The sequence below is a fragment of the Paraburkholderia sp. RL17-347-BIC-D genome (assembly GCF_046027915.1).
Taxonomy (GTDB): domain Bacteria; phylum Pseudomonadota; class Gammaproteobacteria; order Burkholderiales; family Burkholderiaceae; genus Paraburkholderia.
Genome location: NZ_JARESS010000047.1, coordinates 1 through 57,671, shown reverse-complemented (window position 1 = coordinate 57,671; position 57,671 = coordinate 1). Strand labels below are relative to the sequence as shown.

Annotated in this window: 44 protein-coding genes and 2 pseudogenes (1 of these 46 running past the window's edge); 12 read left to right on the top strand and 34 right to left on the bottom strand. The window is 61.5% G+C overall.

Annotation, left to right across the window (positions count from 1 at the left end):
* Positions 1–863, top strand: a pseudogene (locus P0D96_RS37965) (LysR family transcriptional regulator) (it extends 68 nt beyond the left edge of the window).
* A gap of 793 nt (positions 864–1,656) precedes the next feature.
* On the opposite strand, the gene P0D96_RS37960 reads toward P0D96_RS37965, so the two are convergent.
* The 7 genes and pseudogenes from P0D96_RS37960 to P0D96_RS37930 form a co-directional block, all read right to left on the bottom strand.
* Positions 1,657–2,634: a helix-turn-helix domain-containing protein gene (locus P0D96_RS37960; RefSeq protein ID WP_408318888.1), complete on the bottom strand. Its 978-nt coding sequence runs from the start codon at positions 2,632–2,634 to the stop codon at positions 1,657–1,659.
* A gap of 835 nt (positions 2,635–3,469) precedes the next feature.
* Positions 3,470–3,820, bottom strand: a pseudogene (locus P0D96_RS37955) (IS66 family transposase); the annotation flags it as partial.
* Between the two features lie 394 nt (positions 3,821–4,214).
* Positions 4,215–4,673, bottom strand: coding sequence for an IclR family transcriptional regulator domain-containing protein (locus tag P0D96_RS37950; RefSeq protein ID WP_459252704.1), 459 nt, complete (start codon positions 4,671–4,673; stop codon positions 4,215–4,217).
* A 104-nt stretch (positions 4,674–4,777) separates the two neighbouring features.
* Positions 4,778–5,179 (bottom strand): MFS transporter, encoded by a 402-nt coding sequence (locus P0D96_RS37945; protein ID WP_408318886.1) that lies wholly within the window; start codon positions 5,177–5,179, stop codon positions 4,778–4,780.
* Between the two features lie 922 nt (positions 5,180–6,101).
* On the bottom strand, positions 6,102–7,082 hold the full coding sequence (locus P0D96_RS37940; RefSeq protein ID WP_408318884.1) for an AAA family ATPase: 981 nt from the start codon (positions 7,080–7,082) through the stop codon (positions 6,102–6,104).
* 28 nt (positions 7,083–7,110) lie between these two features.
* Positions 7,111–9,114: a TnsB C-terminal domain-containing protein gene (locus tag P0D96_RS37935; RefSeq protein WP_408318882.1), complete on the bottom strand. Its 2,004-nt coding sequence runs from the start codon at positions 9,112–9,114 to the stop codon at positions 7,111–7,113.
* Positions 9,111–9,755: a hypothetical protein gene (locus tag P0D96_RS37930; RefSeq protein ID WP_408318880.1), complete on the bottom strand. Its 645-nt coding sequence runs from the start codon at positions 9,753–9,755 to the stop codon at positions 9,111–9,113. The genes P0D96_RS37935 and P0D96_RS37930 overlap by 4 nt, the downstream gene beginning before the upstream one ends.
* A gap of 143 nt (positions 9,756–9,898) precedes the next feature.
* Between P0D96_RS37930 and P0D96_RS37925 the strand changes: the two genes are divergently transcribed.
* The 5 genes from P0D96_RS37925 to P0D96_RS37905 all read left to right on the top strand — a co-directional run bounded on the left by P0D96_RS37925 (position 9,899) and on the right by P0D96_RS37905 (position 13,453).
* Positions 9,899–10,912, top strand: a complete 1,014-nt coding sequence (locus P0D96_RS37925; protein ID WP_408318878.1) for an IS110 family RNA-guided transposase — start codon at positions 9,899–9,901, stop codon at positions 10,910–10,912.
* Between the two features lie 1,286 nt (positions 10,913–12,198).
* A complete protein-coding gene (locus tag P0D96_RS37920; protein ID WP_408318876.1) occupies positions 12,199–12,444 on the top strand; it encodes a hypothetical protein in 246 nt (81 codons plus the stop codon).
* 12 nt (positions 12,445–12,456) lie between these two features.
* The gene (locus P0D96_RS37915) at positions 12,457–12,711 is read left to right on the top strand and encodes a BrxR family helix-turn-helix transcriptional regulator (RefSeq protein ID WP_408318874.1); all 255 of its coding nucleotides are present in this window, start codon (positions 12,457–12,459) and stop codon (positions 12,709–12,711) included.
* A gap of 20 nt (positions 12,712–12,731) precedes the next feature.
* Positions 12,732–13,034 (top strand): hypothetical protein, encoded by a 303-nt coding sequence (locus P0D96_RS37910; RefSeq protein WP_408318872.1) that lies wholly within the window; start codon positions 12,732–12,734, stop codon positions 13,032–13,034.
* A 50-nt stretch (positions 13,035–13,084) separates the two neighbouring features.
* The gene (locus tag P0D96_RS37905; RefSeq protein ID WP_408318870.1) at positions 13,085–13,453 is read left to right on the top strand and encodes a phage portal protein; all 369 of its coding nucleotides are present in this window, start codon (positions 13,085–13,087) and stop codon (positions 13,451–13,453) included.
* Between the two features lie 156 nt (positions 13,454–13,609).
* On the opposite strand, the gene P0D96_RS37900 is transcribed toward P0D96_RS37905, so the two are convergent.
* From P0D96_RS37900 to P0D96_RS37800, 21 genes are all read right to left on the bottom strand, one after another.
* On the bottom strand, positions 13,610–15,436 hold the full coding sequence (locus P0D96_RS37900) for a TadE/TadG family type IV pilus assembly protein (protein ID WP_408318868.1): 1,827 nt from the start codon (positions 15,434–15,436) through the stop codon (positions 13,610–13,612).
* Positions 15,433–16,128 (bottom strand): TadE/TadG family type IV pilus assembly protein, encoded by a 696-nt coding sequence (locus tag P0D96_RS37895; protein ID WP_408318866.1) that lies wholly within the window; start codon positions 16,126–16,128, stop codon positions 15,433–15,435. The genes P0D96_RS37900 and P0D96_RS37895 overlap by 4 nt, the downstream gene beginning before the upstream one ends.
* On the bottom strand, positions 16,125–16,619 hold the full coding sequence (locus P0D96_RS37890) for a TadE/TadG family type IV pilus assembly protein (protein ID WP_408318864.1): 495 nt from the start codon (positions 16,617–16,619) through the stop codon (positions 16,125–16,127). The genes P0D96_RS37895 and P0D96_RS37890 overlap by 4 nt, the downstream gene beginning before the upstream one ends.
* Positions 16,616–17,335 carry a tetratricopeptide repeat protein gene (locus P0D96_RS37885; protein ID WP_408318862.1) on the bottom strand — a complete coding sequence of 240 codons (720 nt, stop codon included), beginning with the start codon at positions 17,333–17,335 and terminating at the stop codon, positions 16,616–16,618. The genes P0D96_RS37890 and P0D96_RS37885 overlap by 4 nt, the downstream gene beginning before the upstream one ends.
* Before the next feature lie 188 nt (positions 17,336–17,523).
* On the bottom strand, positions 17,524–18,486 hold the full coding sequence (locus P0D96_RS37880; RefSeq protein ID WP_408318860.1) for a type II secretion system F family protein: 963 nt from the start codon (positions 18,484–18,486) through the stop codon (positions 17,524–17,526).
* Positions 18,483–19,457 (bottom strand): type II secretion system F family protein, encoded by a 975-nt coding sequence (locus tag P0D96_RS37875; protein WP_408318858.1) that lies wholly within the window; start codon positions 19,455–19,457, stop codon positions 18,483–18,485. Before P0D96_RS37875 ends, P0D96_RS37880 begins: the two co-directional genes overlap by 4 nt.
* Positions 19,454–20,845: a TadA family conjugal transfer-associated ATPase gene (locus tag P0D96_RS37870; protein ID WP_408318856.1), complete on the bottom strand. Its 1,392-nt coding sequence runs from the start codon at positions 20,843–20,845 to the stop codon at positions 19,454–19,456. The genes P0D96_RS37875 and P0D96_RS37870 overlap by 4 nt, the downstream gene beginning before the upstream one ends.
* Positions 20,845–22,065 (bottom strand): CpaE/TadZ family protein, encoded by a 1,221-nt coding sequence (locus P0D96_RS37865; RefSeq protein ID WP_408318854.1) that lies wholly within the window; start codon positions 22,063–22,065, stop codon positions 20,845–20,847. The genes P0D96_RS37870 and P0D96_RS37865 overlap by 1 nt, the downstream gene beginning before the upstream one ends.
* Before the next feature lie 27 nt (positions 22,066–22,092).
* Positions 22,093–22,467, bottom strand: a complete 375-nt coding sequence (locus P0D96_RS37860) for a CpaD family pilus assembly lipoprotein (protein ID WP_408318852.1) — start codon at positions 22,465–22,467, stop codon at positions 22,093–22,095.
* A gap of 22 nt (positions 22,468–22,489) precedes the next feature.
* A complete protein-coding gene (locus P0D96_RS37855) occupies positions 22,490–23,971 on the bottom strand; it encodes a type II and III secretion system protein family protein (RefSeq protein WP_408318850.1) in 1,482 nt (493 codons plus the stop codon).
* A 52-nt stretch (positions 23,972–24,023) separates the two neighbouring features.
* The gene (cpaB, locus tag P0D96_RS37850; RefSeq protein WP_408318849.1) at positions 24,024–24,974 is read right to left on the bottom strand and encodes a Flp pilus assembly protein CpaB; all 951 of its coding nucleotides are present in this window, start codon (positions 24,972–24,974) and stop codon (positions 24,024–24,026) included.
* A 12-nt stretch (positions 24,975–24,986) separates the two neighbouring features.
* Complete coding sequence (locus P0D96_RS37845; RefSeq protein ID WP_408318847.1) at positions 24,987–25,547, bottom strand: A24 family peptidase; 561 nt, start codon at positions 25,545–25,547, stop codon at positions 24,987–24,989.
* A 21-nt stretch (positions 25,548–25,568) separates the two neighbouring features.
* Positions 25,569–25,745 (bottom strand): Flp family type IVb pilin, encoded by a 177-nt coding sequence (locus P0D96_RS37840; protein WP_408318845.1) that lies wholly within the window; start codon positions 25,743–25,745, stop codon positions 25,569–25,571.
* 1,300 nt (positions 25,746–27,045) lie between these two features.
* Positions 27,046–28,047, bottom strand: a complete 1,002-nt coding sequence (locus P0D96_RS37835) for a response regulator (RefSeq protein WP_408318843.1) — start codon at positions 28,045–28,047, stop codon at positions 27,046–27,048.
* Entirely contained in the window at positions 28,047–29,168 is a 1,122-nt protein-coding gene (locus P0D96_RS37830; RefSeq protein ID WP_408318841.1) for an ATP-binding protein, read from the bottom strand. Before P0D96_RS37830 ends, P0D96_RS37835 begins: the two co-directional genes overlap by 1 nt.
* A 7-nt stretch (positions 29,169–29,175) precedes the next feature.
* Positions 29,176–30,504: a sensor histidine kinase gene (locus P0D96_RS37825; protein WP_408318839.1), complete on the bottom strand. Its 1,329-nt coding sequence runs from the start codon at positions 30,502–30,504 to the stop codon at positions 29,176–29,178.
* A gap of 22 nt (positions 30,505–30,526) precedes the next feature.
* Complete coding sequence (locus P0D96_RS37820; RefSeq protein ID WP_408318901.1) at positions 30,527–31,915, bottom strand: class I SAM-dependent methyltransferase; 1,389 nt, start codon at positions 31,913–31,915, stop codon at positions 30,527–30,529.
* Positions 31,916–34,050: 2,135 nt separating this feature from the next.
* Positions 34,051–34,542, bottom strand: coding sequence for a DUF262 domain-containing protein (locus P0D96_RS37815; RefSeq protein ID WP_408318899.1), 492 nt, complete (start codon positions 34,540–34,542; stop codon positions 34,051–34,053).
* A gap of 48 nt (positions 34,543–34,590) precedes the next feature.
* Positions 34,591–37,842: a C-terminal helicase domain-containing protein gene (locus P0D96_RS37810; RefSeq protein ID WP_408318837.1), complete on the bottom strand. Its 3,252-nt coding sequence runs from the start codon at positions 37,840–37,842 to the stop codon at positions 34,591–34,593.
* Positions 37,839–39,695, bottom strand: coding sequence for a phospholipase D family protein (locus P0D96_RS37805; protein WP_408318835.1), 1,857 nt, complete (start codon positions 39,693–39,695; stop codon positions 37,839–37,841). The genes P0D96_RS37810 and P0D96_RS37805 overlap by 4 nt, the downstream gene beginning before the upstream one ends.
* Positions 39,692–40,921 carry a DUF6361 family protein gene (locus P0D96_RS37800; RefSeq protein ID WP_408318833.1) on the bottom strand — a complete coding sequence of 410 codons (1,230 nt, stop codon included), beginning with the start codon at positions 40,919–40,921 and terminating at the stop codon, positions 39,692–39,694. Before P0D96_RS37800 ends, P0D96_RS37805 begins: the two co-directional genes overlap by 4 nt.
* A 313-nt stretch (positions 40,922–41,234) precedes the next feature.
* Between P0D96_RS37800 and P0D96_RS37795 the strand changes: the two genes are divergently transcribed.
* Genes P0D96_RS37795 through P0D96_RS37780 form a run of 4 tightly spaced genes read left to right on the top strand, consistent with a single transcriptional unit; the run spans position 41,235 to position 44,996 of the window.
* A complete protein-coding gene (locus P0D96_RS37795; RefSeq protein WP_408318831.1) occupies positions 41,235–42,263 on the top strand; it encodes a radical SAM family protein in 1,029 nt (342 codons plus the stop codon).
* Positions 42,263–43,123 carry a histidinol-phosphatase gene (locus tag P0D96_RS37790; RefSeq protein ID WP_408318829.1) on the top strand — a complete coding sequence of 287 codons (861 nt, stop codon included), beginning with the start codon at positions 42,263–42,265 and terminating at the stop codon, positions 43,121–43,123. The genes P0D96_RS37795 and P0D96_RS37790 overlap by 1 nt, the downstream gene beginning before the upstream one ends.
* Positions 43,120–44,184, top strand: coding sequence for a hypothetical protein (locus P0D96_RS37785; RefSeq protein WP_408318827.1), 1,065 nt, complete (start codon positions 43,120–43,122; stop codon positions 44,182–44,184). Before P0D96_RS37790 ends, P0D96_RS37785 begins: the two co-directional genes overlap by 4 nt.
* On the top strand, positions 44,181–44,996 hold the full coding sequence (locus P0D96_RS37780; RefSeq protein ID WP_408318826.1) for a glycosyltransferase: 816 nt from the start codon (positions 44,181–44,183) through the stop codon (positions 44,994–44,996). Before P0D96_RS37785 ends, P0D96_RS37780 begins: the two co-directional genes overlap by 4 nt.
* On the opposite strand, the gene P0D96_RS37775 is transcribed toward P0D96_RS37780, so the two are convergent.
* Genes P0D96_RS37775 through P0D96_RS37750 form a run of 6 tightly spaced genes read right to left on the bottom strand, consistent with a single transcriptional unit; the run spans position 44,981 to position 56,321 of the window.
* Positions 44,981–46,492, bottom strand: coding sequence for a glycosyltransferase family 9 protein (locus tag P0D96_RS37775; RefSeq protein ID WP_408318824.1), 1,512 nt, complete (start codon positions 46,490–46,492; stop codon positions 44,981–44,983). The genes P0D96_RS37780 and P0D96_RS37775 overlap by 16 nt on opposite strands.
* 10 nt (positions 46,493–46,502) lie before the next feature.
* Complete coding sequence (locus P0D96_RS37770) at positions 46,503–47,093, bottom strand: 4Fe-4S single cluster domain-containing protein (protein WP_408318822.1); 591 nt, start codon at positions 47,091–47,093, stop codon at positions 46,503–46,505.
* A 3-nt stretch (positions 47,094–47,096) separates the two neighbouring features.
* Positions 47,097–48,953: an AAA family ATPase gene (locus tag P0D96_RS37765; protein WP_408318820.1), complete on the bottom strand. Its 1,857-nt coding sequence runs from the start codon at positions 48,951–48,953 to the stop codon at positions 47,097–47,099.
* The gene (locus P0D96_RS37760; RefSeq protein WP_408318819.1) at positions 48,950–50,089 is read right to left on the bottom strand and encodes a hypothetical protein; all 1,140 of its coding nucleotides are present in this window, start codon (positions 50,087–50,089) and stop codon (positions 48,950–48,952) included. Before P0D96_RS37760 ends, P0D96_RS37765 begins: the two co-directional genes overlap by 4 nt.
* Positions 50,086–52,437 (bottom strand): PIN domain-containing protein, encoded by a 2,352-nt coding sequence (locus P0D96_RS37755; protein ID WP_408318817.1) that lies wholly within the window; start codon positions 52,435–52,437, stop codon positions 50,086–50,088. Before P0D96_RS37755 ends, P0D96_RS37760 begins: the two co-directional genes overlap by 4 nt.
* The gene (locus P0D96_RS37750) at positions 52,437–56,321 is read right to left on the bottom strand and encodes a DEAD/DEAH box helicase (RefSeq protein WP_408318815.1); all 3,885 of its coding nucleotides are present in this window, start codon (positions 56,319–56,321) and stop codon (positions 52,437–52,439) included. Before P0D96_RS37750 ends, P0D96_RS37755 begins: the two co-directional genes overlap by 1 nt.
* A gap of 252 nt (positions 56,322–56,573) precedes the next feature.
* Between P0D96_RS37750 and P0D96_RS37745 the strand changes: the two genes are divergently transcribed.
* Positions 56,574–56,978: a hypothetical protein gene (locus P0D96_RS37745; RefSeq protein ID WP_408318814.1), complete on the top strand. Its 405-nt coding sequence runs from the start codon at positions 56,574–56,576 to the stop codon at positions 56,976–56,978.
* A 25-nt stretch (positions 56,979–57,003) separates the two neighbouring features.
* A complete protein-coding gene (locus P0D96_RS37740) occupies positions 57,004–57,273 on the top strand; it encodes a hypothetical protein (protein WP_408318813.1) in 270 nt (89 codons plus the stop codon).
* Positions 57,274–57,671 lie beyond the last annotated feature (398 nt).

Below are 57,671 nucleotides of genomic sequence, written 5' to 3'. Positions count from 1 at the left end.
GCTGCATTTGAATGCGAACACAACGCACGTCTCGCGCGCGGTCTCGGATCTTGAGACGCATCTGCGTACGCCATTGCTCGATCGCACCACGCGGCGTCTCGCGCTCACGGAAGCCGGCGAGCGCTATCTGCAGCGTTGCGAGCAGATTCTTGCGTACGTTGACCAAGCTGAAGCCTGCGACGCTCATGCAAGGCCGTCCGGCAAGCTCAAGGTCCACACCATGACGAGTTTCGGTCAGCACTACGTCGTACCGGCCGTCGGCCGTTATCAGCAGCGCTACGCGGAAGTACATAGTGAACTGCCGGCGGCGCAGCGCGTGCCGGACTTGCTCGACGAGGGCTACGATGTCGCGCTCGTGCTGGGGGAGACTCTCCCGGATTCCGCGCTTGTATCGCAGCGTCAGGGCGGCGCCTTCAGCATTGTTTGCGCGTCGCCCGCTTACCTGGCGCGTAACGGCGTGCCGCAGATGCTCGCGGATCTAACTCGACATACCTGCCTGCAGGTGGTCACCGGTTTTCCCGGCCGACGAATGGATTTTCGATGGCCCGAACGGTCAGGAACGCCTTACATTCGAGATCGCGACCCTCCGAGTGAACGTGGCCGAAGCACAGGCGGTGGCTACGCGCGGGGGCATGGGCGTCGGTCTTCTTCCGATCCATTCGGCAATCAGCGGCCTGCGCAGCAGACGGTTAGTATCGGGGATGTCAGAATACACCTAGCAGAACATGAATCTGTACGCGTTGTACCTGTCGCGCCAGTACATCGACGCGAAGATCCGCGCTCGGGTCGAGTTTCTGCGCGCAGAGTTGCCAATCGCGTTAGCTGCAGATCAAGCCGAGTGGCGCGAGTTCGGCCGTCCCTGAAGTCGACGTGCATAACACGCCGAAAGCAACATTGACCGAGTTCGCCGAATGCCAGGGCCGACTATCACGAATTTGTGGCATCGCGCCATGCCCAGGCCGCACAGTTGGAACTGATCCTAATGGATAGCGATATATCGAATCGGAGATGAACTGTCACGGCCGGACGCTTAGCCACGCGCTACCGCAAGCGCATTCGAAACGGTCTGCCAGCATCAGGACTCCGATCGCCAGATCGGATACGGGCCGCCCGCTCGCCAAGGCGCCTACGATTGCGCGAGCGCGAACGCCTTGGGCGTGACCGACCGCGTCAGACTCCCTCGCCTGCACAGGCCTTCTCACGTGGGTCAATTCGTCACGCGGCGCGCCATTGTGTGCACGCGGCATACGTCGCTTTGCACATAAATCCGGCTCAGTGCGTATTATCAAAATCGTTCATTTACTCATGCATGCAACAATACCCCAGATGAGCAACGCCGCCGAGCGAATCGTCGCGTTTGTCTCAACCGCCACCGGCAGAATCCCTGGAGCTTCTACGCATAAAGAGCGCGCCACCTATTTCGACAACGCACGATACGTCTCAATCTAACTTTCATCCCACTCGCTGTCACCTAGTCATCCCGATTCACTTTTTCTCCCGTCCTACGAGCGCATTGTTGGGGACTCGCGCAAACGATCGCTTTCTTTCTCGTGTGAGATTTAAGTTTTGGATTCGGATTCATCGATCTTATAACGCAGCTTATCTCAGACGTGGGCAAGGCGAACCTCGACCGCACAGGCCTCTTGAATTCATATCTCACAGCGACTTGAGAGTGAGGTTTCTCGTCCGGTAGGACATCGGCGTTTCACCCGTGTGCTTGGTAAAGAATCGGGTGAAATGGCCGGGCACGCTAAAGTCCAGCATATCGCTGATCGTCGCGATAGAATCGTCGCTCTCCAGCAAAAGATGAAGCGCAGTTTTCATCCGGACAGCGTTAATCAGCAACTGCGGTGAAAAACCAAAGTGAGCACAGAACCGGCTATAAAAGTGGCTTCTGGAGAGTCCGTATTCTTTCGCCAGATGATCGACGTCTGTTCGTCCGTTGCACTGCTGAATCCGGTTGGCCGCGTCCAAAATTCGCTTGTCCCAATAGCCTTTCAGGCCGGCTGAATTGAGAAACGGGGCGGATGAGCCCATTGAGCCCACGCCATCGATAAGCGCGTCGACGAGTGCCGCTACATGCTCTGGCGCGTCCAAACTTGGATTCGTCAACGACAATCGCAAATGCGCCAAGATCTCCTCGAGGGAGCGAGGCACAGCAAAGACCTCCACGCCCCCGCTGATGTTGTAGCCAGCCTTATCATGCGCATGCAGCCATGCAGGCGAAATCGCCATCACAATTAGATATGTTGGTACGGTGGGATCCACGTCACGCGAATGTTTCACCCAAGAGGGAATGGTCGCACCTTGACCGGGCTTCACCTCTACGAGCGCGTCATCGATCCTATAGTGCAGCGGTCCGTCACCAAGATTGAACGTAATCTGGATCTCGTCATGGGCATGCAGCCCGATGTTGCGGTGCGCCCAGCAGCCCATGACCCGTCCAAAACGACCTGTTGCGAGCAACGCTCCCTGCGCTCCTGGAGCCGCCGACACTCGCATTGGACATTGGTGCGCGGAGACGACCCTGGGCGCAACGCTGCTGAGATCGCCTTCGACACGCGCTTCGCGTATAAACGATGGGCCACCTCTGCTGTCTGAAAACTTCATGTCGGTAGAAAGTTGTTGTTTCATGTTCCTGTCTCCGCCCAAAAGTGGCTGTCCAGCAGGAGACGCTGGAAGACCTTTAGTTCTTAAAGGCTAGCACGCTCAAGGAGAGCTGGGTATTCGTCGTGCACCTAGCGTCCTCACTCGCGCTCTGAACAGGCTGAGGCTTGGATACAAGGGAACGCAGGCGAAACTGCAGGATCATGTACAAAGCCTCCGGGAAAGACCTAATCTCGGAGGCGCGACTGACCGCTCCGACATGGCTGGTCTCACCGCCCCATATTCATATGATGAATATACCGCAAAACGATGAAAAAGGCGCGGGCACCCGAATCGGGAAGGAAAGAGAAAAAGCCCCAACAAGTGAAGGACGAGCGAAGCCACCTGGCAACCGAAGGCGGCGGATACCTTGATATGTCACAGGGGTACTGTCGTTGCGTGAACGCCATGGCGAATCCATTTCTAGTGTCACGAGTTATAGATTTGCTAACTACCCAGCAGACCGCAGTCCCGCGGCAAGTCACGAACGCTCATCACAGGATGTTCGACCTTAGGCGGAAACACACTCCGCACACTGTCATCGTGGAGCGAGAAATGGATTGCCGGCGTGCCTGCTGGCCACGACGCCCCAGCATCTACATAGCGTCGTTGATTGGAGCTGACGCGAGCGAATCGAGTCACCCGTACCTGGGCGACAAGTCAGAGTCGGCCCCCAGCCTTTTTTAGACCCGCAAACGCAAAGACCCGTTGATCGTAAGCGCCCAATTTAGCACACGGGACCGGTAAGGTTGCGTGGCTATGGATCGACGCTTACCGCGTCGCAGTAATTGGCGCGAGTCGCGTTAATACGGCGGTTGGTGGATCAAGCGATGTCACACACTGAAGCCATAGGCTTCAAGAAGTTGAACGGCAGCAAGTCTGTGATATCGGCTCTAGTGCGCGTTGCGGCCATTCGCTGAGCACCTGTACGAGATATGCATAAGATTCGACGTTGCACGCCCGTCGTTCACATAGCGGCTGAGGTACGTCCACTGTTGCGTGTATATGAGATCACTTTGCCCAACACGCTCTCAGGAAGGACCTGCGGCGCCTGTTCATCGGGCCATTTTCGCAAGGAATCGAGCAGCGGCACGCTATGTTTCTAACGCAACCGGAAGGTCTAATCGACCCGCGTCTCGCCTTCGGGCAGATGGCCTTTTGCGAGTGTTTCTACCTGGTAGAGCGCCTTGAGGTATTCCAGCCCGTGTGCGGGATGAGAGTGTGACTCTGTTGAGCAGAAACGTTGACTCGTTCAGCACCATGTTCGACCGACAATATCGCGCTTTTCCGGAGCTGTCGAGCCCTGCCAAGACCGTAGTCAACGCACCTTCAAATGCCCGGCGATATCTGGAGTTGCATCATGGCCGAACTCGTACCGGAGGCTCAAACGAAGAAGTTGATCTGGGGGAAGCAACGCTATCACGACCGAGATGGATTTCCTAGATGATTTAGCGGGCTAGCCGGATGAAAAAGCAGGAAGCCACTGATATTGTGCGTTCAAACATGCGGGGCACCGAACGCACTGGCCGCGATGCGTCTACAACCACCTTGTCTCCGACAGGCCGGACTTAAATTCCGAAAGTCTCTGTCACTTTTGCACTCGCGTGCGTGAGGCGCGGCAGTGCTGACTGCATCAAGGTTTCAACACTGCCTGGCAACGAACTAAGGTCGATGCCCGTGGCCGCGACAACGATCCCTGCCCGATTACGAATGGGAACTGCAAGCGTCTTCAGTCCCAGCTGCAGTTCCTGGTCTACCAACGCAAAGCCATTGTGAGCAACATCTGCCAGCGCTGCCCTGAACTTGGCAACGTCGGTTTGCGTTGCAGGCGCAAGCTGTTGAAGATGCGCGGAAGAAAAGTATTCCTCTTGCCGGGAAGCATCGGAGTGCGCGAGAAGCACACGACCGATTGCTGACGCATAGGCGGGCAAGCGCGTTCCTATAGTTCGCCCTGAGATAGCGAATCTATCAGGAAGGCCATAGGCCACGTACACAACCGTATCCCCCTCGAGCACACCGACTGCCACAGAGATTCCTTAGGCTCGTCACTCGTCATAAATGTGTCGATAGCCGCTAGGACGGCATGTCGGATTTTCTGGGAAGGCACCAAGCACTGCAGGACGAGTTGACATTAATCAGATCTGTCCACAATGGCCTGCGAGCCGATTCGGGGCGATTGCTTCACTGGCCCAACACCGTTTGCCTGAACAGCGCTAAAGCCGAAATAGATGCAAAGGCCGGCCACAACCTCTATGACCGCCACAATGTACAGTCCTGCCGACATGTCGCCCGTAAGCGTCTTCGCGACGCCAAGTGTCCATGAAGCAAACAGACCAGCACTTTGCCCAAGGCTGCTAATGATTGCGATCCCCACTGGCGCCAGCGCCCGCCCCAGGTATGTCGGAAGGATCGCCCAGAATACGGCGAACGCGCCGTAGTAGCCGATGCTGAACAGCGACAGCAGCAGCACGGCGGCAAGCCAACTGGTATGAACGCCGGCCAGTACGATCGCGCTCGCGGCGGCGAGGCCCATGCATGCTGCAAAATGCACACGGCGCTCACGGCTCCGGTCGGAGTGATATCCGACGCAGACCATAGAGATCGCGCCAAGCACATTGGGTACGCGTAGACCGACGCAAAAGTGTCAACGTTCCGGCAGTAAATGTGTCAATCTGCCTAAACTTCTTACTCACAGGGGTTTGGCCATTGTTCTGGTGCGTGCCAACAGGCGAACTGGCATGTCGCCGACTCGCTCCGGGCGCATTGACAGCCGAAATTTTCCCGGACGTCGCTGGTGCCATCGAACGAAGCGAGGCGTCAAAGCTCGCTTGGGCCACTACAGTAACCCCCGCTCGATATAGACGCGCGTGATCGCCCGTCGATGCTCCCCCGGCATCGGTTGTACCCTGTCCGGGGACCATTTCTTACTGCCGTACCTTGCGCCGCAGTCTGCACAGCGATATGGTGTCTCGAGAAGTCGCACGTTTAGCAGATATGGCGCTTTATACCCGCACCTCCGGCATGCCACCTCGAGAGGCAACGAATGCGCAGGGCAAACACTAACCCTTTCAATCTGGTAGAGCGCGCTGTGGTACCCGCAAGCGATGCATCGGCGGCAGTAGCGGAATGACTCGCTGCAAGGCCGATGCTGAAGTGCCGGCAGGAGCGCAGCACGCAGTGCTTTCACCGGCAGATCAAGGGTGCTGCGTAAGCGTTCAAGCTCGATTGCTTCCAGTTGCGGCACCACCCCTTCGTACGGATCCACACGCGGCCCCATCAGTTGGGCGAGAGCGTACCCGGGAAGGGCGTTGGCCGTCTTGAACTTCCACAGGATCGAAACGATTGACTCATACGGCTCGAGCCATTTCCTGTTGAAAACGTACCCGAGCGCGGGCGTTAGCGAGCGCTCCTCAAGCGTGAGAATTGGAAAACTCAGCCGCGTTAGCTTCGCAACGCTACGCGGCGGCGATGAGGACGCGACCGGTTGCATGGCGTGATTGAACATAGCCGCAGTGATGTACCGCGTAGGCCCACAAAGCGGGTTCCGGACAATAGCCGAGCCCGTCCTTGAGTTCGCTTTCTTTCAGGACGATCTCAACGACGCGTGCGAACGACTCCATCGGGATCTCCAGGCGCCCAGGTAGACTTGCCTTGTGGTGCGCCGCTTCGAACGCCCGCCAAAGCGTGTCGGCATCACTGACAAGACGATACCCGGCGTCGAACGCCTGTGGAATATAGAACCGTGTGAAGCTCCACTCGCTTGCTTCAGGGTACGCGGTCTGGTCGTATCCGTTCAGGCACGTCGCGACATCCCCGGCGTTGCGGATACCGTGGAATGACAGCTCCTCGACCATCAGGCGCGCAACGATCTGGGTTTTGGCTGCGATCTGCAGCCCGGTCTTCTGCGCGAGCAGTTCCTGCTGGCCGACGAGGAACGTGAACAGTTTGATCTGCTGCCGGTCGAGCGCGTCGTGAACATCTCGCAACCACTCGTACTCGTTTTCGTTGTAGCGCTGGGCCTCGTCGCAAAACAGGAGCACCGTTCCGCTGCCAGCGCGCGCCGCTGCCTCCCGTATCCTCAGCGACAAGCGCATGCGTTTTGATGGATTTGTACCTGCGTTGGGATCTGGGTCGCCGACGGCCTCAAGCAGGTTTGCAAAGAACGGCCCTTCTGCGTGCCGCGGTTTATGCTCGCACTGCGCGTGGTAGCTCGTCATCGTTGGATGGTTCTGCGCTAACAGCAGGCGAACGTATTCAATCGCGCGCGTTTTGCCGATCCGGGACGGGCCGTAGATCAGAGCGCCCATGATCCGGTAGCGCAGACAGCGGATGACCAGCTCATAGAAGGCCTCAATGGCGGGCGTGGCGATACGGTAATTGCCAGTCACGAGCGGGTGGAGCGACGGGTCGATCGGGCGCGGTATCTGAAGCGACATGACTCACCTCCAAAAGCAAAGTCCAGAACTAAAATACCTGACCGGTGCCGATTGACAGTTTGCGGGGTCGGGCCGCGGTGCCTTGTGCACGATCAACGACACCGTCGGTCGGGGCGGCGAAAGTGGCCGTGGCTTCCAGCGCAGGGGCGACGACTGTTTCAGGCTGGCGCGCCGGGCCCGGTGGAGCTTTCGCAGTCGACGCCGACCCAATCAATCGGTTGACGTTGGCAAGTTCTGTCGCCGCCTTCCGCGCTGTCTTTGCACCTGCCAGCTTTTCCTTAACATACGCTTCGATCGGGTCTGGCGCGCCCGCTCCACGTTGACGGCGTTCGCCTGCCTGCTTCAGGATTTGCTGGCGTAGCTTGAGGTTGTGCGGAATCAGACGCCATGACCCTTGCACGTCAAGCACGCCCAGTTCAGCGCCATCGGACAGAAATGCCCGGACGCAGCGCAGATCGTCCGTGTTCATGTAGACGAGCAACTGCTGGCCGATGAGGTGCGTGCTAGTCGCGAGCACGCGGTTGGTGTAGCGGGCACCATGCAGATTGATGCGAGGACGCACGCCCTGGTCGAGATACGCCCGAACGCGACACCGCCGCGCCGACTGCATCAGGCAAAGAGTGCGACGGTGATGCTCGGCTAGCCACGTTACCAGCGTCTGCCTGCCGCGCACGAAATACCCGATCGCTTCAAGAGGCGTGACGTTGTTCAGGCCGCCGTGTGGCGTACCGTTATAACTCGCGATGGCATATTCGACCAACTCTTCAAGCTCGTCGAACGAGACATACAACCGCAGATTACCCTTGGGGTCGCTCAGCGCTCTGCGCAGATCGCGTGGGTGGGACCCTGTGTAGCCTGGCAGGCGGGAAGACAGCCGACTTGCGATCGTGCCGAAGAACCGTTCGATGTAAGGCCGTTCGTCCGGGCTGTATTTTGGTCCCGCGTCAACAAGACACCCGATAAACTCACCGAACGCGGTCAACGTCTCGTTCGCGAGGTTAGCCCTCCCGTTGTCGAGCTTCATCCATTCCCAGGTGGCATACGCCAACTCCGGTAGCCGTTGCGACGGAAAGCCGTCCTGCGGTCCGTATATCAGGCCCGCGATGGTGAAACTTCGCTCACGATGTGGCTCCAGAGCCTTCTCGATCGTCTTGATGACGTCGTAACGGCTGTATTCTTTCCCAAGTGCAACGTGATATCCGAGCACGGCACGGGTGCAGACATCGATGATGACAAGGAGCCACGCCCGGTCGATCTCGAACTCTTGCTCAAAGCCAAGCGGGTCACGCGTGACCACCTTAAGTCGGATATCAAGCCGGTGGCCGTCGAATTCGACCACCTGATACGGCCGGCTCGCTGCGGGGACACCCGCGTCGGTCGGGCGTGGCAAGCCCTTGAGATGCGAAGCGCCTGCCGATCGCGCTGCTGTGTCGAAGCGACGCAACAACTCTGCCTTCACGCGTCGCGACAGGGAACGGATCGCGTGGTCTGAGGTGTTGAATGGGTAATCGCCGACAGTCAGTCCGACCGTGCGACATTGGCGGAGAAATTCATCGTGCAACGCTTGCAAACCGCTTAGACGGGTTCGCAGCCCCGAGTCCGTATGTATCTTTACGAGCAGTACCTTGCGTTGCTTGAGTTTCAGCAGCAGCCAGCCTGTCAGGGCCGGGTATTGCTCGAACAGGAGCGATAGCGCTCCTGCTGCCCCATAGCCACCGCAATCGCGACCGGTCTCCACGGCTCTTACCCGCGTATATTCCGCGATGCGCGTGTAACGCACGAGAGCGCGGAAACCATACGGTCTTCCATCCGGGTGCGGCAACGTAGCGCGTTCAAGCAAGCGGTACAGCTGACGACGGTTCACCCCTGTTGATAGCTCGATCGATTTGACCGATTCTCCGGCGGCATAGCGCACCACGGCCTGCCTGCGTTTTTCGAAAACTCGCCGCGCGACCTCGTCGAGTTCTGTATGCGCAACGGTCGGCCAGACGCTCACGTCGATCGCCTGCAACTCGGTCTTCCAGTGGTTCAAGATCCTGCCTCCGTCTCTACAAATGACGACAACAGAGACAATGGCCGGGTGTGAAGCTCCGGTGCCTTGACTCGCCCGCTGTACAACAAGCCAAACAACGCCGCACGGCACAGAACCGGATCGCCGGTCGAAAACTCACGCTCGATGGCAAGGAGTCTCTGAGGCACAGCAACGAACCGCACGATCGCCTCCGACAGCGCCGGTGAGATAAGGCCATGGTTGGCGACAACATAGGGCAACATGCGCTGCCAGTTCTCAATCCAGACCCGTTCGGCGGCAAGCTCAGCCGGGTCGACTCGACGGATGGCTAACGCGTTGCCATCGATTGAACGTTGGGAACTCATCGCCTCGCCCACGCTACTGTCAGTATCACAGCCTGTTAGGACTGCAAATTTATCATGGTCAACGTAACGAACCAGAAAATCCGCGAGCCGTAGGCGCCCTTCTATCTGTATATAACCGGGACGCTCGCAGAAAGCGACCACCGCCGGATCCGTCTCTAACAGCACCCACAACTCAAGCAGGGAATGTCGACAGAACGTAACACGGCGCTGCAGCTTAGCGCTGAATGCTTCGAACCGATGCGCGCCTCGTGGTCGCACGAGCGCGATCGGCTTGACCAGCGGCCAGGACAATTCCATGAGATCCACGCCTTCAAGACGGGATTCGAAGTGTAGGAGGCGAATTGATAATCATTGAAAGGCCTCCTGGCCGCCCAGGAAAGGGGCGGCCAGGGTCTACAGTTGAGAGGCAAACGATCAACTGACCCGTTCAGGAGGCTGAAATGAAGTATAGCGGCATTGATCTGCACTCGAATAACGCCGTGGTCGCCATAATCGACGACCAGGACCGGGTGCTGTATTGCAAACGGCTGACCAATGATCTCCGACTGATTCTGGCGGCGCTCGCGCCTTATCAGGCTGAGCTGGAGGGAGTGGTGGTGGAGGCGACGTTCAACTGGTACTGGCTCGTTGACGGACTGGTGGCTGCCGGCTTCGCCGTGCATCTCGCAAATACGGCCGCGATAAAGCAGTACGAAGGCCTGAAGTATGCCGGCGACGAACGTGACGCGGTGTTCCTGGCTCACATCTTCCGTCTTGGACTGCTGCCTGAAGGCTATATCTACCCACCACAGGAGCGCGCGTTACGCGATCTCGCCCGCAAGCGGCTGCAACTTGTGCAGCAACGAACGCTACACATCCTGAGTATTGAGAGCCTGCTGGCCAAACAGATCAACCTGCGGATGAACGGCGAACACATCCAGCGAATGGACGATGCAGCGGTACACGCACTTGCGCTACCGCCGCATGTCGAGCGCGCGATGATGGCCAACATGGCGGTGCTGCGCACGTTGCGCAGCGAAATTACTGCGCTTGAGACGATCCTGCATCAGGAGGCACAGCTACGTCCCGAGTTCGAGACCTTGAAGACCACGCCTGGAATCGGCAACGTACTCGCTGCCACGATCATGCTCGAGACCGGTACCATCACGCGGTTTGCCGACGTCGGCCACTTCAGTTCCTATTGTCGCTGTGTTGACAGCAAGCGGATCTCGAACGGCAAGAAAAAAGGTGAAGGCAACGTCAAGAACGGCAACAAGTATCTCGCCTGGGCGTTCATCGAAGCCGCCGCAGTAGCGCTGCGTTGCTGTCCGCAGGCAAGACGCTTTTATGAACGCAAGAAGGCAAAGCGCTTGCCGGTTGTCGCGATGAAGGCGCTCGCGCACAAGCTGGCGCTTGCGGCTTACTACATGATGCGCGACGGCAAATCTTTTGAGGTACAGCGATGTTTTAGCTAAGTTTGGCGGGGGGCCGAGAGCCCGGTAAAGTTGTTGGTCCGAATCCATCGAGTTGATTGTGCCCGGTCCCCGGCCATCCTCCTGCTGCGACGCCCTGATACGCCCAGGCCGTGAGCCGATAGCTGTCTGGTACCCGCAGAGGGTAACCATGGAATTGACATGTATCTCTGGACACTGGCCTGGTACCGACGATTCTCTGGGGCTCAACCGAGCCAGGGGTGAATACCGCAACGCTGGTATTCATCTTGATCCCGGTGGGTGACCGGTGCGGATCAGTTCCGCAACCAGACGACGAGAAACCGGGTGCGCTACCACGCTTCGTAATGCTTCAGGATGGCCAACTCGGCTTCCAGGTGCAGGGCGTTGTCCCTGAGGGGAACAACTTATCTCTTTACTCCGGCGTTCCGATGGGTGACGACTTGACTTCGCCCGTTAGCGAAGCAATGTTGTCAATTCAATGGCTAAACCGTTGCCCCCGCGAGCACAGTCCAGTGACAACATTCCTTCGTTTTACGCCATCCAGACGGCAGTCGGTTCGCCGCGCTGGATAAAGGCAACGACGCGCTGTCCGAAGCCGAGGCTAAAGCCTGGGCCACGTTCGGATTCCGGCCCCAACGATAAGCCGCAAGGCGGCTAGTTGGCCGCCTGCGGTTCTACTCCCCAAAAGATATTTCGCCAAGAAAAGGGAAAGACCATAACGTACGTTGTCGTCCGAATTTTGCGCCCACCCCTACTGCAACAGATCCCTCAAAAATCCACCCGGTATTCAAGGCCGCTGGATATATGCCGTTAACGATGATAATCAAGAGTCAGCGCATCATCACCGCTGTGCTTCAGGCAGGACATTGCGAGAATGCCGGCTGCCGGGCGTTCAACGCCGCTTATTTCTTAAGAATCCCAACGACCAGAACCATGTACGGGTATATCAAAAAAAGGCGCGATTTTCGGGGCGCTTGCTGCAACGACGATCGTTGCCGGTTGCGCCGATATGCATCAAGGCATGAACCGGTTCACGGATTCGTTGCAAAAAGTAGCGTCTGGTGCACCGCTCATTCCAACCGACCCTACGCCGTTGGGCCAGCCCGGTCTTCCTGGCGTTTTGATGGACACGCAAGGTTCGCCGCAGGGGTATTCCCGCGTCACGCTGACGAGCGACGACATGCCACAGAATGCGGACCGGGCGTGGTTCAGGGATTGGGGAATGGGCGGTGTAACGGGCGCACCGGCAGCGAGCCGCGCCACGCCACGCCACGCCTCCGGCAAACTATTGCATCACGGTTTCAGCGATGATCTGGAAAAACCCGAAAACCTCCGACACCTCTAGCTCGCAACTGCTCCTGTGGTGGCAGATGCCAAAAACCGGCGTCCGCAATACCGGAAGTAGTCGAGCGTCAGGTCCAAATCGGCCGCTCAAGTCATTTCCCAGCCACTCGATCGTCATGACGGCCACCAATTCGTGTGGCGCGCTGCTGCCCGCATGGATTGCGGGCGTTGAGGACCGCACGCCGCTCCTGATTAACGGTGCCGATTAAAAGCGAGGCATAATGGACAAAGACAAACTCACCTTTGCGCTCGCGTATCGCTTGCGCTTTATTGACTTCCTGTTAGCCGAGTACGGCACGATCAACCGCAGCGCGATCTGCTCTTTCTTTGCGCTGTCGATGCCGCAAGCGTCGCACGACTTCGCGACGTATCAACAGATTGCGACGCATAACATGGAGTCCGACAAGACGTCGAAAACGTACCGGCGCACGCGTGAATTTGAGAGGGCTTTCCCAAAATGCGCTGGTTCAGTGTGACGGAAAAAACGCCGCGAGCCATGGCAGGGCATAGCTTTTCGAGCTATGTCGTCGTGTGGATCGTGTGCGATAACGGCGTCGAATTCTGGCAGGCCGATCAATACGACACGGCGAGCGGGACATGGGTCAAGAACCACGGCGAGGGTCGACGCGTCACGCATTGGACCGAAGGCCCGAAACGTCCGCGCGAATACGGGAAAACTTATGTCATGATGGATGGTGGCCTTGCGATACGCTGCGCCATCTGCCACAAGACCTCGTATAACCGGAATGATGTACTTAATCGCTATTGCGGAAACTGCAAAACGTTCCATGAGCGGTAAGCGCATGCTGCTGCGTGTGAGCGCGCCGCACTTCGTGGCGGCTGCGCTGTATGGGAAGCGCGACGGCGAATGGAAGTACATCGCCGCCTCGCCGATCATTGCCTATGAACCTGATACATGGCGCGCGCGAGTCGATCGCAACGGGCCTGAGCGCACAGAAATACGGGATGCGCCATTTCCAGAATGACGCGACGCCGGGTGGTCGGGCCGAGTATCCAGGGCAATTCAAAGACGACAACCAGAAGCGCGTTTTCCGCGAGGAGTGGCTGCGCCAGCAGCCCGAGCGCCACCGTCACAAGATGGCAATTCTCGAATTCGGCATGAGGCATCATCCGATCGAAGTCACGAATCAGGATGCGCGGCATCTGGAAATGCGCAAGTTTGTGCAGCGTGCGCGCGACAATGGCTCGCGCTGCTGATTGGTCGGCGCTGTATCGCGATATCAAAACACGCGGACCGTAAGCCATTTTTCTAACGCTCAAGGAGTCGCAGATGACGTCTTCGTTGCACGTGTCGACGTCCTGCGCCTTTCTCACGCAAAACCTCGGTGCCGATTGACGCACTGCCTTCCTCCCTCACTGGGTCAATCGAAGCACGCCGAGATTGCCGGCAATTTGCTGAAAGATCGCGTCGAGCGTCGCGTTGGTCGGTGCATGGTAGTAGTTCCCCGGCGACGCGCAGCTCTGCATCGCCTGCTGTGCCGCCGGGCTCGCTGCATCGCTGCCGAATGTGATCGCGTAGATGATGATTCCGCTGTTCTTCATTGCTGTACAGACACCGAGCTGGAACGCATTGATATCGGTGACCGATGTCGTCGAACCATGGATAAGTGAGGAGCCGTCCGACCGCGTCACGGTCGGTGCCTGCAACGCGCTGCTTCCGACGCCCGACAAGCCATTGAACGACGGCGTAGGCATGATGCCGTCCGCGCTGCCTATACTGTTTTCGCCATCGGTCAGGACAATCGCGACCCGCTGCAAACCCTGGGTGGTTTCCGGACGGGGCAAGGTGCCGTCGGACGATACCCAGCCATTGCCATTCGACACATCGTTCGACCAGTCCGACGACAGCATACGCCAGCCCCACAGCAAACCGGTCGGAATGATCGTCGAGCCCGCCGCCTGCATATTGCCGATAGCTTTGGTCAGCGTGTTCGCATCCTTGGTGAGGAATTTCACCGGTGCGATCGAGCAGGGGCTGCCCGTCCCATTAACATTGCCGTTCTGATCATACCTATGCGTGCTGGGGTTAGTCTTGGTCGCCTGGCCCCAGGCCGCTGCGATCCCGACTCCGTTTCCAACTCTGCAGGTCGTAGTCGAACCGTTGCTTTGCAAGGTCAGCGGAACGCCGCTTACTTTAGTAGTACTTGACACAACGCAATTGTCGCTGCCGCCACTCGTGTTCTTGTAAGTCGTAACCTGAAAGCCGGTATTCGGAACGTTGTAGAAGAACGGCGTGAATCCGGGTACGTCCTTCGGCGCATAGGCTTTGGGATACAGGTTGGATCCTGCATCGCGCGGTTCGACTGCGCAACCGCCCCACCCCGACCCGGTCACGCCCGGTATGGCGGTCATCGAGACATTGGTGGAGTTGTAATTGAAGTTCGGCGTCATCCAGCTGCCGGTGGGAAGCAGCGATCCGCCGACGTTCACCATGGTGGTAAAGGGCACAAGCCCGATGTAGGAATTGTTGTTCTGCACACCCAGGATATCATTCACCAAGCCGGTGGCCGCAGTCCGCAGGCCCTGGATCTTCGTACCCTGCGTCTTGTCGCTGCTCGCGTACTGCCCCATCGAGCCCGTGTTGTCGAGCACCAGCACCAGTTCGAGCTGACTCTGCGGCAGGCGCAGTCCCGTGTTGCTGGCGGTGATGGTCACGGTATCGGGCGATGCTCCGGGCGTACCGGAACCGGAGCCGGAACCACCGCTCGACGTGCCCGTACCGAAGATAACTGGCGCCAGCAGCGGAGCCGAGCCTTTCGCCGAGAGCTGAATGGTCTGGCCGGTAGAAGGCACGCCGCTGATGGTCGCCGAGAACTGGGCGTCAGGCATGGTGAAGTCCATGTAGCCCGACGGCATGTTTGCGTCGTAATAAGCGCGTGCGTCCGCCTGCCACTGTGTGAGATTGTTTCCGGTGGTCGGATTGTAATGCGCGAGATTGACACCTGAGGACAGCGTGGCAACGTCGAGCGCCATCTGAACGCGAGTCTGCGTCATCTGGTAATGAATTGTGTCGATGGCAGTGCACATCGCGCCGATCATCAGGGTCGCGCACATCGCAAACATGACCGTGATGGCGCCCTCATCGCCCTTGAGCAGCGTCGAAAGGGATCGAGGCTGTGACGGCACCGCGCGAAGGGTGGACCTGCCCTCGGTTCGTGCCGCGACGGGATCGGGGATCATGACGCCACCAGCGGGAGTGCCTTGCCCATACGCGGACGCACATAGACACGCTCATAGATGGTTTGTGTGCCCGGCGCGTTGGTCCAGAAAGGCATGGTAATCGAGAAGGGTGTGTAGGAATAGAACACCTCGACCACGATCGCCGAATCGCCGTTGCGGAACGGCCACGTCGCCGGCAAGAGGTTGCCGTTGGTTTCCTTCGACTTCATGCCCGACAAGGTCCAGGGCGCGCTCTGCTGCCAGAGCTTCAACGGCGTGCCCGCAGCCATCGACGGCGAGGACTGGAAGGGCGGGTTGGCCGCGTTGGCCGGGGTGCAGCCTGGTATCGTCTGGTCGCAGATAGACGTGATGTACACGCCCCCCTTCGCCTGCAACGTGTTGGGTGCGGCAATCTGGGTCGCGGCGCTCCAGATCGAACCGAGACTGTTCGAAGAACTCGTCGTGGGGTCATTGATGACCGCAGACATCTGTCCCAGCGAATCAGCAAGTGTGAAGGCAGTATGCTCGACGAGACTCACTGCCCGCATGTACATGTATATCTCACTGAATCCGAGCATCACCAGCAGCATCAGCGGAACGATGATCACGAACTCGATTGTCACGCTGCCGCGATCAGATCGCAGAAGGGTGTGCAGCCCCCTTCGCCAGGCGGAGCGCGTAGCCGATGGCACTGTTTGTAGCGTGCGTTTCATTTTTCGTTCTGCACGAGGTAATTGCGTTGGAACGTCAGCGGCAATGGCACGCCGAAATACCTGGGTAAGCCCGTGAAGCCGGTCGGCAAGGTGACGGTAATCTGGTACGAGACGACATCGCCAAAGCCGCCCATGTCCGCCTGATAGCTCGACGTACCGACATTGTTGTAGGTACCATAGTTCAGCGTGTTGATCGTCACTGTTCCGCCGATGTTCTGCCAGCGCCCGAGTACGCTCATCACAATGCTTCGTGCCTGGTCCGAACGCGTGCCAGTGGCCGGATCAGTCGTGGTCAGCCCAACGCGCGAAGCAGACTCCGCCGCGATTTGCACCGATGCGTCCACGACCATGTCGAGCGCGAGTTCAAGCGTGCCCATAATGAGAATGAACACTACCGGCGACAGGAGCGCGAACTCGATCGCCGACACCCCGCTGTCGTCAGCAAGCGGGCCAACCCACCCGCGACGCCGCCACCAGGCCACCGCCTTCATCGGAGGCTCGCTGCCTGCACAGAAACGCCCGGCACGGCCAGGACCTTCGGCGTTCCCGGCCGCGGCTCAAGACGCTCGCGCTGGATCTCGTAGAAGCGCAAGTTGTCCTGCACCGACGCTTTAGGCAGATCGCGTCCCAGGATTTCAGCGGCCGCTTCCGTATTGCCGAGCAGCCCGTATGCCAGCGCAAGATCCTGACGGGCCTGCGGAGGCGCGGCCGGATAACGCGTGACGTCGAGCAGCACGTTCGCACCTTCGCGCGGATTACCGCTGAGGATCAGCGACAATCCGAGGTTCACGCTCAACATCGGATCGCCCGGGTTCCTGTGCAATGCGTCCCGCAGCACGGCTTGCGCACCCAGGTGATCGCCCTTGAGGTCGAACGCCGCACCGAGACCAGCCAACGCCATCGGATCGTTGGGCGTCGCTGCAAGCACGCGGTTATAGGTAGCAATTGCGGCGTCAAAGCGGCGCTGGTGAATGGCGACACGTGCAATGCCGATCAGCGGCGCTGTCGCAGCCGGATCGATCTGGCTTGCGTGGTCATAGTAGACCCCCGCACGCGTGAAGTCACCAACCGCGTAAAGCGTATTGCCGAGCCCGGTCAAGCCCTCGACCGAACGCGGATCGGCCTTCACGATCTTGTCGTACAGCGTCGTCGCCAGTTCGAGGTTGCCTGAGTCGAGTGCAGTATCCGCGATGCGAAGCTCGCTCATGCTGTTCGGCGCCGAGTTTCGCGTGACGGGCCGCGTCTCGGAGACGCGCTGGGTCGTCGTGGTACAGGCAGCGATTGCCGCCAGCAGCGATATGCCGCAGACCACCAGCCCGGCGTGCCGGGCGACGCGCAGGAGCCTGGCTCCCCGCGCGGAGAGGGTACGTCGAGCGAGGGTGTGGTGAGCGTTTTTCATTGTTTGGAAATAGCGTCCATCAGTTGAATAACAGCCGGGCCAGCCGCGATCGCGACTACTGCAGGAAGAATGAACAGCATCATCGGCACGACCATTTTCGGAGCGAGCTTGGCGGCCTTCTCTTCCAGCGACACGATGTGTGCGAGACGCTCCGTGCGCGACAGCGTACGCAGTGCCTGCGTGATCGGTGTCCCGTAACGCATGGATTGGGTCAGCGTGGCAATCAGCGCACGGATCGACGGCAGGTTGATGCGTTCGGCTAACCCGTGCAACGCGCGCGTGCTATCGCCGGAGAGCTTCAGTTCGTCGGCCGTCAGCGCAAATTCGCCTGCAAGCGGCGGGCAGATCGTCGCGAGTTCGTCGGCCACACGCCGGATGCTCACGCCGAGACTGTTGCCGGCGTTGGTGCAGATCACGAGCAGGTCGAGCGCGTCGGGCAGGCAAGCCGCCATCGCCTTGCGGCGCCGCGATGCACGAAATGCCATGATGTATTCAGGAATGATCATCCCGATGATGAACACGAAGAGCATCATCGCGCCGCGAACGGCCGGATATGCGCCAATGACCGGAATGTGCGAGCCAAGCATGACCGTCAGCGCAGCACAGATCAGTCCGATCGCGAATTTGACCGCGAGCAGGATCGATACGGCGGCCCGACCGCGATAGCCGCTCTGCAGCATTTCCTTCTGCAACTTCAGGCGGTATTTCGTATCGAAAAACGGGAGGCGGTCGCCGATGATTGTCAGGCGACGTGCAAGGCGCTGACGAAAGCCGCTCCCCTCCTCGATTTCCTCGACCGCCATGCTGTCCGCGCGCTGGGTGAGCGCCGCCTGCCGGGCGCGCTCGGCGATGCGCCCGCGCCGGCCGCCGTGCTTTGTCGCCCACCAGATCGCGAGCGCGGCGAACAGTGCCAGCAGCATCAGCAGGTTGATCAATGTTTCGACGTTGGTCTGGCTCATCGTGACGTATCCAGTTTGGACATCTTGCCGATCACCAGCAGCCCGAGCACCATGGAGATCGCGCCGAACGTCAGGAGTTTCTGTCCTGGCTGCGTCCCGAACAGAATGAAGAGGTAATTTCGGTTCAGGGCATACATGGCAAGCATGATGACCGCCGGAATGGAAGCCATGATCTTCGTCGTGATGCGGGCTTCGCCGGTTAGAGCCTTCGTTTTCTGGCGGATCTCGCGCCGGGTTCGGACGATCGTGGCCAGACCCTCGAGCGTTTCACCGAGCTGGCCGCCCGTTTCACGCTGCAGCAGCAAACAGACGCAGAAGAACGAGAAGTCTGCGATTGCGATGCGCCTGACCGCGACTGCCAGCACTTCTTCCAGATCGAGACCCATCTGGAGCGAATCGCTCATCAATTTGAACTCGTGACGTATCGGCTCGGTGCACTCGCTCGACACGGTACCGATGACCTGCGTCACTGGGACGCCCGCGCGCACCGCGCGCACGATCAGGTCGATCACGTCGGGAAAGCCGTCGAGAAAGCGCCGGCGAAAGCGCTGGACCAGAAAACCATACGACCGGACTACCGCGAAGGCAGGTAACCCGAGAACAAGCAGCGGCGTGGCGAAGACGGGTAGCGGCATAAGGCGCGTCATCAGCAGGGCGACCACTTCGCCAGCCACACCTGCCGCGAACACGATGCGAATGCCATTCTTCCCGGCGACGGCCCGAAGGCGTGCCGCCTTCGGGCCGTACCAATGGCTGAACATGTTTTCTCTTTTACTGACCGTGAACAGGTCCGTGTCGTAATCCTTGACATCCTTGGTACGGACGGCACGCGTGGAGAACGTCGCATCCATGCGCGCCTTGATCCTCGCGTGCGGCTGCTTTTTGCGGATGTCCTGCACAGTCAGCCACATCACGCCGAGCATGAGCACAAGGACAAAAGCGCAAACTGTCAGGAGATCGACCCGACTCATGGCTTCATCGCCTCCAGCAACGCGTCCTCGAGCCCGTAATATGCCGCGCGCGCAGAAAACGCCGGCCGCACCAACGCCGATTCGTACACGCCCTTGACCTCTTCGCTATAGGCAGTCGCGTCGTAGCGAAACGTGAATAGATCCTGGGTAATGATGACGTCGCCTTCCATGCCGACGAGTTCGGTGATCCGCGTCACTCGGCGCATGCCGTCACGCATCCGCTCGATCTGCACGATCAGGTGCACCGCGCTCGCGATCTGCCGGCGTATGGACAGAAGCGGCAGATTCCCGTTTGCCATCATCACCATGCTCTCGAGCCGCGTAATGCCGTCACGAGGGGTGTTCGCGTGGATCGTGGTCATCGAGCCATCGTGGCCAGTGTTCATCGCCTGCAAGACGTCAAAGGCTTCCGGGCCGCGCGTTTCGCCGAGGATGATCCGGTCGGGGCGCATCCGCAGCGCATTACGCACGAGATCACGCTGCGCAACACCGCCGAGCCCTTCGGCATTCTCGGGCCGCGTCTCGAGGCTCACGACGTGCGGTTGCACGAGCTGCAGTTCAGCGGCATCCTCGATAGTGATGGTCCGCTCGCCGAGCCCGATGAAGTGCGACAACGCGTTGAGCAGCGTAGTCTTGCCGGAGCCCGTACCGCCCGAAACGATGATGTTGAGCCGGCAGGTGCTCGCGAGCTTGAGCAGGTTCGCCATTTGCTGCGACATGTTGCCCTGCTGCGCCATCCGGTGAAGCGTGATGTTGCGCTTGGAAAACTTACGGATCGAGATGGTCGCGCCATGGATCGCGAGCGGCGGCAGCACGACGTTGACCCGGCTGCCGTCAGCCAGTCGCGCGTCAACCATCGGGCTGCTTTCGTCGACGCGCCGGCCGACACCCGCCGCGATCCGCTGCGCCACGTTGATCACGTGCGCGTTGTCGCGGAATTTGAAGGGCGTGAGTTCGAGCCGGCCGTGCCGCTCGACGTAGACCTGGTCAGGTCCGTTGACGAGCACGTCGGTAATGGTTTCATCGGCGAGCAATGGCTCGATCGGCCCCAGGCCGAACATGTCGTTCAGCAGTTCGCCGACGATCTGCCCCTGCTCGGAAATCGTGATGTTCAGATGCTCGCGCTCGGCAATTTCCAACACAAGCTGTTCGACACCGGGCTTCATCTGCTCGCGCGTCCTGCCCACTGCAGCAGACGCGTTCATCAAGGTGAAGACGCCAATCCGGATGGTCTTGAACAATTCTGAGCGGACCAGCGTCTCGTTGCCTTCCGAAGTATTAACGCGAGCTGCGGCCGATGCCGCAGCCGCTTCCAGTACCGCGACCGCTTCCGCGGCCGCGGAATTGTCTGTCGCGTCAGACGTGCGTGCCTGTTTTTGCCCGAACATCAGCTCCTCCTGAGTCCGAGCTTCTGGAAGAAGGTACGTTCAGCCGTCGAAGGCTGCCCGGTCAGGTCGTGTCCGATTCGCGTGATGTTCTGATTGAAACCGTTCGGCGCCTTTTCATTCGGTGCCTCGCCGAGGTTCTCGGCAATCGAGATCGCCCTGGCTTCGAAAGGAATCTCATATAACGCGGCGCGTCCAACGGCCGACGTAAAGTCCGCTGCCTGCACCTTGCCGGCGCTTGCAGCGTTCGCGTTGTTCAGCAGCAGCGAGGTGGGCGGGTTGTTGTCGCGATCCTCGATAAAGCGCAGCAGGCGTATCGCCTCGCGGGTGGAGTGAACTGAGCGGTCGGCGACCAGATAGACGCGCGACGCGAAATCGAACGCGCCGCTTGCAAGGGGATCGGTCAGATTGCCGACGTCGAGAATTACGTAATGGAAACTGTCACACAGCAGTTCGAGCACGCGCCCGAGCGCGCCGCCCTCAAAAGGCGGGGCGCTTCCGTAGTCGAGTTCAGCGGACAGCATGAACAACCGGGCGCCTTTTGCAACGAGCGTGCGCTCCACGTACTGCGGATCCAGCCGATGCACGTTCTGCAACACATCGGTCAGGCCGTTATTGCTCTGGATGCCGAGCATACTGTTCGCCGCGCCACCGTACAGGTTCAGATCGACATAAGCCACCCGGCGATGCGTGTCTTCTGCCAGATGGCGGGCCACATTGAGCGCGATCGTGGTCGTGCCGACCCCGCCGCGCGTTCCCGCGAAGGCAATTGTCTTGCCGGCACGCGCCAGCATCACGGGGCTGACCTTGCCCTCGGCGACGTTCACGGTCCGCTTGAGCAGTTCCACCGTGAGCGGCTTGACCAGATAGTCGCGTACGCCGATCTTTAGCAGACTGCGGAACAAGCCTACGTCGTTGCGCTCGCCGAGCGCCACGACCTGAACCGACGGCTCGCACACTTCCGCCAGCCGGCCGAGGTCCGAGAGCGGCATCACCGAGTCGTGCAGGTCGACCAGCAGGAATTGCGGAGAGCGTTCGATCTTCGACAGATAGGCGATCGCGTCGTCGACGCTGCCGATCGCGATGTGCGTATGCGGCATCGCCTGGTCGAGTACGAAGGCCTTGAGTACCTGCTCCGTCTTGCGGTCGTTGACAAACGCAATGAAGTCCGCGACCCGGATTCCCGTGCTGCTCTTCGTGAAGTTGAACTCAGTCGTGCTCATGGTGTTCGTCCGTGAGTGTTGCTCGTGTCACTTGGAATCGCGCGACGTGGCAGTGTCGAGCGGAATCACATGACCGGTTTCATAGCGACGCACCGCGCTCGCCGCGACAGCGGCGTCGGCTGGACCGAGCGGCTGCGGCTTGACGAGGTCCTGCGGATGCGCGACCTGTGCCGCGAGATTGGTGTAGGTCGCACACCCCCACTCCATGCTCGGGCGATGCCAGCCCGCGTCCGTCAACACCGACGGGCGTACCAAGCTCGCGCAATCGGGTGGCAACGCGGAGCGGCCGTCGAAGCCTATTGTCGACTGATCCGGCATTCCGCGCGGCGGCTTGAAACATCCGCTGACACCGGCCGCAACAGCGCAGGCGAGAAAGAGCTTAAAAAGACGGACGGTTTTCATGATGTCGGGCTCGATAAACGGCTCAATAGACGTATCCGGCCGCGCCAACGAGACGCGGTTGGTCAGACGCAGACGATCCGTCGCCAGCCTGACGCCCGTAGCTGTATTCGACATCGCTGCTGGGCGACACAAGCGATTCGAGCGGTGTGCGAAGTTTCGATGGATCAGTCGGCTCGACCAGATACGGCGTCACCATGATCACGAGCTCTGTCTTGTTGTTCTGGTAGTTCGTTGACGAGAACAGCTTGCCAAGGATCGGAATGGAACCCAAGCCAGGGACCTGCGAAATGATGTCGGTGGTATTGCTCTGCAACAGGCCGCCGATGGCGAAGCTCTGGCCGCTCGCCAGCTCGATGGTCGTATCCGCGCGGCGCACACTCAGTCCCGGCACGGTGATGCCACCGGTCGTCACGCTCACCGACGTGTCGATCTGGCTCACCTCCGGACGCACCTTCAGACTGATGCGGCGATCGCTTAGTACTGTCGGCGTGAAATCGAGCTTCACGCCAAACTGCTTGAACTCGACGGAGATCGCACCATTGGTCTGCGACACTGGAATGGGGAATTCTCCACCCGCGAGAAAGCTGGCCGTCTGCCCGGACAACGCCACGAGATTCGGCTCCGCGAGAACGGTCAGGAGGCCTTCCTGATTCAACGCATCGACGAGCACCTGGATGTTGACGTTGTTGGTCTTGAAGGCGCCGAACAGCGAAAAAGCGTTGTTGGTCGGGAGGTTCACAGGGTAGGTCGTCTGGCCGTTGGGCCCGACGATCGGCTGGGTCAGATTGTAGATCGGGCGCCCGCTAAAGATGCCGCCGTAGAAATTGCCAACCGCATTGCCCATCGCCTGCCAGTTGATCCCGAGCTGCTGCGTGACATTCCGGTCTACCTCCGTGATACGCACGCGCAACTGCACTTGCAGCGGACGGTCGATCGTCATGCGGTTAATCAGGACTTCCTTGTCCGCCAGATAGGGCGTGACGGCCTGGACGACGGCGTCGGCGTCGGCGGGGTTGGCCACCCTGCCGGAAAGCTGCAACGAGCCCAGGCCCGTGCTCATCTGCACGTTCATGCCTGGAAAACGCGCCGCGATCATGCTGCGCAGGCCGTCCATGTCGCGTCCGACGACGACCGTGCGCTGAACCAGCGTTTTGTTGTTCGCGCCCAGCACATAGAGCGTCGTCGTGCCAGTCTTCTTGCCCAGCACGAACACGGCCATCGGCGACGGGACGTGAACGTCCGCGACCGTCGGGTCGGCGACGAAGACCGAAGTGGCGTTCTCGTTCAAACGTACCAGCGTGCCTTTACCCGCGCTAATGTTCAGGGGCGCCGACGCATAGTCCGGCATGCCTGCCGGCGCCGCGGCGACAGTCCGGACTACTGGGGCACGCGACGAAGCGGCGGGCACCTTGACCGCATGCGGGGGGGCCGCGAGCGCCGGTGCCGCGCACAATACCGCGCAAGCCATCACCCATGTTGCTTTGCGAGTCGGACTGAACTGCATTTGACGTCTCTCTATCCTGGCGAATGAATCTGGTCCAGCGGTTTGAACGGCATCAGCGCGACGCGGGGATAGAAGGCAGCGGTGATGGCGCGCTGTCGCCTCCTGCGGCCACACTCCCCGTCGCGTCGGACTTCTCGGAACCTCTATAGATCGCGACCGGCCGCGGCGCGACAGGTGCAGGTGCAGCGGCGGCGGCGACCTGGACCGCACGCGAGCGTGGCAGATCGCGTACGGCACGCGAGATGTCGCCGGCCCAAACCGGCGCGGGCTGCACCGCGGAAGCCGGCGGCGACGCAGCGGGGTCGCGCGAAGCCGTCGCGAAACTGCGCAGCGCGAGAGACAGGCTGCCGAGCCGAGCAGCGACGGACACGACCTCCCCCATTCGCGGCGTGACTTCCAGCGTGACTGTACGGGCGCGGTTGCCGACTGTTTCTGGAGCGTCACTGTTCTTCGGCCGCTTGATTTCCGACCCGACGGCCAGCACCCGGACGTGCTCGACGACCGTTTCGCTCGACACCGCAAGGTCAGGTAAATCGGTGCGGCGGTCCATCTGCTGCGTCAGCAGCAGGTCGACGTAGTCGCCCGGCTGGATCAGACCGGCGTTACCGGACACGTCGTCGACGGCCACCGATACGGCGCGCATTTCAGGTTTGAGCGTCGCCGCGAGAAAACCGGGTGCGCTCGGCAGGATCACGTCTTCGGCCACCAGAACGGTGCCGCTTGCTGCCGCATGGCGCAGCAACGCACCCTTCAGTTCCAGGGCGTCCGGCGCGCCGGAGACAATAGCGCCCGGCGGTACGTCCGCAACCGGCACCGGCTTCCAGGCGAGATCCTCGTCGCGCAACAGAAGGCCCTGCGGCAGGGCGGCTGCGCTGACCAGCACCTTTTGCGTATCGACGGCCGGCTTCGACCGATGCGAACCGCTGGCGATGACCACACGAACGATCAGTGCGATCATCAACGCCCCGACGATGAGTACGGCGAATTTAATGACGTTTGACATGGAGACGCCGTCCTATCGCTTCAGAATCAGGGGCAGCACGGCAGGCAACACAATCACCAGGCCGCCGCCAAAGGCAAGCGCTACGCCGTACGGAACACCGCGCACTCCCGAAAACATCGCCAGTGCTCGCAACAGCAGCGAATGCTGGTCCGAATTCATGTTTCGCGTGGCAAGACTGATCAGAGACACCACCAGTCCGATCAATGAAATCAGCGTCAAGGCCGGGAGCGCGAGACTCAGGCCGACCCACAAGAAAATGACTGCGGCAAGTTTCGCGTCGCCGCCGCCAAGCATCTTTGCGGCGAAGAGCGCTGCACAGACGAGGAAGACACCTAGTGCCAACCCCAGGTGGACGATCACCTGATCGAGGGTCAGGCGAAGGGTTGCCGCGTCCACGAAAAAAAGCGCGCCGACCGCCAGCACGACCCGGGTCGGCAAGCGTCGCGAACGAACGTCGATGACCGCGAGCCAGAGGAGCGCACACAGTACGACTAGACGGATGGTGAGAGACAGTAGGTGCACAGTGTCGGCGGCATGAAGTGAAAGAAGACCGGCGAAGGCCCGAACCAACACCCGGACCTCCGGTTTCGACTGTTACGTGCTCGCCGCAGTGATTTTGGCGAACAACGCGGTAAACAAGCCCGTCATGCTGCCGCTGAACGTCGTGCCAACCGCCGTCAGCGCCACCACAACGATGCCAGCCAGAATCGCGTATTCCATGGCGCTGACGCCACGGTCGTCGCGGACAAGCATATTCAAGAGTTTGATCATTTATTTCCCCGAAAACAGGTAGATGGATTCGCCCGGGAAGACGATGAACCGGGTGTGGCCAGCCGCATCCCACGCCCGCTCTCGCCCATACATTGAAAGGGCAATAAACCACTGCTTTACACTTCGAGCCGGGACGGCCGGTAAAAGGTCTAACGACGTTGCAGAAATAAACTTTAGCGATTCCTAACGATAATTTTCTCGGTCGACGATACTTCGGGTAACTTTCCAAATCGTTCAGGAGTGTGAATCTGAAGGGTTTAACGTTTGCGAGGCCCATTCTGTCTGGAATGTCTCACCAAAGAACCCGCGGCAAGTAAGTTCGAAAATCCGGAACGGGTAAGTGTTTATCCTGGTGCGAAAATCAGGACCATGAAATCGTACTGCCATCGGCGGCCGGCAGATCCGTCCTGATATCCACGATTCAAAACGGAGTCAACGATTTCGCCTTGTCGAGTTCCGAGCGTAAATCCGACTGATAGGCAGCACGGAGATTTTCAAGGTAGTTGTCGTCTCAACGATTAAATTTCAGGCGCCCTTTCTGGCTCTGATGTGATGGGCAACTCCAGCCAGGCGGCCGGTTGGCAAGAGCTGGCGCATGGACGGGACGTACAGTACGCCGAGCCAACGTAGCCGCCCGCATCGGGGTGATGTTGCTTGAGCATGTTTGGGATGCAAGACCCGGTGGAGTTGATGTTTCGGTACCGGGGCATGCCCTTTCTCTGTTGCGAGAGGAAGTGAGCCGAAGTGGCGGCGACTTGCCGACACTGGCAAGGTGACGAAGTCCGTTGGAAACGGAGCTTGAGGCGAAGCGGTTACGCCAAGATGAGCTTCTGGGCTGAGCTGGGACGGTTGAGGAACACGAACCTGTTTAAACGCATCTGACAGTTGAATCGTCGCCCCTGCCTACACCGCTTAACAGGCAGCACGCGAACTGTCACCGGATCCCGCTTCACCCTGCTCACGAAAGTCCTGCCGGTCGTATCGAGTGATTCGATCATCGCGCGCTGCCCACGTGCTTCCGCAATCACGCGCACGATGCGTGTGCGGTAGTGCAACAGCGCACCATCGGTGGGCACAGCGGGGCCGGCCTGCTCCGCGATCGTTTCTTTTCCTTCCGGTTATCTATTTGGGTATGCAGCGGATCGCCCGGGTCGCGACACATCGCGGCATCTCGCCACCGATGCTACCAGGCCGACTCGCGGGCTGCTTGCTCAATCACGTCCACGCCCTCCCGCCCGCTAACAGTAGACGCGACGTGGCCGACTGGGAGTACCGCCAGCGGACCCATCGCCTGCGGCGCTCAGAACTGCTCGATCCATGCCGCGAGGCGATCGGCAGGAAACTCTGTTTTGCGTTGAGTGGGTAGGAACGCGATGGCATTACCCTCACGTACCGGATCAAGCGCGAAGTCATTCCCGTCCAGCCAAAGAAGGCTCGCCAACCATACAGCGTGTCGCGTCGACACGGCTTTGTTAGTCGCTTCTCCCAGAAATTCGGCAAGTGCGGCAAGCTCGTCCCAGACCAGAGCATCGCCTTCGCGCCGGACCCTGATGCCCGCCTCCTCTAGCGTCTCGACCATCGCCGCCACTGCGTTGCCAGCGCTAGAGCCGACGCGCCGGTTACGTAGCTGCGCAAGGTTCGCCGCCACCATGTGGCCAAAAGTCCCGCCCCGGCAACTCTCGGCCGCGACCAGATCAGAGTAGTCCAGCAACTGCCAGTCAGGCTCAGAACTTTGCACATCGGCGAGTACTGCTGCGGCCAGGTAGGTTTCCACCGGCTGGAAACGCTCGGGCCCGATCAGAACGGCAGACAGCGTGCGAATCAGACCGATGCGCGTGGCGAGAGTCTGCTTTTGCAGCACGCCCAGTTTTTCACGCACCAACTGGTCCCGCTCCTTGCGCAGGTCGGCCAGTTCGAGCGCCTGTTTCAGTTCCATGCGCAATGCTGTAATGTCCCACGGCTTTTTGATATAGCGGTGGATATGACCGAGGTTGACAGCCGCGACGGTCTGGTCGATCTCCGAATAGGCGGTGGTCAATATTCTCACGACATGCGGATAGCGCTCGCTTGCATAGCGGAGCAACTCGTTGCCGAACTCGCCCGGCATGCGCTGGTCGGAGACAAGGACCGCCACCTTGTCACCGTGTGCGTCCAGCAGCGCTTTGCCTTCTTCCACCGAGCCGCCAGTCAGCACCGTCGCCAGGCTTCCAATGGCACGCTGGAAGTACTTCACCGCAGTGGCCTCGTCATCGACGAAGATGATCGCCGGTGACGACTCCTGTGTGGCTTTCGCTTCGTTCATCAACAACTCCTGTGCGGTTGACCTTTGATATGGGGGAAATCCAGCATTACGGTGGTGCCAACCCCCGACGTGGACTCGATCCGGAGTCCGCCGCCACAGGACTGCATGACACGGTTGCATAGAATTAGGCCCAAGCCGTTCCCACCGCATTTCGCGTGCGTTGTAATCGGGTCCGTCAACAGACGGGCTTCTATCTCAGGCGGGATTCCCGGGCCGTTGTCGCAGATGCGGATGCCGGGGTTGGGTTCTGCAATCACGGTAAAGCGCACCGACGGATAGGGCACATGCGCAAGCGCGCGTAGCGCGTTGGACAATAGTGAAGAGAGCACAAGCGCCACGCAATTGGGTTGCGTCACCACGGCAAAGTCGCCAATGACCTCGACCTGTACGCACGACCGCTGCGCCGTTGCAAACGGATAGGTATCGAGCAAAGCGGAGATCAGTCCATGCGCCGTGATCTCGCTGCGGGCATCGCCTCCCGCTGGTCTCCGGTGCCCATTGTGGACCGACCGCCAGAAGGAGGAGACCATCGCTATGCAGTACTGCGCGCTCTCCCGCATTGATCTGGCGGCTCCGGTAATCTCCCGCTGCGAATCGTGCTCCACGTCGGTGCGATTTTCGATGCTGCGCGCGTTCAAGCTGATGGCGGCGAGCGGTGTGTGCAGTTCGTGCGCCAGAAAGGCCAGCGTCTCGTCTATTGCCGTCAACCGTTGATTTTGTATGGTGCGTTCGCGGTAGCGCTCGAACGCCATTTGCAGCGTCTCGCGCACGGAAGCCGGCCTAAGCGGCTTTTCAAGGATGCGAAACACCTCACCGGTATTGACCGTCTGCATCAGCACGTCTATGTCCGCGTAAGCAGTGACCAGAATGCGAACGATGTGCGGGTATTCCTGCGCCACCTGTCGCAACAGGTCACCACCATCGCGGCCTGGCATACGGAAATCCGTGACTAGCACAGCAATGCGGGCGTTGTCCTGTTGCAGGATAGCGATCGCCTCATCACTGCTGTTGGCGAGCAGGACCTCAAAATCCGCACCGACCGCGCGAGCGAAATATTTGCACGCCAACTCTTCGTCGTCGACGTAGAGAAGAGTGGGCTGCGTCTGCCTGATGTCATTCATTGCATTCTCATGGGGCGCGCGACAGATCAAAGCTGAATGATGCCCAACTTCCCAGTTCGCTCTCAGCGTACAGCAGGCCGCCATGGCGCTCGATGACGGCATAGCTGATCGACAGACCCAAGCCTAGGCCCTGTCCTACTTCGCGGGTGGTAAAGAACGGCTCGAACACGCGCGCGAGATGCTCACCCGCGATGCCTGGCCCATTGTCCCGTACCACCACATGTAGGCGTTGCCCCGACCACTTCACTGAGATGTGAATCGCCGGCCCAGCGGTGCCCGCGTTGCGCATGGCTAATACCGAGTTGGAGAGCAGGTTAATCAACACGCCAATGATGGCCGCTTCGTCGCCCTGCACCAGGGTATCCACGGGGAGCTCACGCGTAACTGCGACGCCACGCAATTCATGCGCGATGAGTCGGATTGCCGAATCGAGTGCCTTTTCGAACAGGAAGGGAGTTCCCGCCTCCGCCTCGGCGCCGGGCTTGCGGTAGGCGAAGGTCTTCAGGTCCGACACGATGTGCTGGATCCGCTGCATGCCCTGCCTCGCGTCGACAAGACATTCCTGCAGCGCTGGTTCCGTTTTGGCCATGGGCTCCTCCATCGCGACTTCGATCGCCATCAGGCAAAAATTTACCGGGTTATTGACTTCATGCAACAAGCCCGCTGCAAGCGTACCGACTGCCGCCATTTTTTCCTGCTGTAACAGTTGGCCCTTGATATCGAGCAGCTTGCGGTTGATCACTTCAAGTTCGGCATTTTTTTCGGATACTTCTGCCTTCAGGCGAAACAGCATGAAGCGCACCCGCTCGTTGAAGAAGGTATAGACGGCGCTAGCGGCAGCGGCGAAGAGAAGGAGCAATACGTTGACGGTCATCGTGCCGATCGGCACCACGCCATGTGGAGGCAGCAGGCAGGCAAGCAGGTACAGGAAGCAGGACAACACCCCGAAAACCAAGTTTTGCCATAAGCCGAATGGTAATGCAATGCCGGAAGCGAAGATGGCAAGATTCAGACCCATGTAGTATGGCGACTGAACACCATCTGTCTGCCAGATCATCCACGAAATCATGGCCTGCGGTAGCAGCAGCCAGGACAGTGTCAACCATGGAGTCAAGCGTCGCCCTACCACGCTGCCCAGCATTATCACAATGCCACCGATCAGCAGCGAGACGAGCAGACGCGCAACTGCGAACGATGTCTGCAGTTGGGGATACTGCGCGTAATCCAGCCCCACGCCGAGTAGGACGAGCACAATGGCGGTATAGGCACCGCCGCGGCTGAAAGTCACGCGGAAGTCCGCGAGTTCAGTTTGATATCCTGTGTGCAGTTGACTCATGGATCGGGTGTCTGCTGACGTTTCAGAGGATCGTGGCTTCTGCGAACACATTCACCCCAGTCTCGTCGACATAGAGCTTCTGCCCGGCGGACTGTGCGGGCAGCAGCGAGCGCATACTGCTCTCATTCCGATAGATCAGATACCACTCGAGCAGATGCTCCATGCCGTACTTCTCGGGGTTCGCTGAATGGACGTTGGTGACCAGCAATTGGCCACCAGGTCGCGTACGTGCAGCGAAATAATTCAACAGGCGCGCGCAGACCTTGTCCGACAGATAGTCAAAGAGACCTGCGCAGTACACTGCGTCGAATTCCCGCAAAGCCGCGTCTGGTGAAATTTTGCGTTTAAGCAGGTCGTGCACCGATTGATGCACCATTTCCACCGAGACCTTGTGCCCTCCGTCGCCCGCCGATCGTTCGATTGCGGCCTTGGTGAAAGCCAGTGTTTCCTCGCTGAAGTCGACCAACTGGAACGACAGCAGATCGGGCTGCGCATATTCGCGCACGAAGCGCTGGATCTCGAAAGCCGGTCCGCAGCCAACGTTGAGTACGCGGAATGGTCTGCCGGCAATGCGAGCCGCTTCGGCCTGACGCGTCAGAAAGTCGATCAGTAGCGTGATCCGGTTCCGATGTGCGGTCGCCACGGCAGCCTTGAGGAACGCCGTATTGACGATCTGGAAGTAAGTGGTCGGTCCCTGCTGCGGATCGCTCAAGATCTGGTTGACCATCTCGTAATCGCCGGCATAGCCCAGTGGCTTTGTAAACGTCCGGTAAACGAACGGGGCACGAAGTAGCAACGGATGCAGTGCCGCTTGCGCGTAGGTACGATGCACGGGCGCAATCTCGGCATCGACACGTTCGGCCTCTTCCTCGAGCCGCACGAGGTACGACTTGACCTTGTGCATGATGGGGGTAGCGAGTTCGTAGAACAGATCCTCGCGCAGCCTGCCGTCGGTCTTCGGCAGGCTCTCGGTCAGATCGACCTGCTCAACCCAACGCGACACTTCCGACAGGAACGCGCGCATCTCGTTGACCACAATCTGATAGTCGCGCCGGATATTAAAGCGCGCGTCCCAGTCGCTGATGAAAAGTTCTGCTTCTCGCCCGACCGACTTGGGTTCATTGGGCAGAACGCTAAGCTCGCGCCACTCGTCGATCAGCGCCAGTGAAACCACCGCAGTGAGACCGGTATTCACCAGACTGACGACCACCGCTTTGCCAAGATAGGCATTCTTGCTGCCCATACGCACGCTCAGCTCGCTTAATACCTCACTGACCTGCACGATGGAGTAGGGGTTATAGACCTCCATCACCAAAGACTTTCTCTGGAGGTTGATGATTGTTCCACGCACCTGCTCGCGTTGCGAGTTGCGGAAGCTGACTACCGGGTCGATTTGCGTTTGAGAGTACACGGTATAAGAACCTGAGGAATCCGGAAAACGCAGTTGGGTGTTGCATGGAGTCCAGTGAATGTTCCGCACGTACGACATCGGATACGAGCCGTCGACGTGGTTCAAACCAGTGTTGCACTGGAAACACCAAAACCCTTTGCCGGGATGGCTCCGGCGAGTCGCAGTGTAACATCAACACAGTTAATCCTGAACCACGCCAAATCAGGGATGAAGAACGTACGCAAGTTTGCCTTACAAACATCTACACGCTGTAGAAACTGGATTTTGCGACGAATCATTTTTCTCGGTGACCGCCGCTGTCGACAGGAAGATGGTTGCGATAAGGAATCAGGCCGGTGCGCAATACCGACGCCCGGCTGCGACGGGTCACGAACGCAGGCGTGAGCTGCGGTGCTGTTCTGAAGTTTGGGGAAGGCCTCTCGAAGTTGGCTCAGCCTTGCTTACAAAATTCGCTTGCTGATCCCCATATTAGGAAAGTGTTCGGAGCAGGCCACCTCGCTGTCGCAACGCCGGAAAGATTGGAAGGTCAGGTACAAGCGGCCCGACGAAGTCTTCAACCCCATCCTTTGCGGACGTCGTGACCCTCCCGGAGAAAATTGGCCCGTGAGTTCAGCGAGCGAAATCACTACAGCCAGAGCTATCCTCCGGCGTGTCTTCGCGTGGAAATGATGGTCAAGCCCCGCTTTGGACGGGAGTACCGTGGCAGCGTTGCCGCGTACTCGGTACCGATGCCCCAGCACGTGATCCCATGCGTGTTGACTGGCCTGCCGCCCGCGCAAGGAGTCGAACCCGGTCGACTCGAGTTGCTCGACACGCCCGCGGCGGGAGTGCCCTAAGCGAACGGCCAGTCTGTAGCGGTGAGCGATTATTTCAGCGTCGATTAATGAATGTCGGTTCGGCCAATGAAGGAGCGTTCGCCCTTGACAACGGGTGGCCGATTACGGGGGCGTAGCCGACGCCTGAATGTCTGAACGACGACGCATGTGATCGGCGCTTTGTGGCCGAACTCCGTAATACGAAGCAAAGTTGTCACCAAAAGCGAAGTAATGTTGTCAACATCCGTTTTTGCGTAGCATCGCGGCGGCGACGACGAAGCACATCGCGCTACCGAAAGGTCGACACTGCGCGCCTGCGCTCTGCCGAAGCCCGTGGGAAGCTACGCCTCATGGTCGTCGCGGCCGAGGCGAAAGTTACCGGACATGCGGTTGTAGAAATGCCGTGAGATGGCGATACGATCCTCCTTGCGCATCACTGGCTTTTTCGAAAAGACCGGAGGATATCTCGTCCCATAGAGCGTGCCGCACTGTGCACAACGGTACGGCGAACCGATGAGACTCGCGTTCCGGACGTATGTTGTCTCACCGCCGTAATGGCGAGGCCGCGTTTCGAGTGTGCGGTGGTGCGCAAGGCAACGATTCTCGCTGGACATCTGGTATGTCACGCTGTGGTGACCAAGGGATACGCGCTACCGCGCAATATCTGAATACCGGGTGGTGCAGACGTCGCTGGGCACCGTCAAGGGGGAATCTCACAACACCTTGGCGGGAATCTGCAGCCTGCGTCGTAGGCATCTTAGATGCAAAACATCGCTCATCGGGTCCAGGCCCTCGTACGGGTCTAAGTCCACCTTTGTCAACTGGATCAGGGTATGCGCACGGGCGATCCGTCGCGGGTGTTGTCTCCGATAGTAGTACCAGGCATTCATGGTCGTCAGACGCTGACCAAAAATCGATGACGCAGCGTTGCCGGTCGACTGCCATGAAGCGAAGCCGCTCACAGAATGTCTTTGCAGCAGGATCCGCTTCGAGCATCAGCCATGCTTCGAAAGCGCTGCGCCTGTATAGCGTCAGACGTCGCCCCACTTTTGGACTGAACACGTCATAGCGGTACGACCCGCGAGGACGCGGCAACGTGAGCGGCTCGAAGCTTCGCAAAACGTCGACCATGTGCCACCTGCCAGAGGATTTCATCGCCTAGGACGAACGTGAATTGACGAATTCAATGCGCACTGATGCAAAGTGTCAACTTTACTTCGCTGCGAAACGAAGTAAATCCGCCAACTCTTAGGCTCACGCCCTGTCCTAGCGGGCAGTGGCCAGTGACAAACTTACTTCGATCTACGGGCCCCGGGCATTCTACGAATCGAAGAACTGAAACGCCTCGGACACGTCCTTCAGCACGAAGGTCACCACTTGACAGCGGTTGAGCAGAAAGTCGATAAGCGCTTCGGTGAAGGATGGACGTTCGACCCGCCGCACGAGTTCCCGATGGACTCGCAACAGATTCCTTTCTGAAATCTGGCTTGCAAAGCGCTGCCGGTTAATAAAGGCCTCGATGGCCTTATTGAGCGTGGCCAGAGTTCGCTTCAGATCGTCCCGTTGCGGCTTCCCAGAGCCGGTCTTGATGATCGCCCGCACGGCCAGGATCAAGGTCAGCGTGCGCTGCTGGCCGTCCACGATGTCGAGCCATTCGGCCGTTCCGTCTCCGTCGTCATTCTTTTCGATCTTCGAATGAAACACGATCGATCCCAGCCGATAGGCCGGCTTGCCAAGATTCGCGTCGATATCCGCGAAAAGGTCGTGAATATTCTTGACCGACCACTTGTACGGGCGCTGAAAAGACGGAATGGAAGGTTGTCGACCTCGAGCAGGCTGCGTACCGAAAGGATGTTCTTATCAAGCGATAGCTTCATCCGGATCCTCTCCCTCCTGCTGCCCGCGCTTTTTCGGACTCAGCGAGATGCGCCATTGCCCGACGGTTTTCCCTACGTTTTCCGAATCGAACGTCTGCTCCAGACATGCGAGAAGATCTTCCTGGCGCGGTTGCGCGAACACCAGCCGATACAGCGCGAGACTGCGCTTGAGCCGCCGATAGCGTGCTTCGTCTCGGCTGAGCGGCAGCGCCATGACCGCGCGTTCGATCTGCGCGCCGTTCTCGACCTCGTAGATCCAGAAGGGAATCAGATCGTTGGCGTCCGCCGGCCTGCTTTCAACCGCCAGCCCGAACAACGCGTTCCAGACGTCGCCGTGCGTCTCGGGCGCACGCTGCAAGGCTGCGGACCCATGCTTTTGCGCGACGTTCTTGCGCACCGCGTAGCCCTTGTAGCGATGCACGCGCCCTTCGCGCTGTTCCATGTCGACAGGATTGGACGGCAGGTTCCAGTGCACGACCGAATGGCACCAGTGATGGAAATCCAGCCCTTCCTGACCGATGGATGTCGAAGCCAGCACGAACGGCCAGAACGGCGAGTTGAACGCGGCCTGCACCGATTTCTTCCGCGCGACTGCGCCCTCTTCCTCGTTCACGCTTCCGAAGCGCAACGCGAAATGCGTGCGGACGCGTGTCTCCGAAGGCTCGATGGACACCAGGCCCTCGCGGACCTCGACCTCATCCGGATGCAACGTCGCGCTGCGCAGCGACATCGCCTCGTACATGGCGTCGCCGAGCTTCTGGCAGCCTTCGGCGACGGTGCGTTCGGCAAGTCCGTTGGCATCGAAGAGAATGTGGACGTATTCGTCCAGCAGCGCCTGCAGATTGCCGTCCGCACCATACTGCAAGACGCGCTGCCAGTACGAGTCCTCGTCCTTTTCGACAGCCTTCAGCAACGCGACCGCACGCGGCGAATTGAACTGGCTGCGCATGCCTTCTGCAATGCGCGCCGCCGCGCCGAACATGGCGGCCGGCGCGCTGTCGTGCGGCCATCGGCGCAACAGCGTGCGCAATGCACAGGTCGCCGGGGCGTTGAGCGCGACATGCGCGATGACCTCCGCCAGATCGTCGGGCACGCGGCCCAGGTCGTCGAACTTGCCATCCCACGTTTCGAGCCAGAGGCTGACGTGATCGTCGAACGCGCTGGACGTGTCGTCGTCCGAGCCGTCGCGCACGGTGCGCGCCGGCGACCATTCCTTCGCGCACCATTCGCGCGCTTCGGGATGCAGGCTCGCCTCCAGCCGCGCGAGCGTCACCCAGTACCAGCGCCGGTCGAACGGACCTTCGTTCGTGCGATGCACCACGAACGGCGCGATCGCTGGCACGACGATTCTCGTGGCGCGCAGGTGAATGTCGGCATAGGACGGTGCGGCATCGGCGCCGGCATCGCCTTGCAGCACGAGCGGATCCACCAGCGAAGTCAGCGCCTGCGACGGAAACGCCAGCAGCAGTCCCGCCATCCCGGCAGGCTCGTTGCCGCTTCGGTTGAATGACAGGCGTGGCCCGAATCGCCTGACCATCGCCGAATATTTGATCCGGCTGTCGAAGTACTCCATGAGCCGGCGCTCGGCCTCGAAGGAGAGAATGGCCGCGAGCGCATCCGGCACTACGTTCCATGCCGAGAACACCAACTGCTTGCTGACGGAGCCAACGCCTTCATACTCGCCGCCGGCGCGCCAGTAGCCGAGCGACGGCGGCATCCAGAGCAGCTTCCAGATACCGTCCCGATCGATTCTCCCGATGAGCGCGCGCAGGCGCGCGTTGTCCGGATCGATCGCGCGATAGTGCTCCACATCGCGTGCCCTGAAGGACGCGAGCGGACGCGCGGCGAATATCTCGTGAACCGGCGACGACTTGCGCCGGACCTGATCCTGCAGCGACTCCTTGAAACGGTAGCCGCCCATGAAATTGAGGAGATACGGGCTGGATTTCCAGTACTCGATGGTGTCCGGCTCCTCGATGGCGCTCGCCAGAGCCTCAAGCGTGCGGAAGTCGGCCAGATCGCCCGCGGCGAGGCGCGGCACGAGCGGCTGCTCCCGCACCATTGCGTCGGCGCGCAGCGTGGCTTCGACCCGTTCGGTGCGGCACATCACCTGCCGCAAGGTCCGCTCGATGCGAGCCTTCACCGGCCCAAGCGAGGCGAGATCGCCGGTGCCGCGCGCTCTCAGAAGGCCGGTGCGCAGCGCGACGATATCGTCTTCGAGCGCATCGACAATCTTCGCTCCGTCTTCGCCCGGATACAGGAAGCGCAGCGTGCGCAGGAAATCCGCGTAGTGATCTTCGCTCTCGTCATTGCGCGCGTACATCTTGTAAGGCGTCGCGGAGAGCAGCAACACGCGCGCGCGGCCTTCGTAATTGAAGAGTTCGTGCGCGAGTTCGGCGGCGGGATTGACCGTGTCTTCGGACGCGCCAGGATCGTCGAAGAGATCGTTGAAGCGCTGAAACTCGTCGAGAATGACGAGTGCGGGCTTCAGCGCGACCAGACAGGTCCGCGACAGGCGTGCACGCAGTTCGCCGGTCAGCGCCTTGCAGCGCTCCTGGTCTTTTGCACCGATGGTCCTGCGGCGGTCGGCATAAAGCTCCGCGATGCAGCACACTTCCTGATGAAAAGCGGCCTCGTTCAGGATGCCATGGCGAAACGCGCCCGCAATGGCCTGATCGAAGAAGACCTCCTGTTGCGCGTCGGCGTCCCATGTATCGCCCGCCGTGGCGCGCAGCGCATGGCGCAAACCCCGCTCGTGCACGCCGGGCAGCGCGCGCAGCATCTGATAGATGAGATGTCGCTCTTCCTTGCGCCCCGTGCGCAGACCGCCGCCGTTTTTCGGGCCGAAGGCCGTATTCGGCGTGAAGCTGATAAGGTTCACCGCGTGATTGTCGAGCTCATGCGTGTACTTCGGCAGCAGCGTGAGCCGGTTCGCGCGCGACACATCGGACTGGCCCGGCAGCAGAAGCCGCTCGATGTTTTGCGCCGCGATCTCCGCATTCGAACAGACATAGACGATATCGATGCGCTTTTGCGTCTGCGCAAACCTGTCGATGGTTTTTGCGATCACGCCCTTCGCGATCATCGTCTTGCCGAGACCGACTTCATCGGCGACGAGAAAGCGCATGGCCGGTTGGTCGTCGTCGAACATGCGCTCGAAGACGTAATCGACCGTCCGCTTCTGAAAATCCTTCAGGCCCGTAATGAACGTGCTTGCCGCGATGTTGCGTGTCATTTGTTCTTCTCGTTGTTCAGCGCCGTTTCGAATACGGACCAGACTTCCAGAAAATCGGCCGTGAGAGTGGGTTCGTCCGCCCGTTCCGATGCGTCGCCGCCAGCCTCTTCCCGCGCCGGCCTGCGGCGCAGCCGCTCCACCAGATCGCGCACCTGCGCGAGGCGCTCCGGCTCGCGCGCGTAAGCCCGGGCGAGCATCTCGAACAGCGGCATATCGTCGAAGGATGCGCCGTTGCCGCCGCGAACCCTGACGCCGTCGCCGTTTTCATCGCCTTCGACGTTGTCCCAGTCGCCGAGCAGCAGCAGCAGATAGCGGATCAGGCCTTCGCGATTCCTGATGGCCGCGTGCAGGATCTCCAGGTCGCGCTCTTCCGGGCCGCCGTGCAGCGGCAATTTGAGGACGAAGCTCAGCGTCGCCTCGCCCCGCCTGAGCGTGAAGCCCGTGAACGCAGTCACCTGATGCGGCGCGAACTCTCCCAGACAGACGCCATCGGACGAGGCGTCCGCGCGTTGCGCAGGATCGATCTGCGTGGCCCATGTCTCGTTCTGCGACACGAGCCATGCCTGCGCCGACGCGCCGTTCCAGCCGATGCCATCGAGCCCGTGAAGCTTCACGGTCCAGTTCGATTCCGCCGCTTCGCCGTGCAGCGCGAGCAGCGCGCGGGCCAGTTCATCGCGCAGCGCTTCCAACGCGCGTTCGTCATCGAGCGCATCGGGTTCGACCGGCGCCGAGCGCACGTAGTCCGCCAGCAGTGGCCCGAGTCCTTCCTCGCCAAGCCACTTCTCCGGGCCGCCGACCTTGCTCGTCCGTCCGATCAGTTCGATCACGAACTCGACGTTGCGGCCCTGCTCCAGCGCCGCGCCGGTGGCGTTCGCCGAGCCGATGAAGAGATGCGTATCCCACGCGCGCCGGCCGATATACACCTTCGCATGCAGCCCGCGCTGCCGTTGCGCATCGTCGTCCTCGGTGTCGCCGGAAAACGCATGATCGCTCAGCACGCGCACCGTTTCGAAGTCGCCGTGCGATGCGCACTTGTCCAGTTCTTCCGCGCGCGAGACGAGAAAGAGCGGCGCATGGGCGCTCGACGCGAGTTGCGTCAGCGCATTCGTCGAGACGAACGGCGAGATCACGCCAAGTTCGTCCCAGTGCGATCCGTTGGCCGTCCCGGGATACCAGGATGCCATCTTCTTGTCGATGCCCAGCGGATGAAAGCGCACCCGCGTGAACTTGTCGGGCAGTTGCCACGTGGTGCGCGCTGCATCCGCGCACAGCAGTTCTATCTGCTCCGTGCGCGCCGCGCCGAGGTCCGCCTGCTTGCCCCGCTGCAGCCATTCGATGAACGTCGCGAGTGGCCGGTTTTCTTCCAAGCGCTTCTTGCCCGGTTCGCCCTCGAGCCACAGCGACAAGTCCCACGAACGGTCATCGGTCAGATTGCGCGTGAGCACGAGCAGGCGAAGCAGCACGGGATTCCTATCGGCAGCATCGGCGGGCACGAAGCGCAGCAGCCACACCTTCGGATGGAACACGCCGTGCTCACGGGGCGCCTGCGTCTCCTGCACCATGTTCTCGAGCAGCCCGAGCAGGGAGTTCGAATTGCGCGGAATTTGCATGCGGCCCCGCTGACAGAAGACCGTCAGTCGGTCGCCCATGCGGCGCAGCGCGTCGAGCACCGGCAGCGCATCGGGCTGGTCGGGCGAGGTGTGCTCCGCATCGCGCCCGGCGAGATGCAGCGGCAGGGTCAGCAGCGTGATGAGATCGAGCGAATAAGTGGTCGCCACGCCGCAGTCGAATCGATAAAGATCGGGCGGCGTGAGCGCGTCGGTCAGCAAACTGCGTTGTTCCAGATTGATCATTGGGCGTTCGTCCAGCCAGCGTGCCATTCATTGAGGAAGTCGCGCGCCACGGGCCACCGGTAGCTGAGCGGCACGAGTCCCGCCTTGCCACTCCATTGCTCGCGGGCGGCCAGGTTTTCGAAGCGCGAGCGATTGCCCTTGCGCTTGAGGTTCGTCTCGCGATCGCGGATGAGAAGGCGGCATTCGTCTGATGCGCCGATATCCGCGCGATGCCGCAACGCCAGCCCAAGCCACATGCGCACGAATTTCTGCGTGTCCGTGCTGATCGTGTGGCCCTTGTTGGTCACGCGCGTCCAGAAGGCCTCGAGATCCCAGCCGGCGCAAAGCGGCAGGCCCTCGTCGGCCCATGCAGCGAGTTCGAGCCCGCGCTCAAGCGCGATCGCGTCCGACGGAGGCGAGAGGCGCGCGAGTTCGAGGTTGTAGAGCAAGGCCGCGCCACGAATGAGCACGTTCAGCCGATGCGCATCGTCGATCAGCAGGCGGATCGCCTCCGGAAACGTTTCCTTGCGCGGATGCAGCCAGATCTGTTCGATGTCGGGCAACGCGTTGCCGTGGGCGATGTCCTGAGCGATCCATGTCAGCAGCGACTGACCGTGATGCAAGGTCCAGCGGTCCAGCAGCAAGGCCGCCTCGCCGCGCGTGAGCGCGAGATCCGCATTGCCGGGAAAGCCTGCCGGACGCAGTTCGACCAATTTCTTATCCCAGGCGAGGCCGCTTTGATCGCCGTCGTGCATGTCCTGGTCGTCGCGCATGCGCCGTGCGCCGCGTTGCGCGTGCCGGCGTTCCGCCGTCGCGTAGTACTGTTGCTGCGAGACGCGCGCGCGCCGCAAGCCCCAACTGCCGAGCGCCGTCCAGTAGACCGAACTCGGAAAGCGCTTCAGGTCCTCGCCGCTTTCGCGGCCGATGACGCCCGGCTCATCCGGCGCCGTGTTGGCGAGCAGCGCCTTGAGCAGCCTGACTTCGGACGAGCGCGCGGCCAGGCGGAACGCCGAAGCAGAAGTGTTGCTCGCGTCGAGTTGCTCCATTAGCCAGGGCACGAAAAACACATAGCGCAGACGCGTCTGGATGGTCGAGGTGCCGGGAAAAAGCTGATCGGCGATCGAATCGCGTATGCCGCCGATTCCCAGTTCGTCACGCGCATCGGGTTCGCTGAAAAGTGAAAGAAGCTGCAGGCTGCGTTGCCCCGCGGCGGCATCATGATCGAGCCACGAAAGTTGAGAAGCCATGAAACCTGTTCCGGTCCGTTTGTTAATCGAGGGCTTAAGCTCGGGAGAGCGTGAGGATAGGTGATCTATTGTGGTCGGTACACCAAGCGTATGCCCACATCCGGACAAAAATTGTCCAGAGCGCGCCGCTTAACTTCATTCAGCTTGCATGGAGACGGTCTTTCTGCGTTTACGGCAGGCTTTTAAAAGTCTTGAGGGGCGCATTTCGTACACCGGTCCGGCCGGACTCAAGAATCCGCCTGATATGTCGATAAGCCAACGACATACGCAGCACGCCAGGCAGCAGGAACTTCGCACACAAAGGTCGTAAATAATGAACATGAAGGGCCATCTTCTCTATATTGATATCACGCAGATTTGCGGCATCGGGTGCACGTTTTGCATGTATGCGGACAAGCACAAGTCCGGCATGCACATGCAGCTTTCACCCAGGGCGATGCAGAATCTCGCGTTCCTCATCAACTCGCCCGATGTCAAGCGCATTTCCGTGAGCGGTGAAGGCGAGCCGCTGAACAATATCGCGACCTTCCATCAGATTCTCGGTCTGTCGCGCGGCAACAAGGCATTCGAATTCATCACCAGCGGCTTCCTTCCTCACGACAAGCTGTCGGCGTTCTATGAGGAGACCAGCGCGCTCGTCTTCGCGAAGGACGACACCTGCAACATTCGCCTGAGTTCGGATTCGCACCACATCGAACGGATCAAGCATCGGCCGCACGGGTTCAGCATCGGCTATCTGCTCGAACGCAAGCCCGCCGGGCTGTCGTTTTCCTTCCGCTCGGTGGATACGGACCGTGCCTTCACCCGGCAGTATCTGGTCGATGAACTCGCGCACCACGGCCTCGATGCCCGCCTGGTGCGCCGAAGCACGCTCGAAGATCAACTCGTCGTGGGCGAGACGAGCTTCGGCGTCGAGTACAAGAACGTCGTTTATCCGGCGGACGGCACGCCATCGGGGTATCTCGAACTGCAGCAATACGTGCGGGCGATCGAAGAGAAAGTGCAAAAGCGGTTCACGCTCGGCAGCCTCAACAAGGCGCCCTTCGAGAATGGCATGGACGTCACCGTCAAGCCGAACGGCGATGTCTTCTTCTACGGAATCGAAAGCGAGCGGCTCGGCAACATCCACGACGATCCGGTTTCGTGGCAACGCCTCTCGCAGCGAGCGGCCGAGTCTGCGCTGGTCCGCGCGCTTTACACGCAGCCGTTCATGGAACTCGTCGATCGCCTGAAGGACGACGAGCATGCGCAGTCCATCCTGAAACGCGTCAACAATCCCTACTGGGTCATCAAGGCGATGGCGCGCCACGACGGCATGCTCGACAGGATGATTGCCTCGTAATGATCGACTCGCACACGCATACGTTCTATTCGAAGCACGCGGTCGGAAGCGTGGACGAAGTCGTGCGCTCTGCGCTCGAACGAGGCATCGGCGTGCTCACGCTGACGGACCACGCGCCCTTTCATGTGGACAGCCGGAACCGTCTGCTCGTCAGCGAACTCGACAGCTATCTCGAGGACATCGAGCGCGCCCGGTCGGCGTATCGCGGAGACATCACGATTCTTCGCGGGCTGGAATTCGACTATCTGCCGGGATCGTACGAGAGCACGGCGCGGATGCTGGCGCGCCATGATCTCGATTTCGCGATCGGTTCCATCCATTACGTGCCGATGAACGGTCATGACATGGTGAAGGTCTGGGAACTCGGCCGCCTGAACGATCCGGCGGTGTTGGAGCGTTATTTCGCGTCGCTGGACGAATTGCTGGAATGCGGCCTGTTCGATGCCGTCGGCCATGCCGATACGCTCGTGCGCGGCGTGCCCGAGCCGGTCATCTGCAGCTACATGGAACCGCTCGCCGCGGCCTTCGCGCGACACGGCATCGCGTTCGAACTCAACGCATCCGGCCTGCGCAAGACGACGCTCGACCCGCTTCTCGGCCAGGAGACCGAAACCGGCTGGTCATTCCCGTCGCGCGTCCTGATGCCGATGCTGATCGAAGCCGGCGCATCTTTCACCATCGGCTCGGATGCTCATGCACCCGGCGATGTCGGAAGGGGTCTGCAGTCCATGATCGATGCGCTCGTCCCGCTCGGCCTGCGCACCGTCAGCTATTTCGAAGAGCGCCGGCGCATCGATGTCGATGCGGCCTCGCTCACGGCACCGGCTTCGGATCCCGCCGAGGCGCGGGCGGCATCATGACTTCATTCTGCATTCACGAAGCGATGCGCACGCCGCGTCACGAGGACGTCGCGAATGGCTTGCGCGCCAAAGCCGCCGCGCTCTTCGAAAGCGGCGAAATCTCCATGCGTCAGTACGTGTCAGTGTTCGGCGGGCACGCGCTGCATCACCTTACGCGGCGCGACGGCATCTTCCTCGACATGGAAAGCGGTGCCGACGCCTCCGCACTGGCGCGCACCTACAGCCGCGCGAAGTACGGCAGCATCGGTGATATCCACTATCTTGCGGCGCAGATCGTCGAGCACCTGAGCCGCGAACTGGACTGCACGGGCAGTCACTGGGCGCGCCTCTTCAATGAAGCGGACGCGAACGGCGACAGCGTCGCGATGATGACCACCGGTTGGCGCAACGTGCCATCGACGGCGAACGTGCTGTACGACATCGTCGTCGACAGCATCAACGTGAAGCTGGCGCATCTGGGCCTGCCGACGATCATCAACGTCAAGCTGCCGCGCATCGCGCCGCCGTGCGAGAACTACGCGTCGCTCAGCAAGGAAGAGCGCGAGCGGGTCAATCTCGTGCAGGATCACGTCATTCCGGCCGAAAACTTTTACCGATGGGCGGCGGTGCACGTCATCTTCGGCGACGATGTGCTGATCACCGGATCCACCGCCGACAAGGTCTTCGACGGATCCATGCGCAACGGCGCAAAGTCCTTCCAGGCGATCTATCCCGTCGCCTTCGATCCCTCGCTGGCGCTTGCCGACGCGGCCATCGAAGAACGTCTGAACGAGGTGGACATCACCGGGAAACTCGACGCCACGCTGGCCGCCCTGCTCGGCGCGCCCGGCTACACGCCGATCTTGCGCACACTGCGGCTCGTCTTCTCGGGCGCCAATCGCAGCGCATTCGCGGACTTCCTGCCGCGTGTGCCATCCGCGTGCTGGCTGCGCCTGTACGTCGCCGCGCTTGGCAACGAATTCCTGCGCCAGGACGATTGCCGCCCGTCTCTGTCGATGCTGCGCGCTTGGCTGACCGAAACCGGGCACCTGAGCCATGACGGCATGGTGATCGCGCGATGACGCCGGATTGGGCCGGCGGCGCGGGCGGCGTGCGCTACGTGAGTTATTGGGAAACCGCGCCGGGAACGGTCATGCCGCCCTATGTCGCGCTCGCCATCGTGTCGATGCACCGCGCCCTGGGCGATGCGTTCCGGCTTCTTACGCCGCGATGCCTGCGCGAGTGGATCGGCAGAAGCCATCTGACCCGCGCCTGGTGCTTCGAGCCGCTTGCGTTCGAAATGAATCACGGCATCCGGAGCATCGTCGCGAAGAGCGATTTCATCCGCATGGCGTTCGTGTATCAGCATGGCGGCGCGTGGATCGACGCCGACACCATGCTGCTGCGCGATCCCACTGCATCGCTGTTTCCGCATGGGCTGAGCGCGAACTTGCACTGGGCGAGCGAAGCGTTGTTCGGCTCGCAGCCCGGCAACGTCCTGCTCGGCCAGGCGGTCGCCGAGATGCCGCGCCAGCCGGCGCATCGCTGGGGCGATCCGGGCCGGATCAGGGAATTCATCGCAGCAGCGCCGGAACGATGCACGCCGATACCCGCACGCTGCTTCGATCCCGGCTACCGGCCGCTCTACAACTTCACGACCTGCGATGTCATGATGCGCCGCGATCTGGACGTGAGCGCGTTTCTCGTTTCGCAGGGCACCGACCTGCTCAAGCTGTACAACACGTACTTCACGCGCACCCGTTCATCGCTGCCTTCGGTGGCACAGTTTCTCGACGAAGGCAGCCTGCTCGCGCGACTCTTCTTGCATATCGAACCGGATCGTGCTTTCTGGACGGAACGGGCGGAGGCGCTGATCGCTCAGTGCGCCGCCTGAGCTTCTTGGCTCGCCGTGTGACCGGTGAAGGCGATGCAACCTGCGCGGATGATCAAGGCGCAGCGGGTCTCGCCATTCAGGTCGATTTTCGGCGCGATCAGCTCGTGCACTTCCGGCGTACGCCGATGCGGCGATCCATGCGCGACATACAGCCACGCGGCGAAACGCCTGCCCGATTCCGCCAGCGCCAGTTCGACGCGCAGCAGATCGAAGACCTCGCGCGTCCTTCCGCTCGGCGTCCACGCAAGCGGCGCCGTTCGATGATCCGGACGCGTCACCCAAAGCGGGCGCGCCAGCGTCACATTGAGCGTGCCGCGAAAGCAGTCCGACACGCCCGGAAAGTCCGCTTCGATCAGCGGAAGCTGACGCGCGAGCGTCCCGCGCGCCGCGCCCAGCCCGCTCACGATCCGCCCTTCCACGACGATGGCGCTCGCGTCTTCCAGGCCGCGCATCGCATCGACGACTTCGGAGGCCGAAAAGCAGTTCATGTCCTTGATCCCGGTCCGTGCGTAGTGCGTCACATCGTGCCGGCTCAGCACGATCCGATGTTCGGACGCCACCGCCGGCAGCCAGGGATTCGGAATCGCGCCCGTATCGGCGCAAATGGCGACCAGGCGCCGGCGCAACCCCACCGCCATATGGACGATGGCCGTGTCGACGCTCACGACGCCGCGCGCCGCCTTCACCGCCGCTGCAGCCTGATGGGGCGTATCGACGTGCCCGAGAGCCAGGACGTTTTCACGGTCCAAATGCCGGGCGAGTTGCGCTGCGGCGTCGCGCGTATGCGGCGCGCTGAGAATGGCGATCTTTGCAAGCGGAAAAGCATCCGCGAGCGCGCGCAGCACTTCTGCCGCCTTCGCCGCGCTCAAGCTCTTGTCGGGGCGGCTGCCGTAAGGATTGAACAGAATATCGATGCCCGTCGCGCTTGCATCCGTGTTTGCGTCGATCGGCACGATATAGCCGGCCTTCGGCTCCGCTACGCCGAGGCTTCGCAAGACATGCAGATAGTGATCGCCGAAGCGCAATGCTTGTGCACCGGCGTCGGGCTTGTGCGTGACCAGCCGTAACGAGGCATCGAGCGAATAGACACGCGCCGCCCGCAGAAAGCGCAGAAAAACGATCTCGCGCGGCGGAATGAGACCCACCAGATGCACCACGGCATCGACGGCGCCTTCCCGCTTCAGTTGCCGATAAATGCGCATCAGATCCGCGAAACCCGGATGCGCCCGCGTGACGATGACACGATCCGCGCCGAAGTCCCGCTCGTGCATCGCGGCCAGCGCCGCGACGGTGACGACGGTAACGCGGGAGCCGGCCAGCCCGCGAATCTCGCGATAGAACGGCGACGACACGATCGCATCGCCCAGTTTAGCGTCCCAGCGCAGCACGACGATATGACGCGGCGCTTCGTTCCCTGCCATCGCGGGCGGACGGTCGAACATCGCGCGTGCCACGCCGCGCGCGAAGGCCTTCCATGAGCCGCGGATACGCTTCATGCCGTCCGGCTCACCGCAGCCTGATCCGTTCCGGCCAGCCATTCATGAACACGGTGCCATCGGCACGGATGCGCCATTCGACCGTGCGCTCGACGGTATCGTCCCTTCCTTCGATGGAGACATCGTATCGGTTCGTGAGGTAGTGAAAGCGCTGATTCGTCGAGCCCGACCAGCGGCGATGCCGTTCGGGCAGCGCCGATTCATACGGCCCGTCCACCAGCACATCGGTCGCGCTCAGCAGTGCATCGCTGCCGGGCAGGCGCAGCGCCTCCAGTTCCTCGACCGTGTAGCCGCTGAAGACCATCACCGACAGGTCCAGCCGCCGGGCGCCCTCTGCGACGAGCGCGAGGCCCTTCGCCTGCAGCATCGGCTCACCGCCGAGGAAGGTTATACCTTCCAGATCGTGATCGCGATGCGCCGCTTCGAGCCAGCTGATAACCTCGTCCGCCTGAACGAGCTCGCGCTGCTCGATGCGCAGATAGCCCGGATTGCAGCATCCGTGGCATCGCTTGTCGCAGCCCTGAACCCACAGGGCCGCGCGCCGGCCCGGACCTTCGGCTTCGGTATAAGGCAGACGGGAGGCGATATTGAGCCAGCTCATCGGTCACTCCAGCGAGAACACGAACTGGCCGGCCGCGATATGCGCTTCGATCACCCGGCCCTCCAGTTCCTTCGGGTCCGACACTTCGCCGAACAGGAATTCCGCAAGCGGATCGATCAGCCGGCTGGTCAGCGCATTCGGCACGCCGCGCCCGCCGGTCTGGCGATCGACGCCGCGCACCATCAGTTCGAGCGCCTGCTGCTCTTTGGCGAAGCGCAGGTCCGTGACCTTCCACTTCTCGCGCAGGCCGCGTCGCAGCGGCTCCAGCTTGGCCCGCGCGATGTCGATGAGGAACGCGTCGTCGCGCACGAAATTGAACGGAATGATGTTGGCCTCGCCGATGCGGCCGAGCAGTTCCGGACGGTTCAGCTTGTGCATGAAATGCTCGCGCACGCGCTGAATGAATGCGCCGCGCACGTCGCCGCAGTCCGGGTCCACGTCCGCCGCGCCGATATTCGAGGTGAATACGATTACGGTGTCGGAGAACGACATCGTTTCGCCCTTGCCGTCGGTCAGGCGGCCGTCTTCGAGAATTTGCAGGAACTTGTCGAGAATGCGTCCGTGCGCCTTTTCGATTTCATCGAACAGCAGCAGCGAGAAGGGACGCTGCCGGACCGCGTTGGTCAGCTGGCCGCCTGCTTCATAGCCGATGTAGCCCGGCGGTGCGCCGACCAGCCGCTGATCCGCATGCTCGTGGTTGAACTCCGACATGTCGAAGCGCACGCACGCCTCTTCGTCACCGAAGAGAAATTCCGCGATCGACTTCGCCAGTTCGGTCTTGCCGACACCGGTCGGACCTACGAAGAACAACACGCCCTTGGGCGCGCGCTGCCGGTGCGAATGCTGCAATCCGGACAGCCCGGTGCACGCGCGCACGAGAATGCGATGCACCGCATCGATCGCTTCCTGCTGGCCCTTCACGCGCCTGCCGAGCGTTTCGCGCGCGCGCCGCAGTTTGTTGCGGTCGAGCTCTTCCCAGGGACTGTGACGCTGGCCGTATCGGTACAGGCTCAACAGCGAGGCGACGCCATGCTCCGCGCTGTCCTGACGCGAAAGCCGCGCCAGATTGACGATATCGCGCACGGTCTGGCCTTCGAGGCCATCGACCAGATCGGCCAGTTCGCGGCTCGCGGGCAGCAACGTGGGCTCGACGCGAAAAACTTCCCGCAGCGACAGCACGGCGTCGTTGCGGACTTGCCGCGAAGGCAGCGGCACGTCGATCGCCTTGAAGACGGGATTGTTCAGGTGCAGCGCAGGCGGCAGCACGTTCAGGCCGTTGCAGATGAGAACGAGCAGAGGCTGCGGCCTGCCGATCCGGTCCGGCGCGTGTTTCATGCCCGCGTCGCGGGTCGCCTTGCCCAGCCGCAGCAGCCAGCCGCGTTCGTTTTCGCTGAGCGAATTCACGCTGCCGAACAGATATTGCGTCCAGTCGAGCACGAAGGCGACCGGGTCCTGTTGCGGATGACTCAGCCAGTAGGCCGCCACGGCGAGCAGGTCGTCTGCCGTAGCGGCGATGTTCGTCGCGGCGGGGCGCGGCGACGGGGCGTCGCCCATGTCGTAGGCCGCGCCTTCGGCCTGACGGGGCGCGACGGCCTGCGCGGCTGAAAGCGGCCCCTGCTGGAGTTCGCTCCACGTGCGCACGTCGACACCGCCGATACCGCCCACACGGTCCCACAGCACCACGTGCTGATAGCCGCGCTCGCGCAGAATCTTGACGAGCGCGTCGGGCACGCTCGTCCAGCGGCCCTGCGCGTCCGGATCGGGACTCAGATCGCCGGTATTGCCATGCACGATCAGGCCACGGCGGATGCCGCACTCGCGGCGGAAGGCTTCTTGCCAGGCAACAATGCGCGCGCTCATGAAGAACGTCCTTGCGCCATGTCGGGACGAGGCAGCGCATCCTGGTCGGCATCGTCGGGATTCACCCAGATCACGCGACGGTCGCTCAGAGTGATGCCATAGGCGTCCTGCAGACGCGCCATGACGGGCGCGATGTCTTCATTGCAGGCCGAGCCGCGGTATTGATGAAACTTCGAGGTCAGCGCGCCCGCGAGATCGATGCGGAATTCCGCCTGCGGTCCGGCGGGCCGCCGCGCGCGGATCAGCACTTCATCCTCGCCTTGGCTTCCGGTCTGCCGCACCGGCTGATCGGTGACGAAACCCGCCGCCGTCAGCGACTGATACACGGCCCGCGCGACTTCACGCCGCTGGCTTTCGTCGAGCGCCGCCTCGTCCTGCTCGCGCGCGATGGCGTCGAGCCGCTCGAGCTGGGTGTGCGCATCGAGTCCCGTGGCCGCCGCGAGTGCCTCGCGCAGCCGTGCCGCGCGAGCATCCGCCTGAGGGGCGTCCGCCTCGATCTGCGCGCGCTGCAGCGAAAGCACGTCCTGCATCGCTTCGCCGCGTGCGCGCTCGGCCATGTCTTCCTGTTGCCGCCGCGCCTGCGCCTCGTGCTTCGTCTTGATTTCGCCGATGGCCGTCTTGAGTTGCGCCGCATCCATCGGCGCATCGTTCAGCATGCGCTCGCGAAGCGCCTGCAGATCGCCGAACGCGCTGCGCGCCGCGACCGGCGACGACCACGCCGCGACGCCGTCGCGCCAAGCGCTTTCGATGTCGTCGCGAACCTGCCTGCGGCGCTGCTGCTCCGCCGCCTGCGCCCGGCCATACGCTTCGTCGGCTTCGCGCCGGGCGTCGTCATGAAGGCGGCGCATCTGGCGTGCGAGACGCGGCAAGGCGTGAAAGCGCTCGCCGAGCGCGCGGCTCTGATCGCGGACCGCGGGCGGATCGGAGTCGAGTTGCGATTCCATCGCGCGCAGGCGCTCGGACAGTTCACGATATTCGTCCTGCGCGAACGCGTCGAGGCCTTGCTGCCTCACATCGTCGAGCAACGCACGATAACGCTGCAGAAAAGGACGCGTGGTATCGCGCATCCGCTGGAACGCCAGGTCGCGCCTGCGCTGTCGTTCGATCTCGTATTGATATTGATCCGCACGGCTCATGCCTTGCTCCATTTCTTTTTGGATTTGACGTGCCCGGCCGGGGCGGCGGGCTGCACGGCTTGCCCGGGCGTCGCTTCGGCGGCGAGACCGAGCGAGACGGCCTTGTTCCGCAAGTTGATGTCGTTGCTCAACAGCACTACATCGCTCAACCGATGGTATTGAGCGACGGACAGGATGTCGTCGTCAGCCTGGCCCGTGGCCAGTTCCGCCGGCAGCAGTTCGGGATGGGCCTGCGCGTAATCGGGCTTGCGAAGTTCGAGTTGCCTGATCGCCGCGCGCGCATCGGCGGCGCATTTGGGGTCGTCGCTGGACTTGAGACCGTCCAGTTCATGGAGCACGCGCAACGGGATGACCGGCGAGTCGTGTGGAGGCAGATCGTCCAGCAGGGCCGGCCTGTCGAGCAGCGCGTTCGTGTCGATGACGACGATCCGCCTTCCGCTTTCCGGCGCCGCCAGACGCTCGCGTGCCAGCAGGTCCCAGCGCTCGAGCGCCTCATCGAGGGCGCGAAAACGCGGCGAGTCCATGCCGTCCGCGACGAGGCCGCGCACGGTTCTCCAGCGCGCGAGCGTCGAAAGCGCACGCGACGTCAGGGAGCGCGGATCGATCGAATGCGAGCGCGCCGCCTCGAGCGCACGCTCGCCGACGTCTCTCCCGACCGTATCGATCGTTTCCTTCAGCGACTGCAAGCCGTCAACGAAGGCATGCGGCCCGTGGAGGGGCGGCTGCGCGCCGTTGACGGTTTCATCGATCCAGAACTGGCGGAGCGCCGGCAGGATGAGTTCGGCGGGAATGGCGGCGTTGCGCGACATGGCGGCCCGGATGGCCGCGAGCGTGTTGGCATCGGCCACCGGCGCGACGTTCGCTAGAAACGCGGTCTGCAGCGCGGCGGCCTTCGCCGGCAGCAGTTCGCCAATGCGCTGCAACGCCGTGATGGCCGCGACATGCGGCAGCGGCTCGGGCATCGTGCGCGCGGCGGCTTCCAGCAGGCGGTCGGACAGAATCCGCTCGACCACTTCGCTGGCGGTCCGGCGGCCAGCGCCCGGCCAGTTCGCGAGCGCCGTCAGGCACTGCTCGCCGAACGTCAGCAGTTCGCCGAAGGAGCGATGCGCACGCGCCCCGAACCACGCGTCGACGACGGCAGCGGGATCGCGCCAGAGCGCGGGCAGCATCGCGATGCGCGCATCGTCCGCCTTCTCGCAGGATGCTTCGAGCGAAGCGCGCAATTCAACCCAGCGGCTGGCGGCCGCCGCGCCCGATAGCGTGACGTGAAGGCCGCAGCGTCGCGGCTGTCCGGCCCAGTAGAGCCGGAATGCGTCGTCGATCCGCACCGAAGGCGACAGGCTTTCCGCCGCCAGCGTCGCATCGACGAAACCATGCTCCAGCGGTTCGCGCAGAGGCATGACGAGCACCTCGCGACCGTCGCCGTTCTCGATGAACTCCGGCTGGTCGAAGTTCGGCGAAACGGCGATGATGTGCTCGGCGTCATCGACGTCCATCGCGGCGCCTGCCAGCACGATACGCAAGTACGCGCGCGATCCGCGGCGCGGCTCGACCATGCGCGGCTGCACCTGTGCGCCTCGCAGCAGCGACGCGTCGGCGAGCGGCTCGCCGGTGTCGGGCGCTTCGAGGATGTCGGCCATAAGCGCATCCCAAACGATCTCCGGCTCGGCTCGAGCAAGCCAGTTTGCGAGCACGGGATCGTCCGGCGTCTGCAGGGACAGCGTGCCTTCATCGTTCAGCGATAGCTCGATGGCGTGTTCGCCGCCCTGCACCCCGACGATGTACGAGTCGACCTGCTCGATGCGCGTCGTAGGGAGCTTCCACGGATAACGCTCGCCATCGAGCACATTTCCGATGATCGATTCCGGCGATGCGGGACGCAGCAGGACGGCCAGCGGCGCGTCGTCGCTCATGGGTTCGCGGCCTCGCCGCGCGCGGCCGTCGGACGAGACTGTCAGTTGTGTCAGCGGATCGAACAGATGCGCGACAGGCTCGGTTTTCGGCGAGCCTGGCAGGAGGTTGTCCCGCCAGAACGATTCGCCCGTGCCGGTCAGCTTCAATTCGGCCAGCGGCGTCTCGAGTGCGGACACGCCGCGCGGCCGGTCGATCGCTTCGACCGCGATCAGATTGCTCATGCTGATGTCAAGCAGTTCGCGCGCGTCGCCCACGCCGAGGTGGTCGCGAAACACCGCGAGCGGAGACTGCCCGGCGAGTTCCGGCACGTCGCGGTATTGCGTGCACAACCGCATGATCATGCGTTCGAACACGGTCGGCACGCGCGGCGTGCGGAAAGTGACTTGCGACTCGATGTGATAGATCGGCAAGCGGACGGTGAAGCGGCCCAGCATCAATTCGTGACTCCCCGGTGGTCGTGACTGCGGCGGCCCGTTCTGGTCTGCGGGCGCTGCTGCGGCTGCGGCTGCGCGTGCGGCACGGGCTTCGCTGCGAGAAGTTCGCGTGCCTGCACGAGGCGCCCTTCGCGATACAGTTGATCGAGCATGTCCTTGTAGACCGTGCGGCGCTCGGATCCTTCACGATCCATATGCGGCAAATCCACGGCATACGACTCGTACATGCTGCGCGCACCGAACACGACCAGCAGCGACTGCGCCCGCGACAGCGCCACGTTGATGAATTCGAAACGCGCCACATTGGCCTTGCTGGAACGGCGCCGCGGATGCGCGCCCTCGCGCGCCGAATCGTGACCGTCGTGGCGCACGAGGCTCACGAGCACGACCGGCTTCTCCTTGCCCTGATAGCGAATGACCGTGTTCACTTCGACATCGAGACAATCGAAGACGTCAGTGCGCAGGCGGCGGCGGATGGCCTCGCGGATCGCCCGGCATTGCGCCGCATAGAACGACACGACGCCGACCTTCAGCCGTTTCCCGGGCGAATGGCCGAGTTGAGCCGCGCGGGCATCGAGCTGAACGAGCGTCTCGGCGATCAGGTCCGCTTCCAGCCAGTTGGTGCGCAGCGACTGGCTGCCCTCCATGTCTTCGCGATGAATCTTCCCGTGCAGGTCATACGTGGTGTCGACCCACAGCACATGATCCCCGGGACCGATCAGCTTCTTGTCGCCCACGCCCTTGAGCGTCAGGCCGTGCGCGCGGTCCATGTCGGGCGACTCGAGTCCGCAGTGCAACTGCCCCTCATAGAAGCGGTTCACGAGCGTCATGATCTGCGGATGCATGCGATATTGAGTATCGAGCCGCGCGCGGATGGCCGGGTCGGCGCGTTCGAAGTGCGACTTGAACAGCGACGCCGTCACCATTTTCTCGAAGCGCCTCAGGTTGTCGCGCGTGAGCATGTTGTCGCCATCGTCTTCGGCGTCTTCGACGGCGTCGGTGAAGCTGCGTGCATCGTCCCCTTCCTGAAACAGCGGAGGCAACTGGCGATGATCGCCCACCAGCACGGCGCGGCGCGCGCGCATGAGCGGCAGCAGCATTTCGAGCGGCGTGGCCTTGCTGACCTCGTCGATGATGGCAACGTCGAAACTGTTCTGGCCGATTTCATCCAGCGACTTTTCCTGCTCGTTGCAGGTGATGGCAACGACGTTGCAGCTTTCGAGGAAATCCGCGCCCAGGTCGCGCCAGTCTTCGGCGGCGGCCCTGTTGCGGCGTAAGTCGTTTGCCCAGCCTTCGAGCAGCGGCGTCCAGATCCTGCGCTCCGATTCGTCGGCGGACAGCCGGCGCTCCAGCACGGACACGACCTGCGATGCCGTTTCCATTCGCTGTGCGAGCGTCGCTTCAGGCTCGGGCGGCAGCCGCTCGCCTCCCGTCACGGCCTCGTCTTCGAGCAGCGACTCCGCCTGCTCGAATTGACGCTCGTGCTTCTCGTCCAGCCCACTGGACTCACGCAGAAGCCGGTTGCGTTGCTCGCGCGCCTCCCGCAGCGGAGCTTCGTCCGGCTCGGACGGAACGAGACGGATCAGTGAGTCGCCGATGACCACGGACCATGCTTCCAGCGCGGACTCGATATTCCCTTGCGCCCGCCCGATATGCGCAAGCGCCGTATTCAGCGACCGGGCGAGTCCGGCAGCCGGCGCACCGGGTGTGCACCACTCCTCGGCATCGGTGAACAGGTCGAGATAGCGGGATCGGTCGAGTCCGTCTCCGGCGTTCTGAAGCGCCCGGAGTTCGGCCTTCTTCGCCCGCCAGGATGCGAGATGACTCGCGTCGTCCTCCATGAGTTCTTCGAGTCGCGCGACTTCGGCGCGGCACGCATCGATGCGCAGCCGCGTTTCGGCGTTCTGCATCCGGCCATCGCCCGCGTCGTGCAGTCGGCGCGCATCGGCTTCGATCTCGCCCCGCCGTTCCAGAAAGCTTCGCCATACGCCGATGGCCGCGCAAAGCATCGCGCCGCGGCGCGAAGCGTCGGCGTCCCAGTCGTCAATGGAATAGCGCATTTTCACGCCGGCTTCGGCAAGCGCCGAAAGGGCATGCATGACGCGCCGGGCAGCCGTGCCTGCGTCATCGAGAAGATTCGGCAGTGTCTGGGCTTCGCCAGCGAGGAACATGCGTGTGTCGAGCACGCGCTGGCGCGCCGCGGCGACGGTGTCGCGTTCTTCGCAGGCCGCCTGGTAACGCGCGGTCGCGTCGTTTTCGCGGTGTTGCGCATCGTCCAGACGCTGCTTCAGTTCGGCTCGCTGTTTTGCGAGCGCTTCGGCGTCGAGCCTGACATGGGTTGCGCGGTCAAGCCAGTCCTTCAGCCGGCCGAGATCCTGCTCACTGCGTTGCCAGCCGTCGAGCCTGCTGGTCTCGACGTGTTCGGCAAGCGCCGTGTAATAGCGCCCGAGCGATGCTTCGCCCACGAACTGCTTGCCATCGTCCGATACGCGGGTGACGACACGTGCGAGCCGCGTCACCCGAAGATTGGCGTGCCGCCCCAGCCGGTCGAGCGCGTTATCGACTGCCGTGTGCGCCTGCGACGCCAGCAGAACGCGCTGGCCCCGCTGCACCAGTTGCATGATCGCTTCCGCGATCACGGTTGTCTTGCCCGTTCCGGGCGGCCCTTGAACGAGGCACAGGTCGGGCGCGGACAGAATCTTGACGACGGCTTCCTTCTGAGCCGCATTGAGCGTTTTCCGGAACCAGTGATTCACCGGCTCCAGCCGTTCGGGCACGTTCGCCTGCGCCGCCTCGAACAGGTAGGAAGTCAGGTAAGGCGCGTAACCGCCCTGCTCCTTCAGTTGATTGAGCGCCCGCTCATGGCGCTTGAGGAGGCTCATGTCACCCGCGGTCGATACCGACAGGAAGCCTTCCTCGGGAATCTGTTCGAGCAGGCTTCGCGCCGCTTCAGCCGTTCCCTCCTGATCGTCCGCGCCAGTCAGGCGGTTGAGATCGTCGTCGGATAGCTCGACGGTCACCGTCGACATGACAGGCGCGTCCCACTCGCATTCCGGCAATTTCTCGTGGCACGGATCGTTGCTCTGCAGCGCCTTCGCCGTGCCGAGCTCGAAGCGTTCCAGCCTGCGATTGCGATCGCGCTCCTGATCACGGATGCGAAAGTTCCACCGATCCTCGGAGATCGCCAGACCGAATGCCATCACGTTCTGTCTTCGCAGCGAGCGATGCGTGTCCGCGAGCGCTTTTTCGGACTCGGCGACCACGGTGAACACGATGCCCTTCTCGCCCAGCGTGCGACGGACGTAACGCAGTCCGCGCGCGCGGCGCGTGATCAATTGCCGCTTCCAGGCGATGAAGTCTGTCCAGCCCTGCAACTGCTGCCGGGTTTCCGCCGAGATCGCCGGCAGGCCGTCGAGCAACTCGCGGCTCAGGAGATTGTCTGGCCGGTCGGGACGCTGCCCGGGTGACGGGCGCAGGGTGTCGTGCTGCACGCGCGCATCGACCTGACGTTCGAATGCCCGCGCGGGCATCGCTCCTGTCTCGATGATTTCCCTGATCAGGAAGACGGGCGCCGGATGATACGTGTCCCAGGTGCCGATGGCCGTGAACGTGCAGGCCGCAGGAAACGGCCAGCCGGTCCGCCCTTCGGGATCGACGCGAAACGCCATGGTCGCGTAACGATCGCCCGGTTCGCGGTTGCTGCGGTTGGATATGAAACCGGTGGACGGCAGGTCGTCCGGAAGCAGGGTTTCATAAAGCACGTCGATGGGATCGCACCCGCGCGCCAGTTCCGCAAAAGTCTTATGACGCCGCGCGATTGACGCGGCCGCTTGATCGAGTTTGCCGCGGGCCTTTTCGTCCAGCGCGGCATAGAGCACGCTCACCTGCCTGACTCCCGTTTGTTGTGTTGTTCTTGGTCAGTGCGTCGCGCCGATCCCTGCCTCGCTATCTCTGACGCTCTCGGGCAGATATCGGCTATTGCACTTCTACATATAACGGCACGGACCGCGTGAAGTTTAGTGGCATCGATGCACGCCGTGAGCGTTGTTCATCTTCCGGCGCAGGCGCATGAGGCCAGGCTTTGTCCCTCGCCCGCGCGGTAATGGCGTTTCAATTCGACACACACCATTCCTGCAATGAATCTCGACATCGAAAACGCGATTCTCTCGGCTCATCCGCTCATCTTCCGCAAACTCGAATCCCGCTTGCCAAGCGGCGAATGCTTCGAACGCGGCGACGGCTGGCGCGGCCTGATCGCTGACCTGTCCCACGCGCTCGAGCAAATCGGGGTGATCGTCCTTTTCGTGCATTTTCTGGCGGTTTGCACGAGAAAACGCTTTCAGATCAACCAGTTGAAAATCCGTCAAGCTGCAGAATCGTGTGAGGCCGCTCAGCGTTGCCACAGCGGCTTCTTACGCCGTTATCGTCAGAAAATGCACGAAAAAGGACGGATACCCCATCTAGCGAGAGCTTTGAAGGCTGAAAGGTTTGACCACGCACGGGCTACCTTGCTGCTGTGCTTGTCCAAAAACTCGCCTTGAGCTTTGCGCCGATCGCGCACAGGGAATGGGCGAGGTAATGTTCCCGAACGCTGCTCAAAATCTACGATGGAAGGCCCACAGTCCGGGGCCCGCCAAAGGTTTTGTTCCAGGATTTGCCGTAGTGGCGTGCGTCGCATATCAGTTCAGCGGCGACCCGGCTGTTCATGAAACTGAGCGGGTATTCGATTTAAAGCCGCGCGAATACGGCAAGATGATTCATCTTGACTCTTCCAATGGCGACCCGCCGAAGTTGGTATTTTCCCCGCAGCTGGTCGATGGTTTTTCGGCCGACTAACGCGGGAACGGCCCTGATGGTGCAGCTCGCTGATGAGCAGTCTAGTTGCCGATGCCATCGGCGTTGACGACTCGCACCACCTCGGCAAGCGTGAGGCAGTGCGACTGTTCGCAACGGCCGATAACGTGCCCTTGATCGACGACGTACAATGACCACCGCACTTACGCATCTGCGCGCGCATCAGCTTGGTCTTTCGTTGGCTCTTTTGCCGCTTTCTGTCCTGTCGCTGTTGTCATAGAGGTTGCCGGGAACAAAGGAAGTCAGCATCCCGGTCACCGGAGCGGCTTATTGGATAACAAGTCCGAGGCCACTGTCCCCTCACTTATAATCCCCGCATTGACAGTGATTTCATCGGCGGAGAGCCCCACTTTATGAGTCAGCCAAATGGGCGATATCCG

Bases quoted from the DNA above. Each gene is read 5' to 3' on its own strand.
- P0D96_RS37835 (WP_408318843.1), bottom strand. From the start codon at position 28,047: ATGAACGAAGCGAAAGCCACACAGGAGTCGTCACCGGCGATCATCTTC.
- P0D96_RS37840 (WP_408318845.1), bottom strand. From the start codon at position 25,745: ATGATCAAACTCTTGAATATGCTTGTCCGCGACGACCGTGGCGTCAGC.
- P0D96_RS37900 (WP_408318868.1), bottom strand. From the start codon at position 15,436: ATGATCCCCGATCCCGTCGCGGCACGAACCGAGGGCAGGTCCACCCTT.
- P0D96_RS37780 (WP_408318826.1), top strand. From the start codon at position 44,181: ATGACGCCGGATTGGGCCGGCGGCGCGGGCGGCGTGCGCTACGTGAGT.
- P0D96_RS37770 (WP_408318822.1), bottom strand. From the start codon at position 47,093: ATGAGCTGGCTCAATATCGCCTCCCGTCTGCCTTATACCGAAGCCGAA.
- P0D96_RS37915 (WP_408318874.1), top strand. From the start codon at position 12,457: ATGGACAAAGACAAACTCACCTTTGCGCTCGCGTATCGCTTGCGCTTT.
- P0D96_RS37760 (WP_408318819.1), bottom strand. From the start codon at position 50,089: ATGAGCCGTGCGGATCAATATCAATACGAGATCGAACGACAGCGCAGG.
- P0D96_RS37930 (WP_408318880.1), bottom strand. From the start codon at position 9,755: ATGGAATTGTCCTGGCCGCTGGTCAAGCCGATCGCGCTCGTGCGACCA.
- P0D96_RS37920 (WP_408318876.1), top strand. From the start codon at position 12,199: ATGATCTGGAAAAACCCGAAAACCTCCGACACCTCTAGCTCGCAACTG.
- P0D96_RS37885 (WP_408318862.1), bottom strand. From the start codon at position 17,335: ATGAGCGAGCTTCGCATCGCGGATACTGCACTCGACTCAGGCAACCTC.
- P0D96_RS37785 (WP_408318827.1), top strand. From the start codon at position 43,120: ATGACTTCATTCTGCATTCACGAAGCGATGCGCACGCCGCGTCACGAG.
- P0D96_RS37910 (WP_408318872.1), top strand. From the start codon at position 12,732: ATGGCAGGGCATAGCTTTTCGAGCTATGTCGTCGTGTGGATCGTGTGC.
- P0D96_RS37795 (WP_408318831.1), top strand. From the start codon at position 41,235: ATGAACATGAAGGGCCATCTTCTCTATATTGATATCACGCAGATTTGC.
- P0D96_RS37825 (WP_408318839.1), bottom strand. From the start codon at position 30,504: ATGAGTCAACTGCACACAGGATATCAAACTGAACTCGCGGACTTCCGC.
- P0D96_RS37895 (WP_408318866.1), bottom strand. From the start codon at position 16,128: ATGAAACGCACGCTACAAACAGTGCCATCGGCTACGCGCTCCGCCTGG.
- P0D96_RS37810 (WP_408318837.1), bottom strand. From the start codon at position 37,842: ATGACACGCAACATCGCGGCAAGCACGTTCATTACGGGCCTGAAGGAT.
- P0D96_RS37890 (WP_408318864.1), bottom strand. From the start codon at position 16,619: ATGAAGGCGGTGGCCTGGTGGCGGCGTCGCGGGTGGGTTGGCCCGCTT.
- P0D96_RS37745 (WP_408318814.1), top strand. From the start codon at position 56,574: ATGAATCTCGACATCGAAAACGCGATTCTCTCGGCTCATCCGCTCATC.
- P0D96_RS37880 (WP_408318860.1), bottom strand. From the start codon at position 18,486: ATGAGCCAGACCAACGTCGAAACATTGATCAACCTGCTGATGCTGCTG.
- P0D96_RS37855 (WP_408318850.1), bottom strand. From the start codon at position 23,971: ATGCAGTTCAGTCCGACTCGCAAAGCAACATGGGTGATGGCTTGCGCG.
- P0D96_RS37860 (WP_408318852.1), bottom strand. From the start codon at position 22,467: ATGAAAACCGTCCGTCTTTTTAAGCTCTTTCTCGCCTGCGCTGTTGCG.
- P0D96_RS37755 (WP_408318817.1), bottom strand. From the start codon at position 52,437: ATGCTGGGCCGCTTCACCGTCCGCTTGCCGATCTATCACATCGAGTCG.
- P0D96_RS37940 (WP_408318884.1), bottom strand. From the start codon at position 7,082: ATGTCGCTTCAGATACCGCGCCCGATCGACCCGTCGCTCCACCCGCTC.
- P0D96_RS37765 (WP_408318820.1), bottom strand. From the start codon at position 48,953: ATGAGCGCGCGCATTGTTGCCTGGCAAGAAGCCTTCCGCCGCGAGTGC.
- P0D96_RS37775 (WP_408318824.1), bottom strand. From the start codon at position 46,492: ATGAAGCGTATCCGCGGCTCATGGAAGGCCTTCGCGCGCGGCGTGGCA.
- P0D96_RS37800 (WP_408318833.1), bottom strand. From the start codon at position 40,921: ATGGCTTCTCAACTTTCGTGGCTCGATCATGATGCCGCCGCGGGGCAA.
- P0D96_RS37830 (WP_408318841.1), bottom strand. From the start codon at position 29,168: ATGAATGACATCAGGCAGACGCAGCCCACTCTTCTCTACGTCGACGAC.
- P0D96_RS37740 (WP_408318813.1), top strand. From the start codon at position 57,004: ATGGGCGAGGTAATGTTCCCGAACGCTGCTCAAAATCTACGATGGAAG.
- cpaB (WP_408318849.1), bottom strand. From the start codon at position 24,974: ATGTCAAACGTCATTAAATTCGCCGTACTCATCGTCGGGGCGTTGATG.
- P0D96_RS37805 (WP_408318835.1), bottom strand. From the start codon at position 39,695: ATGATCAATCTGGAACAACGCAGTTTGCTGACCGACGCGCTCACGCCG.
- P0D96_RS37960 (WP_408318888.1), bottom strand. From the start codon at position 2,634: ATGAAACAACAACTTTCTACCGACATGAAGTTTTCAGACAGCAGAGGT.
- P0D96_RS37875 (WP_408318858.1), bottom strand. From the start codon at position 19,457: ATGAGTCGGGTCGATCTCCTGACAGTTTGCGCTTTTGTCCTTGTGCTC.
- P0D96_RS37925 (WP_408318878.1), top strand. From the start codon at position 9,899: ATGAAGTATAGCGGCATTGATCTGCACTCGAATAACGCCGTGGTCGCC.
- P0D96_RS37865 (WP_408318854.1), bottom strand. From the start codon at position 22,065: ATGAGCACGACTGAGTTCAACTTCACGAAGAGCAGCACGGGAATCCGG.
- P0D96_RS37945 (WP_408318886.1), bottom strand. From the start codon at position 5,179: ATGGGCCTCGCCGCCGCGAGCGCGATCGTACTGGCCGGCGTTCATACC.
- P0D96_RS37790 (WP_408318829.1), top strand. From the start codon at position 42,263: ATGATCGACTCGCACACGCATACGTTCTATTCGAAGCACGCGGTCGGA.
- P0D96_RS37905 (WP_408318870.1), top strand. From the start codon at position 13,085: ATGGGAAGCGCGACGGCGAATGGAAGTACATCGCCGCCTCGCCGATCA.
- P0D96_RS37870 (WP_408318856.1), bottom strand. From the start codon at position 20,845: ATGTTCGGGCAAAAACAGGCACGCACGTCTGACGCGACAGACAATTCC.